55 protein-coding genes and 1 tRNA gene (1 of these 56 only partly in view) are annotated in these 57,671 nt (G+C 41.0%); 22 read left to right on the plus strand and 34 right to left on the minus strand.

Annotation, left to right across the window (positions count from 1 at the left end; translation table 11 throughout):
- Positions 1–209: 209 nt before the first annotated feature.
- The gene (locus GGQ60_RS13850; protein ID WP_183765344.1) at positions 210–710 is read left to right on the plus strand and encodes a GNAT family N-acetyltransferase; all 501 of its coding nucleotides are present in this window, start codon (positions 210–212) and stop codon (positions 708–710) included.
- A 3-nt stretch (positions 711–713) separates the two neighbouring features.
- Here the strand turns inward: GGQ60_RS13850 and GGQ60_RS13855 are convergent, their stop codons facing one another.
- Entirely contained in the window at positions 714–1,286 is a 573-nt protein-coding gene (locus tag GGQ60_RS13855; protein ID WP_183765347.1) for a DUF4256 domain-containing protein, read from the minus strand.
- A gap of 178 nt (positions 1,287–1,464) precedes the next feature.
- On the opposite strand from GGQ60_RS13855, the gene GGQ60_RS13860 reads away from it, so the two are divergent.
- A complete protein-coding gene (locus GGQ60_RS13860) occupies positions 1,465–1,833 on the plus strand; it encodes a hypothetical protein (protein WP_183765350.1) in 369 nt (122 codons plus the stop codon).
- Between the two features lie 184 nt (positions 1,834–2,017).
- Here the strand turns inward: GGQ60_RS13860 and GGQ60_RS13865 are convergent, their stop codons facing one another.
- The 4 genes from GGQ60_RS13865 to GGQ60_RS13880 are packed head-to-tail and all read right to left on the minus strand — an operon-like array spanning position 2,018 to position 3,787.
- Positions 2,018–2,599, minus strand: a complete 582-nt coding sequence (locus GGQ60_RS13865; protein ID WP_308421192.1) for a YdeI/OmpD-associated family protein — start codon at positions 2,597–2,599, stop codon at positions 2,018–2,020.
- 1 nt (position 2,600) lies between these two features.
- Complete coding sequence (locus tag GGQ60_RS13870; RefSeq protein WP_183765353.1) at positions 2,601–2,987, minus strand: DoxX family protein; 387 nt, start codon at positions 2,985–2,987, stop codon at positions 2,601–2,603.
- A 6-nt stretch (positions 2,988–2,993) separates the two neighbouring features.
- On the minus strand, positions 2,994–3,461 hold the full coding sequence (locus tag GGQ60_RS13875) for an SRPBCC domain-containing protein (protein WP_183765356.1): 468 nt from the start codon (positions 3,459–3,461) through the stop codon (positions 2,994–2,996).
- Between the two features lie 5 nt (positions 3,462–3,466).
- Complete coding sequence (locus GGQ60_RS13880) at positions 3,467–3,787, minus strand: ArsR/SmtB family transcription factor (protein ID WP_183765359.1); 321 nt, start codon at positions 3,785–3,787, stop codon at positions 3,467–3,469.
- A gap of 406 nt (positions 3,788–4,193) precedes the next feature.
- Between GGQ60_RS13880 and GGQ60_RS13885 the strand changes: the two genes are divergently transcribed.
- On the plus strand, positions 4,194–4,643 hold the full coding sequence (locus GGQ60_RS13885; protein WP_183765362.1) for an SRPBCC family protein: 450 nt from the start codon (positions 4,194–4,196) through the stop codon (positions 4,641–4,643).
- A gap of 133 nt (positions 4,644–4,776) precedes the next feature.
- Here the strand turns inward: GGQ60_RS13885 and GGQ60_RS13890 are convergent, their stop codons facing one another.
- From GGQ60_RS13890 to GGQ60_RS13900, 3 genes are read right to left on the minus strand one after another with little or no spacing between them, the layout of a single operon-like run.
- Positions 4,777–6,150, minus strand: a complete 1,374-nt coding sequence (locus GGQ60_RS13890) for a YeiH family protein (protein WP_183765364.1) — start codon at positions 6,148–6,150, stop codon at positions 4,777–4,779.
- A gap of 16 nt (positions 6,151–6,166) precedes the next feature.
- Positions 6,167–7,609: a phytoene desaturase family protein gene (locus tag GGQ60_RS13895; RefSeq protein WP_183765367.1), complete on the minus strand. Its 1,443-nt coding sequence runs from the start codon at positions 7,607–7,609 to the stop codon at positions 6,167–6,169.
- A gap of 4 nt (positions 7,610–7,613) precedes the next feature.
- Positions 7,614–8,075 (minus strand): molybdopterin-binding protein, encoded by a 462-nt coding sequence (locus GGQ60_RS13900; protein WP_183765370.1) that lies wholly within the window; start codon positions 8,073–8,075, stop codon positions 7,614–7,616.
- Positions 8,076–8,396: 321 nt separating this feature from the next.
- Between GGQ60_RS13900 and GGQ60_RS23000 the strand changes: the two genes are divergently transcribed.
- Together GGQ60_RS23000 and GGQ60_RS13910 are read left to right on the plus strand one after the other, a co-directional pair.
- Positions 8,397–8,822 (plus strand): DUF3667 domain-containing protein, encoded by a 426-nt coding sequence (locus GGQ60_RS23000; RefSeq protein WP_229685119.1) that lies wholly within the window; start codon positions 8,397–8,399, stop codon positions 8,820–8,822.
- Between the two features lie 459 nt (positions 8,823–9,281).
- Positions 9,282–10,259, plus strand: a complete 978-nt coding sequence (locus GGQ60_RS13910) for a S41 family peptidase (protein WP_183765372.1) — start codon at positions 9,282–9,284, stop codon at positions 10,257–10,259.
- A gap of 397 nt (positions 10,260–10,656) precedes the next feature.
- Here GGQ60_RS13910 and GGQ60_RS13915 read toward each other — a convergent pair whose 3' ends face one another.
- Together GGQ60_RS13915 and GGQ60_RS13920 are read right to left on the minus strand one after the other, a co-directional pair.
- Positions 10,657–10,959 carry a GIY-YIG nuclease family protein gene (locus GGQ60_RS13915; protein WP_183765373.1) on the minus strand — a complete coding sequence of 101 codons (303 nt, stop codon included), beginning with the start codon at positions 10,957–10,959 and terminating at the stop codon, positions 10,657–10,659.
- A 59-nt stretch (positions 10,960–11,018) separates the two neighbouring features.
- Positions 11,019–11,092, minus strand: a tRNA-Asn gene (locus tag GGQ60_RS13920).
- 142 nt (positions 11,093–11,234) lie between these two features.
- On the opposite strand from GGQ60_RS13920, the gene GGQ60_RS13925 reads away from it, so the two are divergent.
- A complete protein-coding gene (locus GGQ60_RS13925; RefSeq protein WP_183765376.1) occupies positions 11,235–12,155 on the plus strand; it encodes a PfkB family carbohydrate kinase in 921 nt (306 codons plus the stop codon).
- A gap of 113 nt (positions 12,156–12,268) precedes the next feature.
- On the opposite strand, the gene GGQ60_RS13930 is transcribed toward GGQ60_RS13925, so the two are convergent.
- The 3 genes from GGQ60_RS13930 to GGQ60_RS13940 are packed head-to-tail and all read right to left on the minus strand — an operon-like array spanning position 12,269 to position 16,215.
- A complete protein-coding gene (locus GGQ60_RS13930) occupies positions 12,269–13,864 on the minus strand; it encodes an MFS transporter (RefSeq protein ID WP_183765378.1) in 1,596 nt (531 codons plus the stop codon).
- On the minus strand, positions 13,857–14,915 hold the full coding sequence (locus tag GGQ60_RS13935) for an HlyD family secretion protein (RefSeq protein ID WP_183765380.1): 1,059 nt from the start codon (positions 14,913–14,915) through the stop codon (positions 13,857–13,859). Before GGQ60_RS13935 ends, GGQ60_RS13930 begins: the two co-directional genes overlap by 8 nt.
- A 1-nt stretch (position 14,916) precedes the next feature.
- Entirely contained in the window at positions 14,917–16,215 is a 1,299-nt protein-coding gene (locus GGQ60_RS13940) for a TolC family protein (protein ID WP_260300611.1), read from the minus strand.
- Between the two features lie 124 nt (positions 16,216–16,339).
- Here GGQ60_RS13940 and GGQ60_RS13945 point away from each other — a divergent pair, with 124 nt between their 5' ends.
- Positions 16,340–17,167, plus strand: a complete 828-nt coding sequence (locus GGQ60_RS13945; RefSeq protein WP_183765384.1) for a helix-turn-helix domain-containing protein — start codon at positions 16,340–16,342, stop codon at positions 17,165–17,167.
- Here the strand turns inward: GGQ60_RS13945 and GGQ60_RS13950 are convergent.
- The 3 genes from GGQ60_RS13950 to GGQ60_RS13960 all read right to left on the minus strand — a co-directional run bounded on the left by GGQ60_RS13950 (position 17,164) and on the right by GGQ60_RS13960 (position 19,276).
- Positions 17,164–17,397, minus strand: a complete 234-nt coding sequence (locus GGQ60_RS13950) for a cytochrome b5 domain-containing protein (protein WP_183765387.1) — start codon at positions 17,395–17,397, stop codon at positions 17,164–17,166. The genes GGQ60_RS13945 and GGQ60_RS13950 overlap by 4 nt on opposite strands.
- A gap of 645 nt (positions 17,398–18,042) precedes the next feature.
- The gene (locus GGQ60_RS13955; RefSeq protein WP_183765390.1) at positions 18,043–18,744 is read right to left on the minus strand and encodes a lycopene cyclase domain-containing protein; all 702 of its coding nucleotides are present in this window, start codon (positions 18,742–18,744) and stop codon (positions 18,043–18,045) included.
- Position 18,745: 1 nt separating this feature from the next.
- A complete protein-coding gene (locus tag GGQ60_RS13960; RefSeq protein ID WP_183765394.1) occupies positions 18,746–19,276 on the minus strand; it encodes a hypothetical protein in 531 nt (176 codons plus the stop codon).
- A gap of 199 nt (positions 19,277–19,475) precedes the next feature.
- Between GGQ60_RS13960 and crtID the strand changes: the two genes are divergently transcribed.
- Positions 19,476–20,957 carry a bifunctional phytoene desaturase/3,4-desaturase gene (crtID, locus tag GGQ60_RS13965; protein ID WP_183765397.1) on the plus strand — a complete coding sequence of 494 codons (1,482 nt, stop codon included), beginning with the start codon at positions 19,476–19,478 and terminating at the stop codon, positions 20,955–20,957.
- A gap of 434 nt (positions 20,958–21,391) precedes the next feature.
- Here crtID and GGQ60_RS13970 read toward each other — a convergent pair whose 3' ends face one another.
- From GGQ60_RS13970 to GGQ60_RS13990, 5 genes are all read right to left on the minus strand, one after another.
- A complete protein-coding gene (locus tag GGQ60_RS13970; protein ID WP_183765400.1) occupies positions 21,392–21,922 on the minus strand; it encodes an RNA polymerase sigma factor in 531 nt (176 codons plus the stop codon).
- A 127-nt stretch (positions 21,923–22,049) separates the two neighbouring features.
- On the minus strand, positions 22,050–23,066 hold the full coding sequence (gene murB / locus GGQ60_RS13975) for a UDP-N-acetylmuramate dehydrogenase (protein ID WP_183765403.1): 1,017 nt from the start codon (positions 23,064–23,066) through the stop codon (positions 22,050–22,052).
- 42 nt (positions 23,067–23,108) lie between these two features.
- Positions 23,109–23,555, minus strand: coding sequence for a hypothetical protein (locus GGQ60_RS13980; protein ID WP_183765406.1), 447 nt, complete (start codon positions 23,553–23,555; stop codon positions 23,109–23,111).
- Positions 23,556–23,626: 71 nt separating this feature from the next.
- Positions 23,627–24,301, minus strand: coding sequence for a hypothetical protein (locus tag GGQ60_RS13985; RefSeq protein ID WP_183765409.1), 675 nt, complete (start codon positions 24,299–24,301; stop codon positions 23,627–23,629).
- 43 nt (positions 24,302–24,344) lie between these two features.
- Positions 24,345–24,800: a sterol desaturase family protein gene (locus GGQ60_RS13990; RefSeq protein WP_183765412.1), complete on the minus strand. Its 456-nt coding sequence runs from the start codon at positions 24,798–24,800 to the stop codon at positions 24,345–24,347.
- A gap of 167 nt (positions 24,801–24,967) precedes the next feature.
- On the opposite strand from GGQ60_RS13990, the gene GGQ60_RS13995 reads away from it, so the two are divergent.
- From GGQ60_RS13995 to GGQ60_RS14010, 4 genes are all read left to right on the plus strand, one after another.
- Entirely contained in the window at positions 24,968–25,579 is a 612-nt protein-coding gene (locus GGQ60_RS13995) for a TetR/AcrR family transcriptional regulator (RefSeq protein ID WP_183765415.1), read from the plus strand.
- 82 nt (positions 25,580–25,661) lie between these two features.
- Positions 25,662–27,005: a TolC family protein gene (locus GGQ60_RS14000; protein WP_183765418.1), complete on the plus strand. Its 1,344-nt coding sequence runs from the start codon at positions 25,662–25,664 to the stop codon at positions 27,003–27,005.
- Positions 27,002–28,069 (plus strand): efflux RND transporter periplasmic adaptor subunit, encoded by a 1,068-nt coding sequence (locus tag GGQ60_RS14005; RefSeq protein ID WP_183765421.1) that lies wholly within the window; start codon positions 27,002–27,004, stop codon positions 28,067–28,069. The genes GGQ60_RS14000 and GGQ60_RS14005 overlap by 4 nt, the downstream gene beginning before the upstream one ends.
- A gap of 102 nt (positions 28,070–28,171) precedes the next feature.
- The gene (locus tag GGQ60_RS14010) at positions 28,172–31,366 is read left to right on the plus strand and encodes an efflux RND transporter permease subunit (RefSeq protein ID WP_183765424.1); all 3,195 of its coding nucleotides are present in this window, start codon (positions 28,172–28,174) and stop codon (positions 31,364–31,366) included.
- A 190-nt stretch (positions 31,367–31,556) separates the two neighbouring features.
- Here the strand turns inward: GGQ60_RS14010 and GGQ60_RS14015 are convergent, their stop codons facing one another.
- A complete protein-coding gene (locus tag GGQ60_RS14015; protein WP_183765428.1) occupies positions 31,557–32,990 on the minus strand; it encodes an AAA family ATPase in 1,434 nt (477 codons plus the stop codon).
- Positions 32,991–33,299: 309 nt separating this feature from the next.
- Between GGQ60_RS14015 and GGQ60_RS14020 the strand changes: the two genes are divergently transcribed.
- Complete coding sequence (locus GGQ60_RS14020) at positions 33,300–34,103, plus strand: hypothetical protein (protein ID WP_183765432.1); 804 nt, start codon at positions 33,300–33,302, stop codon at positions 34,101–34,103.
- A gap of 277 nt (positions 34,104–34,380) precedes the next feature.
- Entirely contained in the window at positions 34,381–34,614 is a 234-nt protein-coding gene (locus GGQ60_RS14025) for a hypothetical protein (RefSeq protein WP_183765435.1), read from the plus strand.
- A gap of 777 nt (positions 34,615–35,391) precedes the next feature.
- Here the strand turns inward: GGQ60_RS14025 and GGQ60_RS14030 are convergent.
- The 11 genes from GGQ60_RS14030 to GGQ60_RS14080 all read right to left on the minus strand — a co-directional run bounded on the left by GGQ60_RS14030 (position 35,392) and on the right by GGQ60_RS14080 (position 46,719).
- On the minus strand, positions 35,392–36,600 hold the full coding sequence (locus GGQ60_RS14030; protein ID WP_183765438.1) for an MFS transporter: 1,209 nt from the start codon (positions 36,598–36,600) through the stop codon (positions 35,392–35,394).
- Positions 36,601–36,711: 111 nt separating this feature from the next.
- A complete protein-coding gene (locus GGQ60_RS14035; RefSeq protein ID WP_183765441.1) occupies positions 36,712–37,365 on the minus strand; it encodes a TenA family protein in 654 nt (217 codons plus the stop codon).
- On the minus strand, positions 37,362–38,180 hold the full coding sequence (gene thiD / locus GGQ60_RS14040; RefSeq protein WP_183765444.1) for a bifunctional hydroxymethylpyrimidine kinase/phosphomethylpyrimidine kinase: 819 nt from the start codon (positions 38,178–38,180) through the stop codon (positions 37,362–37,364). The genes GGQ60_RS14035 and thiD overlap by 4 nt, the downstream gene beginning before the upstream one ends.
- A 364-nt stretch (positions 38,181–38,544) precedes the next feature.
- The gene (locus GGQ60_RS14045; protein ID WP_183765447.1) at positions 38,545–40,092 is read right to left on the minus strand and encodes a choice-of-anchor I family protein; all 1,548 of its coding nucleotides are present in this window, start codon (positions 40,090–40,092) and stop codon (positions 38,545–38,547) included.
- A 337-nt stretch (positions 40,093–40,429) separates the two neighbouring features.
- Positions 40,430–41,836 (minus strand): dihydrolipoyl dehydrogenase, encoded by a 1,407-nt coding sequence (gene lpdA / locus GGQ60_RS14050; RefSeq protein WP_183765450.1) that lies wholly within the window; start codon positions 41,834–41,836, stop codon positions 40,430–40,432.
- A 319-nt stretch (positions 41,837–42,155) separates the two neighbouring features.
- Positions 42,156–42,512, minus strand: coding sequence for a bleomycin resistance protein (locus GGQ60_RS14055; RefSeq protein ID WP_183765453.1), 357 nt, complete (start codon positions 42,510–42,512; stop codon positions 42,156–42,158).
- 54 nt (positions 42,513–42,566) lie between these two features.
- Positions 42,567–43,124 carry a Crp/Fnr family transcriptional regulator gene (locus GGQ60_RS14060; RefSeq protein ID WP_183765456.1) on the minus strand — a complete coding sequence of 186 codons (558 nt, stop codon included), beginning with the start codon at positions 43,122–43,124 and terminating at the stop codon, positions 42,567–42,569.
- Between the two features lie 42 nt (positions 43,125–43,166).
- Positions 43,167–43,736 (minus strand): DUF2306 domain-containing protein, encoded by a 570-nt coding sequence (locus tag GGQ60_RS14065; RefSeq protein ID WP_229685120.1) that lies wholly within the window; start codon positions 43,734–43,736, stop codon positions 43,167–43,169.
- Between the two features lie 87 nt (positions 43,737–43,823).
- Positions 43,824–44,489 carry an HAD family hydrolase gene (locus GGQ60_RS14070; protein ID WP_183765461.1) on the minus strand — a complete coding sequence of 222 codons (666 nt, stop codon included), beginning with the start codon at positions 44,487–44,489 and terminating at the stop codon, positions 43,824–43,826.
- Positions 44,490–44,514: 25 nt separating this feature from the next.
- Positions 44,515–45,675, minus strand: a complete 1,161-nt coding sequence (locus GGQ60_RS14075; protein ID WP_183765463.1) for an esterase-like activity of phytase family protein — start codon at positions 45,673–45,675, stop codon at positions 44,515–44,517.
- A gap of 243 nt (positions 45,676–45,918) precedes the next feature.
- Positions 45,919–46,719, minus strand: coding sequence for a DUF6515 family protein (locus GGQ60_RS14080; protein ID WP_183765465.1), 801 nt, complete (start codon positions 46,717–46,719; stop codon positions 45,919–45,921).
- Between the two features lie 343 nt (positions 46,720–47,062).
- Here GGQ60_RS14080 and GGQ60_RS14085 point away from each other — a divergent pair, with 343 nt between their 5' ends.
- From GGQ60_RS14085 to GGQ60_RS14120, 8 genes are all read left to right on the plus strand, one after another.
- Positions 47,063–48,934: a CocE/NonD family hydrolase gene (locus tag GGQ60_RS14085; protein ID WP_183765467.1), complete on the plus strand. Its 1,872-nt coding sequence runs from the start codon at positions 47,063–47,065 to the stop codon at positions 48,932–48,934.
- Positions 48,935–49,093: 159 nt separating this feature from the next.
- The gene (locus GGQ60_RS14090) at positions 49,094–50,959 is read left to right on the plus strand and encodes a CocE/NonD family hydrolase (RefSeq protein WP_183765469.1); all 1,866 of its coding nucleotides are present in this window, start codon (positions 49,094–49,096) and stop codon (positions 50,957–50,959) included.
- A gap of 66 nt (positions 50,960–51,025) precedes the next feature.
- On the plus strand, positions 51,026–52,678 hold the full coding sequence (locus GGQ60_RS14095; protein ID WP_183765472.1) for a M1 family metallopeptidase: 1,653 nt from the start codon (positions 51,026–51,028) through the stop codon (positions 52,676–52,678).
- 180 nt (positions 52,679–52,858) lie between these two features.
- Positions 52,859–53,590, plus strand: coding sequence for a head GIN domain-containing protein (locus GGQ60_RS14100; protein WP_183765475.1), 732 nt, complete (start codon positions 52,859–52,861; stop codon positions 53,588–53,590).
- A 177-nt stretch (positions 53,591–53,767) separates the two neighbouring features.
- Positions 53,768–54,649, plus strand: coding sequence for a DUF4261 domain-containing protein (locus GGQ60_RS14105; RefSeq protein WP_183765478.1), 882 nt, complete (start codon positions 53,768–53,770; stop codon positions 54,647–54,649).
- A 51-nt stretch (positions 54,650–54,700) separates the two neighbouring features.
- Positions 54,701–55,471, plus strand: coding sequence for a DUF2185 domain-containing protein (locus GGQ60_RS14110; RefSeq protein ID WP_183765481.1), 771 nt, complete (start codon positions 54,701–54,703; stop codon positions 55,469–55,471).
- Between the two features lie 31 nt (positions 55,472–55,502).
- Complete coding sequence (locus tag GGQ60_RS14115; RefSeq protein ID WP_183765484.1) at positions 55,503–55,952, plus strand: DUF1572 family protein; 450 nt, start codon at positions 55,503–55,505, stop codon at positions 55,950–55,952.
- Positions 55,953–56,066: 114 nt separating this feature from the next.
- A complete protein-coding gene (locus tag GGQ60_RS14120) occupies positions 56,067–56,834 on the plus strand; it encodes an archaemetzincin (RefSeq protein WP_221235972.1) in 768 nt (255 codons plus the stop codon).
- Between the two features lie 34 nt (positions 56,835–56,868).
- Here GGQ60_RS14120 and GGQ60_RS14125 read toward each other — a convergent pair whose 3' ends face one another.
- A protein-coding gene (locus GGQ60_RS14125) for a hypothetical protein (protein ID WP_229685121.1) crosses the window boundary here: on the minus strand, positions 56,869–57,671 show its 3' portion. It continues 88 nt past the right edge of the window; 803 of the gene's 891 nt are visible here — the last part of the coding sequence; its start codon lies beyond the right edge, outside the window — the gene reads right to left on this strand; it ends in the stop codon at positions 56,869–56,871.

The following is a 57,671-nucleotide window of genomic DNA, read 5'->3' on the forward strand; positions in this document are numbered from 1 at the left end:
TAATGACCAATAACCAATTAACCGATGACCAATTAACTAATGATCAATGAACAAATGACCAATGACTAATGAACCAATGACCAATGAACTAATGACTAATGAACCAATGAACAATAAACTAGTGACCAATGAACTAATGACTAATGAACTAATGACCAATCAACCAATGGCTAATGACCAATAAACCTATTTTACTTATCTTTACATCCATGACCATAAGATTAGCCGTTACAGAAGATATACCCCCAATTATGCAATTGGTACGCAAGGTTGTACCTTTAATGCGTGCTGCAGGAAATTTCCAATGGGGAGACGATTATCCGAATCCCGAAGTATTTGCCAACGATATTATGATCGGTCAGTTGTGGGTTGCCGAACTGGAAAATGAAATTGTTGGCGTTTCGGCAATTACCACAGATCAGGATCCTGAGTATGCCGATGCGGGCTGGGATATTACCGAAAAAGCCATTGTCACGCACCGTTTGGCTGTAGATCCCGATCGGCAGAGCAAGGGCATTGCCAAGGCTCTAATGCAGCAGGCTGAGGCAGTAGCCCAGGCAGCCGGCGTTAATATTTTAAGGGTAGATACCAATAGCGAAAATAAAGCCACCCAAGCGCTTTTCCCTAAGCTGGGGTATACCTTTAGCGGCGAAATTGGCCTGGCTAAACGCCCGGGATTACGATTTTTCTGTTACGAAAAGCGGTTATAACGACTATACCCTTAACGAACCGCGGAAAGCCCTTGCGGCATAATAAGATTGTGCCCCATTATGATATATAAATACATGGTCGTAGCGGCGATCGCCAAAGAGGGCACCGCCAAGTTTTCTGATAGCAGGTGGTGTGGCAATCCAGCTCGAAGTTTTGGTATCAAATTTTCCAAGCTGCTGCAAGGCTTGGTATTGTTCTTCGGTTAATAAAGCTATCCCCATTGCTGCCGCCATATCAACCGCATTATTTTCGGGCTGGTGTTCTTTTCTGGATTCAAGGGCTTCGCGATCGTAACAAACACTCCGGCGGCCTTTCGGACTTTCAGCCGAACAATCGTAAAAAATATATTCACCGCTTGCCTCATCGGAACCTACCACATCAGGTTCGCCACCGGTAACTTCCATTTCATCGAGTACCCATAATTTTTCAGGTTTGTTGGTTAATCTTTCCAGCACTTTATTCCATTCCAAACCTTTATGCCTGCTCATATTTTTCTCAAAACGGCTTTTTAAAATATGGAGCAGGTCTGCTGTCTGTTCTGGAGACAATTCTTTTTTAGTATTTCCTTTACTCATGTTAAATTTAGTTCCTCAATAAAGGTATATCTTTTTATTTTCCTGTTTTAAAAAGAATGCCAATTTTCATTTAGAGCGCAGTACCCGTACAAAACAATAACTTTCTTCCCGTCTTCTGCTTTTACGCTTCGCTGCCTCGTACCTCGTTGCTGCAGGGTAACGCTTCAACCGGGGCTAGGTGGCCAAAACAGCATTCCATTTTGGTGGTTGCAGGGTGCAGAAACCCTTGTTCCTAAACCAGATTGAGCGGAATAACCCGGAGCGTAGCGAGGACTATAAGCGAAAGCGGGACTGCACACTGCCAAGAACCACAAACCGCTCATTTCATAATCCTGTTTCGGCCAGTGAGACGCTAACCGATGGAATAAAAATTGGAGCACAATACCTGTACAAAACACTTAGCTTCTTCCCGTCTTCCGCTTTTACGCTTTGCTGCCTCGTACCTCGTTGCTGCAGGGTAATGCTCCAACCGGGGCTAGGTGGCCAAAACAGCATTCCATTTTGGTGGTTGCAGGGTGCAGAAACCCTTGTTCCTAAACCAGATTGAGCGGAATAGCCCGGAGCGTAGCGAGGACTATAAGCGAAAGCGGGACTGCACACTGCCAAGAACCACAAACCGCTCATTTCATAATCCTGTTTCGGCCAGTGAGACTCCAACCGATGGGATAAAATTTGGAGCGAATTAAACGCACAGATTTCTCCGCTACGGTCGAAATGACGATGCTTCAAAATTAATCTTCCAATCCTTTACCATTCAAAATCTGAGGCATAAATTTTTCAACCCTCGCTTCGCGGGTTTTGGATTGTTTGGGTGCCGAAAAATAGAGCAGATAGCCCCTTTGTCTTCCAGGGGTTAAGCTTTCGAAAGCCTCTTTTAAATCGGGAATATGATCCAGTTTACTTTGAAACTCAGCCGGAATATTATATTCGGCCGTTTTCTTCAGTTCTACTTTTAAACCGGCCTTTTCTACTTCAATGGCATCAAAAATATAAGCTTTTAAAATTGCCTTCATTTCTACGATCTGCAATGCCGAGGTAAAACGGATCTGCCTTGCCGATTGTACATTCTCCGTTTGCTGGACCAATATACCTTCAGTGTCTTTCAACAAAACGCCCTTAAAAAATAAAAAGGCACAATATTCTTTAAAATCGTGGATCAAAACTATGTTGTTACCCTTATAAGTATAACAGGGGCAACCCCACTTTAACTCTTCGGTAAGTCCACAATCAAGAGCAATTGTTCTTAATAAGTTTACTGCCTCCTGCCATTTTTTAGCTTTATTAAAATAAAAATCAACTTTAGGATTCATCATATTATGAATTAATTGAAACAATTTTTCTTTCTGCTGGTCTGAAATACCACGAAAGCACCGTTAAAACCAACAGTAACACCGGTCCGAAATATGCCGAAAAACTATGATCGGCCACCGCAATATGCGAAAAAACAGCACCAGACATGGCAAAGAAAAAACCTGCATAAGTCCACTCTTTTACTAAAGTAAATTTAGGAATAAGCACGGCAATAACACCCAGAATTTTCCAGATCCCCAATAAAGTAAGGAAATAGACCGGATAGCCCAATTGGTTAAAAAGAGCTACTTCTTCTTTTGTTTTTAATACCTGTACAATACCGGTAGACAGCATACCCAAGGAAAGCCAAACTGTGGCGATCCAATATATAATTTTGTTTCTCTTTGCCATGACCTGTTATTTTAATTGACTTACGATATGCTGTAAACGGTTATGCGCCATGTTAATGCCCTGAGCAAACGGCAGTGATAAAATCTGGTCTCTCACTCCAACCGATTTGTATATCACATGCATGGTAAGCTTACTGCTTTCATCTCCAATCTTTTCGAAAGTTAAAAACTCGAGCTGCGCGGCAAAAGGTGTATTTTCCATTTCGAATGTCCGTGTAATTTTTTCACCCGGTACAAACTCGTGGATTACGCCACTGGCTACAAATGCCACATTCCCTTTGTTATCCGAGGTTTCGAAAGCATAACTGCCGTGTTTTTTATTTTCGAGCTTAAGCACCCTGGTACCCATCCATTGCGCTACAATTTCGGGTTCTACATACGCTTTAAAAAGCAATTCAACAGGAAGATCAAATTCCCTGGTGATTACAATTTCCTGTTTACCGTTTTCGGCATCTATTTTTGTTTTCTGCTCCATTGGTTCTATCTTGGTTTATAATTTTTCATAATATCTTCCAGTTTGTTAAACCTGTCGTCCCACATTTTACGGAAGGGCTCAATAAAATCGGCTATTTCTTTCATCTTCCCGGAATTTGTATGGTAATGCACTTCCCTCCCATTCTGCTTTTGCTCTAAGAGCTCGCATTCGGTTAAGATCTGCAAGTGTTTGGAAACCGTTGGCCTGGCCGTATCGAAATTGGCAGCAATGGCGCCAGCCGTCATCGATTGTGTAGCCACCAATAATAATATGGCCCTGCGGGTAGGATCGGCTATGGCCTGAAATACATCTCTTCTTAAATTCATTATGTAGCTATTTGACTACAAATATAAATGTAGCCATTTAACTACGCAAATTTTTGAATATTTTTTTTTGAGATTACCAAAGCCTCGGGTAATATGAAATGAAAAGTCAGGAATAAACAGGTAGCAACTAACAGTAAAAAGCCTTGTTTTAAATTGGTAGGATTTCCAAAAAAGTCAGGATCCAGCAGAATGGGGATGTAAATAACAAACTGTGCCCAGGAATTTGTAAAAAATCAAATCATAGAATGCCTGCCAACATTGTCGCAAACAGGCCTCCATAAAGTCGCTTTACGCCATCTCAAAATGATCTGATTACCTCCATATTTGTTATATGCAAAGGCTTAGCGGTTGCCAAATGGAAATCAGCAAACCGAAAGCCACATTAGTAAAACAAAAAAACATTTTTATGTCTGACAACAAAGTTTCATTACACAGGGTGATAAAGGCATCGCCGGAAAAAATATACCGTGCCTTTACTGATAATACCGCCATTGCTGCGTGGTTGCCTCCTTACGGTTTTACCTGCACTGTTCAACACCGCGAAATACAGGAAGGTGTTACTTACAAAATGTCGTTCCAAAATTTTACCACGGGAAACAGCCATAGCTGGACCGGTGAATTTCTGGAGATCAAACCCAACGCATTTTTAAAATATACCGACAGATTTGATGATCCAAACCTTCCGGGCGGAATGGTCACTTCTGTCTGGTTCAAGAAAACATCCGTTGGTACGGAACTGAGCGTGGTACAGGAAAACATTCCGGAGGTTATACCAACAGAAATGTGTTACCTGGGTTGGCAGGAATCTATCGAGAAGTTGATCAGGCTGGTAGAACCTGAAATACCGGATGCTTAACCAGGTATATCACCATTTCCTGAGGGCGGAAAAATGATTGCCGGCAGGTTCTTTTGCGAATAGGATAATGATCATAGCGCCCCTGATGATTTGGAGCGCTATTATATAAAGCCAAGCATTTTTCCAGATATATCTACTTAAAATCGGGCACCGGGAACAAATACCCGCCAAAAAGGATGTATGCCCACAATAATGTCCAAAAGATATTGAAAATCTGCGCGGTTACAAACGTAAATGCCGGCCTGCCGCCCTGCAATTTAACCAAAGACGAAAATTTAGCTTCCATACCGATGGAGATAAAGGCAATGGCAAACCAAACTGTACGTAAGCCGTTTAAGGTTGGCGCAACACTCTTTGCGGTTGCAGGCGATAATAAGAAAGAAAATACGAGCGATGCCCCAACAAAGCCCAATACAAATTTTGGGAAGCGCTCCCATACAATTTTAAGTCCGGGGCTTTCTGCTTTAATTAAACGCTTGCCCTTTTCTCCTTTTGGTTTTTTATAGGCCCACCAGATAGCGATAAAAAATGCCGCAACGCCAATAAATACGTTCTGCGAAAATTTAGCAATTACCCCGGCTTTAACGGCAATGGGACCAACCAGATCGCCAGCTGCGGTAACCGTTGCAGTGGTATCTAACGTTCCGCCCAGCCAGGCTCCGCCGATTACATCAGGGATGTGAAAGTACTTCACCGCCCAGGGCTGGATGATCATCATCGGGATGGCCATAATCAATACCAGCGTGGTTACGTAAGATAACTTCCGTTTATCGCCATTAATTGCTCCTGCGGCAACAATCGCTGCAGAAACACCGCAGATGGATACAGCAGAAGCTAAAATCACACCGAATTCATCATCCACTTTTAACCTGCGGCTTAACCATAAGGAGAAAAACCAAACCGCTGTTACTACAATAACCGCCTGTACAATTCCCGGCAGGCCCGCTTTGATTAAATCGGCTGATAAAATGGTGGTTCCTAAAATAACCAGGCCGGTTTTAATGTAAAACTCGGATCGGACAGCTTCTTTTAACCAATCGGGAAGTGTTAGCACATTACCCAACAGGATACCGATCAGTAAGGCAAAAACCACGTATTCCAATCCGAAATAAGAAACACTTTTATTACCAGCTATAATGAACGATATAATGGCAAAAAAATAAATAAACAAAAAGCCTGCAGCAAACCTGGCTACATTTCCGCCCGAAAGGCCAATGGCAATGGCTGCAAGTGCAAGAAAAACCACCCCGGTTTCTAAAATGAGTAATAAATTCTGGCCGGAAAGGATTTTACCAAATAGATCTTCGCTGGTAGCCCATTTATATGCAGGTAAAGTAATTGTTGTACCGCTATTGGTTAGATATAGTACAGTGGCAATGATGATAGTCCCTAAAATTACCGCCCACCAATCTTCAGTAAGCGATTGTAAAAATGTTTTTTTGTCGGGCGCAATTCCCGCATCGGTTAAAGCTCCTGTAGTTTCTGAAGCATTGTTCTGTGTTGACATCGTTTTTTCTTTGTGGTTATCTGATTTTTAGCTTGAAAATATCTTTTAATACTCTTTTTGCGGCATTATAGCCGGACATGCCGTGTACGCCACCTCCTGGAGGGGTAGATGACGAGCATATATACAATCCTTTGGCAGCCGTTTTATATGGCGACCACCTTAAAGCCGGACGGGTAAATAATTGCCCCAAGTCTAATATCCCCCCATTAATATCGCCACCAATATAGTTGCGGTTATGCGCTTCCATCTGTTCGGTGTTCATGGTATGTTTAGCCAAAATCCGGTCTTTAAAACCCGGTGCGAAACGCTCTACCTGATTTTCGATCAGTGCGGTCATGTCCTGCTTTGAACCGTTAGGAACGTGGCAATAAGCCCAGGCTGTTTGTTTCCCTGCAGGTGCGCGCGACGGATCGAACAAACTCTGCTGCGCCAAAAGCACAAAAGGTTGGTCTGCCTGCTGGCCTTTGCTGGTCATCATTTCGCCTGCTGCTATCTCCTCGAAAGTATTGCCCAAATGTATAGTTCCCGCACTTCTGCAGGCTTCAGCGGTAAACGGAATCGGGCCATCCAGTGCCCAATCTACCTTAAACACGCCCATGCCATAACGGTAACGCTCAAGTTGCCATTTGTAAATACTGGAGAATTTATACCCGGCAATCTGTAATAACTGTTTCGGGGTAATATCAAAAAGCACCGCATGGGCAGAAGGCAATTGGTTTAAAGAAGTAATGAAAGTTCCGGTTTCAATTTTTCCGCCAAGCGATTTAAAATAACCTGCCAATGCCCCAGCAATAAATTTCGATCCGCCTTTTGGTATCGGCCAGCCTTTAAGGTGGCCGCTGGCCATTAATACCAAACCAATGGCTGTGGTGCTTAAATTACTTAATGGTTGTATGGCATGTGCAGCCATTCCGGCAAAAAGCCCGCGGGCCTGTTTTTCTTTAAAACGTTTAACAAAACCTGTAGCACTACTTAATGCTTTTAAGCCAAAACCCGCCATGGCTAAAGGATGTTTAGGGAAATGTAAAGGCCCTAAAGCATCTTCATCAATTAACGGCCAGGTAGCAATGAGGTTTTCCATTAAAGAAGCATAGGTTTTGGCATCGTTTCCCAGGCATTCAGCCGTTTTTTCGATAGAATGATCCAGTATGGCAGCTGTACCATCATCAAAAGGATGGGCTGCGGCCAAAACAGGTTGCAGGTATTCCAATCCATGCTCCGTTAGCGGCAGGGTTCTAAAAAAGGGCGAAGCCAATGCCATCGGGTGGATGGCCGAGCACACATCGTGCATGAAGCCTGGTAAAGTAAGTTCGGCCGAACTGAGCCCTCCTCCAATTACATCTTTACCTTCGATAATTAAAACGGATAGCCCCTGTTGCTGCAAAAGAATGGCTGCAGCCAGTCCATTTGGCCCTGATCCTACAACAATTGCATCGTAATCCCGTTTTTCTAATTTCATCTGGTTATTTTATGGTTTCCGGTTTAAATAAAACGGTTCCGTCGTTTTTAATCTGCCATGCAGTAATGGGATTCATGTGGTATCCGCCAAGGTTTGGGCCACGGGCTTCTGCCAATTGCGCCAAAGTGGGTTGTAAATAACCGGTTTCGTCAGTAACGCGACTTAATATTTCTGTAGCCTCGCCCTTCCAATCCCACAAATACCTGAAATAAGTATGTGCTTTACTCAAAACCGGTTCCTGTAAGTTAGCCAATTGCCATGTTTTCCCGGCATCGGTGCTTACTTCTACTTTTTTTACCTTACCTCTGCCACTCCATGCAATTCCACGTATTTCTACCCAGCCCTTATTTACTTTTTGAGGATAAGACGGATAGGTGATGATGGAACGCGCATCTAACTCAAAGCTAAACATTCTGATTTTATCTTTTACAGGGTAAGTATATTTTGACGTTTCTTCCCTGGTCATATAAGGTTCTTTAGCAGGTTTTCTAACCTTGGCTCAAATGTGGAATTGGTGGTCGGGTTTTAAGGTAGCCATGGGTTTCCATCTACAGCCTTTGGTAAAAATTAAAATCAAAAAGCAGTCTGAGTTAAGCTTAAAGGGGCCAAGCAAACATATAATCACCTTTAAGGATGCCTTAATCGCATTTTTTATATTGGGTTTATTGATTGTTTTCTCACAATTATTCCTCCACACAAATTTTATCTATCTATTCCTTTAACGATTAAACAAAAAATCAACTTCTATGATGTATCCTGATCTTACTGCCGGAACTGCAGCCATAGCGTGAGCGGTAATTTCTGTGGCCAATGCGGCCTGCCGGTAAATGTTAAAAGAGTAGATTCGCATTACATCCTCCACGAAATACAACATGTTCTGCATTTCGAAAAAGGGATATTGTACACGGTAAGAGAGCTATTGATCAGGCCGGGAAAAAACATCAAGGAATTTATTAGCGATAACCGCAGCAGGTTGGTAAAACCGATACTGTTGACTATTACTACTTCTTTGATCTATACCATCATCAACCACTTCTTTCATATCGAACCAGGTTATGTAACGTATATCGGTCAAAAAAAATCGGCTATCAGTTCCATCGCGGATTGGGGGCAAAACCATTACGGATATAGCAACATCCTGATGGACATATTCATTTCCTTCTGGCTGAGCTCTTCTTTAAAAAAGACCACTATAACTTTTTTGAGATATTGATCCTCCTCTGCTTTGTAATGGGCATGGGCATGTTATTTTCTCTGTTTTTGCCATTGCAGAAGGGTTGACCAGCTACCGCCTGATGAAAATTTCGGGTCCGTTAAGCATCATCTACTGCGCTTGGGCCATTGCGCAGTTTTTTAACAAAAAGAAAGTAAGCAGTTATGTAAAAGCATTTATAGCCTATACTCGGGATGCTAACCTTCGCTATTTCGATAACAGGACTGAGCCTTTTAATTGATAGCTTAAGCAAATAAGTACTAACGGAACAAGCCTAACTAAAACATATCCAAACCCATATTAACGATGTTTTTAGGTACAGGGATAACTATACGGACTTCTAGTCAACACTAAAACGTTTTAAAAATTCCTAATTCGCATATTTTTATCGTCACAAGTTTTAAAGTGTACGATATTTTCAATAGTTTAGGAACAAGCTAAACCTCAACGTTTTTACGCATGATCAAAACTTTTAAATCCCTTGTACCGGCACTGCTTGCCCTGATAATCACAACTTCTTCCTGTGCGCAGAGAAAACCATCAACCCAACAGAATATTTCCTTATTAATTGCTACGGTACAGAATAATCTGAAACAACAGTATTTCAACCGCGAGAAAGGCATTTTTTTGGCCGAAAAACTGGCAGAAATGCAACAAAACAAGGCATTTGAAGGCTTAACTGCAGATTCTGCGGCCAAAACCATTACCGCCATGCTGCGTAAGGAAACGAATGACAAACATTTTAATATCATTGCCTATAACATTGTTCCAGCACCTAAAGCGGAAAAAGTAGCGGCCCAACCGCCTTTTACGGCAGGTATTACCACGGTAAAGGTGCTGAAAAACAATATCGGTTATATCAAATGGGATGCCTGTATTGCAGGAGAAGCAGCCTATAAAAAATTACGGAACACACTCGATGCCGTTGCTGGCTGCAAACAGATCATATTCGACATCACCGAAAACCCCGGTGGTGATGGTGCGAGCAGTGCTTTCATCAACCAGTTTTTTTACGGTTCGAAGGATTACCAGACACTCCTGATCAAAAAATGTACTGGTGAAAACAACTGGCACCAAAGCGAAGTGATCTTCGATTATACTGAAGGCCCAAAATTTTTTGACACACCACTTTACATCATCACTTCCGACAAAACCTTTTCTGCTGCCGAGTATTTTGCATTTACAGCCAAAGAGATGAAAAGGGCAACCATTTTAGGTAAAACGACCGGAGGTGGGGGCAACCCGGGTCTATGGTCTGCATTTTCGCTGGCCAATTCCGATACCTATTTCTGGATGTTTATCCCCAACTGCCAGATCACTACACGCGATGGACACTCGCTTGAGGGGGTAGGTGTTAAACCGGATGTGGAACTGGTAAGCAATAACTGGCTAGCGGAAACGGTGGCTTATATAGAAAAACAAAAAGGGGCACAATAACCATGAATCCAGCAGAAGACAAAAAAACCGTTACTTAAAAATTTGGAATTTCATGTGTCCTGTGCCGCTAAATAAATATTTTAGCCTATTTGTCTGTTTTAGCCCAATTGCCCATGAGTCATTTTGGGCCTATTATTAGATGAATAAAACGATTTGATCTTACATTCTACAGGAGTGCGGTAAAAACCATAGATAAGCCTCAACACTTTTGATTACCTAATTAGGATACAAAAAAACCACAAATTCATTGTGGTTTTTGAAGCTCCTTCTGCTGGGCTCCCTTCACCTGCGCTCAGGATAAACTTCTCGCCCAGCGTAAAATAAATAAGCCTCACAACAATGTTGCAAGGCTTTTAAATCTGCTCCTTCTGCTGGGCTCGAACCAGCGACCCTCTGATTAATCCCGATGTATCGGGACTCTAACCAGCTGGGCCAATTCACCTAAATCATTAATTTCTAAAACAATTTTTTCAATTATTAATCGGCTCTTTGTCTTTTTAACCGCTTTCTCAATCTTCATAGCGAAACCGCGGTCCTCTCCTAAAGCAAGAGATTTCTTCAAAATCCATGGACGGTGTTTTGAAGTATAAGTTGTTCTTTTACCATTGTTATGCTCACTTAGTCGTTTCTCAGCATCTTCTGTATAGCCAACATAGTATTTATCAGAAGAACTGGAATATAAAATATATAAGTAAAACATAAAAACATTAAAAACAAGAAAGCCTTACCAGATATGGTAAGGCTTATTCTTTGAAATTGCTCCTTCTGCTGGGCTCGAACCAGCGACCCTCTGATTAACAGTCAGATGCTCTAACCGGCTGAGCTAAGAAGGAATCCGGCTATCCAAAAAAACAGTTTCTTTAAGCTTTGCAGCAAATATCCGCTTGTTCGTTTTGGGAATGCAATATTAGGGCTTTTAAATTATTTATGCAATATTTGCAGTGAAAAATTTTTAAAAAAAATTAATACATATATATGAGTCTGATAATCATAGGTACTGTAGCTTTTGACGCTATTGAAACCCCTTTCGGTAAAACTGATAAAATAGTAGGTGGAGCAGCAACATACGCAAGTTTAGCGGCTTCTTACTTTTATAATAAAGCAAAAATTGTAGCCGTAGTGGGCGACGATTTTCATCAATCAGACATCGATATCTTCACTAAACATGGTATTGATACCGAAGGGTTACAGATTAAAGCAGGCGAAAAATCGTTTTTCTGGTCAGGCAAATACCATAATGACATGAATAGCCGCGACACCTTAATAACGGAATTAAATGTACTGGAAAACTTCGATCCGGTTATTCCGGAAAGCTACCAGGACTGCGAATACCTGATGTTGGGTAACCTCACGCCACAGGTACAGCAAACCGTGATTAAACGTCTTAAAAACCGCCCGAAACTGATCGTAATGGATACCATGAATTTTTGGATGGACATTATGATGGATGATTTACTGGAAACCATTAAACTTGTTGATGTATTAACCATTAACGATGCGGAAGCACGTCAGCTATCGGGCGAATACTCTTTGGTTAAAGCGGCTGAAAAAATCCTGGCCATGGGCCCTAAATACCTGATCATTAAAAAGGGCGAACATGGGGCGCTGTTATTCCATGGAGACCAGATTTTTTCTGCTCCGGCATTACCTTTGGCAGAAGTATTTGATCCTACTGGTGCTGGTGATACCTTTGCAGGAGGTTTTATCGGATATCTGGCGAAAGTGGGCACAATCAACTTCAATAACATGAAAAACGCGATCATTTACGGCTCAGCCCTCGCTTCTTTCTGTGTAGAGAAATTTGGAACTGAAAAATTATTGAATTTAACTGACCAGGAAGTTGCAGCAAGAATCCAGGAATTTGTAAACTTAAGTGCTTTTACAATAGAAGTATAAAAACAAATGGCCATTCTGAGCTTGTCGGGGGGGAACATTATACCAGCCGTTTCGGCAAGCTCAACATGCCCCATCTTATCGGCACTCGTAAACGTTTGCATCAAACAACCATATTAAAACCCGGCAGCTGCGGGTTGTTTATTCCTGAGGTTAATTACTGTTCTGCTAATTACCGGCTGCAAGGCAATGAGCATAATCGATAACAGACAAAGAACCGCAATCCATTCGTAATAGCTTACACAGAACTGCAGGAAGGTTTGTTTTTGCACGGCTTTGTTTAATAAACTGATCGCTGCTTTCCCCGCTTCATCGCTGGGCATTCCCTTACTGCTTAATGCCGCTTGATACATTTTTAACCTATACGGCAAGTTAAAATCGAGCAAAGTCAGGCTACTCCGTAAATCATCATTATGTTTTCCTTTAAAGTATAACTGATAGAAATTAATAAAGGCCAAACTCAGGCTAAAGGTAGAAAAACGGACAAAAATACCAACGGAAGATGCCGATTGACTCAGTTTCTCCGGAACAGAAGACATGATAAACATCACAATCGGCGACATCACCATCCCAGCCCCCAAGCCCTGCATAAACAAAGGCAGGTAAAAATTTCGGGTTCCGGCTTCAGTTGCAAATAACTGGCACATCCATAAGAAAAACACAAAAAGGAATATAAAACCCATTACCCAAAGCACCCTTAAATGTTTCTGGCGGATGAGAAAACGGATTGCAATAACAGAGCCTGCAACCACCCCACCAATATTAAAAATCATGATTTCGTTGGCATGGAGTGAATCCATCCCCAACACGGTAATAAAGTAAGATGAGGTAAGGCTGAACGCACCGCGGATCACATACAGAATCACCAAAAAGACAATGCCGATGGCAAAATTTCTTGATTTAAATACACTCAGATCAACAGCCGGCCTTTTTAAAGTGCTTTGCCTCGCTACAGAAACCAGAAACAAAAACAGGATAGCAAAAATACAGAACTGAATACTCGAATCATCAAGCCAATCATACTGTTGCCCATAAACAAGTACATAGGCAATTAATACCAGCATTGTAGCAAAGAGCACAAAACTCATCCAGTCTATTTTGTACAGTGGTGTTTTGCGTAAAACATGTACCCTGTTCATGATGCAAAAAAGCAGTGCAGCACTAGGCAAAAAACAAAATATAATAGCCTTATACACCACATTATACTCAAAATTCTCTACAACAGGCACAGAGAAAAGGGCGGTAACCGGCGATACACACAAAATCATTCCATAAAAAATGGTGTAACCTGTTTCTTTTGCATGTTCCGATTTTAACCTGCTGAAAAGCAGGTTTAGTGAAATACTGGTTAAACCACAGTTTACAATGCCCTGCAAAAATCTTAAGGCAAAAATCAGCCAGATTTCTCGGGTATGATAACACCAATAAGCGATCAGGACTTCTAAAAGAATACAGATCAACAAATAATCTTTAGTAACTACCCTGGCAAAAAAACGCCGTTCAACCACAGCAAAACTGGCTACCGCAGCATAAAACATCAGTAACGAAAACTGAACATCGGAGGCATTTGCCCCGTAATAACCTGCCGCAGCAGTACCATCGGCAGTCGACAATGCAAAAAGCAATACCGATGATAAAAGCACTGCAAAAATGCTCAGTATGATCAGCCATTCAGTAACCCTGGCTTTAAATATAGGCAGTTGATCAGTCATTTTTTTTCACTTTAACAATGGCACTCATTCCTGCACTCAATGCATCGACCCCTTTTTCCTGCTTATCTAAACGGATACGAACCGGAATTCGTTGCGCAATTTTCACAAAATTCCCAGTCGAATTATCGGGTGGCAACAATGAAAATCTCGAACCGGTTGCACCAGACAGCGATTCGATTTCACCTGTAAACGATTGCCCGGGGAAAGCATCTACCTCAACATCAACCTTTTCGCCAATATGCATTTTCGCAATCTGAGTTTCCTTAAAATTAGCTACCACCCATTTTCCTGCACTTCTGTCTACTAAATAGGCGATGGTTTGGCCGGTTTGAACCAATTGCCCTACCTGTATAGTCCTTCTACCCATTTTGCCATCATAAGGGGCTACAATAACCGTGTAAGAGGTGTTCAGGTTATTTCTTTTCACTACGGCTTCTCTCCTTTTTATTTCAGATTCCAGCACGCTGCTCTGCGCTTTAATATCATTCGTTCTAGAAATAGCCGTTGCATAATCTTCTTTGGCCGCCTGATACTCTGCCTGTGCCACTTGCAATAAACTTTCAACGGTTTCCAACTGTTGCCGTGTAGCCGATTCTGCATCGAACAGTTTTTTATAGCGATTATATTCCGTTTGCTGTTTCCAAAGTTTGGCCTTTGCAGCGGCAATTTTAGCATCGGCAACCAGAGCTGCACTTTGTGCCGTTTTAATATTACTTTGTTGTACCGAAACCTGTGCTTTTGCATTTAGTAACGAAGCCGAAGCCTCATCTTGTTGAACGGTATAATCATCATCATCAATCAGCACCAGTGTATCGCCCTTTTTCACTTCCTGGTTTTCTTCAAACCTTACCGCCTTAATATAACCGCTCACCCTTGCTGTTACCGGGTTAATATATTCATCTACCTGTGCATCGTTGGTTTCTTCGTATTTCATATAGCCAAAAAGGGTTTTCCCACCCCATATTACCAACACTACCAATACGATGAGTGCAATTATGGTAGTGATGCTACTGATAATTTTATCGGCTTTACTTTGTTTCTGTGTGTTCATTTTATAAGTTTCCTACGGCTTTTTGTAATTGATAGTATTGTATTTTCGCATTCACCTTTGCGGTGGTCAGTTCGAATTTCGATTGCAATAATTGTGTTTCGGCATCCAACAGATCGGTTAAAAGCGAAAGCTGATTGAAATAAGTATTCTGCACAATGCGATAACTTTCTGCAGCCTGTTTAATATTTTCTTCGGCCAATGCGATACGCTGTACCGATTCTTTATACCGGATATAATTCTCCTGCACTTCCTGGCGGATATGATCCTTTACCTCTTCATCTTCTACTGCCTGCTGATGTACTTTAAGCTCTGCTTCTTTCACTTTGTGCTGATTGGTGTACCAGGAAGAAATCGGGATTTTAAGTTTTAACCCCACCATACCTGTACTGTAAAGCGAAAGTGCATAAGGATAAAACTGAATCTGCGGATAGGCAAATGCATATTCACCGAAGAAACCCAAGGAAGGCATCACGTTCGATTTTACATTTTTAAGTTTCAATTTCGCGAGTGCCTGTTCCTTTTCCGAAATCTGGATTTTGTAAGAAGATGTTTTGGCATCGTTAAAATATTCATCAACCTGTTTTAATGCAATTGCATCCGTTTCCTGATCCGAAATCTCCGGATTTAAAGGTGCGTCATCTGCCCTGCCAATTAAAATATTCAGCTTCTGCTTAGCTATTCTGATACTGTTTTCGATTTCGGTAAGCAGCATACGTTGTTTAGACAGGCGCAATTCGGCCCTCAGTACATCACTTTTTAATATCGTACCGTTTTTATACAGCTGGTTAATTTCGGCCAGTTGCTTTTCGCGGTCGCGGATATCCTGTTCCAATAATCCACGGTACGAAATATTGCGGAATACCTCGTAAAAATAAACCGCCGCCACATAATGGATTTCCTGTTTCTGCTGCCCTTTTTGTATCCTGCTCAATTCGCTTTCTACTTTCGAAGCATTGATTTCAGTATTGGTTTTCCCGCCATTATAAATATTGAAATAAGCATCAGCACTGGCTTTATAGTAAGTAGGTGCAACCGGAAACTGACCCGGGCTATGAAACAATCCATTTTCATAAATAGGCAAAGGCAAAACATGTGCGTAAACCCCATCGGCAGCAATTTCAGGCAATCGTTCTGCTTTACTCACTTTTACATGGGCATCTGCCGCCTGCACATTTAGGTCCTGCACCTGGATCCTTTTATTGTTGCTGTCAGCCATTTCCCAAACCTGGTTGATGGTAAAATTGCTTTGATCCAGAACAGTTTGTGCATGTACAAAAATTGATAATAAAAGAAAGGGCATGCACCCCCAAAACAACCTTTTATGTTTTAAAAAAATCATATCTGTTAATTAATGATGCAAATTTCGCTACAGATCTGTTACTTTGTTTTATCTAAACTGACATATATTTATTCAAACCAGCCAAATGATAAAAGTTAAGAACGAAGATCTTTTATTTGCAATCGACGAAAAACCAGAAACCATGTACGTTTGGCATAGCAGGTTTGAAGACCGATTTCAAGACCATAAGCATTTAAAAGGACAGCTTACTTATGTAGAGGGTGGTATTATTTTTCTTTACACCAAAGAGAAATCTTACTTTTTGCCTGCCCGGCATTATGTCTGGATCCCCGCTGGGGTTGAGCACCATTTACAGCACCGCTACCATGCTGCCATTGTGCGGAATATTTATTTTGATACCACTACAGATGATGAAAGTCCATTTTATAAACAGATTGGTATTTATCCGGTGAACAACCTCTTGCTAGAGATGTTCCTCTTTTCGGAGCGCTGGAATGGGAATATTTTACCCAAAACACACGAATACGATTTTTTAAATACACTTAAAAACATTCTGCCTGTGGTGAGCGAACATCCCCTGCCCATTGCGCTGCCAACCACTGAAAACTTGCGCTTAAGACCGGTGTTAAGGTATATTGTAGATGGATTAGGCAACGATAACATGAGCTTGGAAAGCGTGGGCAAAGCCATGGGCTTTAGTGAGCGTACGCTGTCAAGACTATTTCAATCGGCTTTAGACACTTCTTTTTTCCAGTACCTGAAACTTGCCAGAATGATTAAGGCGATGGAAAAATTATTGGAAAGCGATGCCACCATCAGCGAAGTGGCATACCAGGTGGGCTATAACAGCATTTCTTCTTTCAGCAATACTTTTTATAAAATGGTGGGTAAAAGGCCATCAGAGTTTAAGGAGCTAAAACAATCAACCCTTACTAAAATTAACCTGGTTTAACCCAGCATGGCAATTGGAGTAAACTTTTCAAAAACAGCATCGGTATGTGGTGCATCAGGCAATTCGTCAGTTAAATCCTGGCCTGCCCAGTGTTCATAATGTTTACCATTACGCCATAATCTGCTTTCGGTCATGTCGTAAATCAGGCCCTTGTAAGCCACCCAAATCTGCGGCTTATCCTGCCCGTTCCTTAGGGCCAGTTGCTGTTTGGTATAAACAGGTAAATCCATTGATATTATTTGGCCTTGAAGATAAACAAAAAGCAGTTTGTAGGACAAAAAATATGATACGTATGGTGTCATTATGATTAAAGCAGCAGCATTTCATTTTGGCAGGTGCACAAACCTTTGTTCTTAAACCCGATTAAGCGGAATAGCCCGCATCCCGATATTTCATCGGGAGAGGACTATAAGCGAAAGCGGGACTGCAAACAGCCAAGAACCACGTACCATTCATTTCCAAATTCTATTTCGCTCGGTGAGACACCAACCAATGGGATAAAGTAATTTTTACAGGGAGCACAATGCTTCTGAAACACAAAGAGTTTGCTCCCGTTTTACGCTTATACGCTTTCCCGAAAGTTCGGGATACCTCGTTGCTGCAGGGTAACGCTTCAACCGGGGCTAGGTGGCAACAGCAGTATTTCATTTTTGGGGTTGCAGGATGCAGAAACCCTTGTTCCTAAACCCGATTGAGCGGAATAGCCCGGAGCGCAGCAAGGACTATAAGCGAAAGCGGGACTGCATACCGCCAAGAACCAGTGAATGCTCATTTCCTAATTCTATTCTGGTGAAACACAACCGGTAAGGCTTTATGATGGGATAAAGTTTATGGTACGTAGAGAGACGAACCATGGCCATGGTATTTTATTTTAATTAATAATCTCCCTTATTTATAAGTTTAGCGGCCCTGCCTTTAAAAAGCTCATAGAGGAAAATATTCATCAACAATAAACTCATCAAATAAAAATGGTCTTCGAAAGGTATCGTGCCTATTCTAAAACCCATATTTTCTTTGTTATTGTACATCACAACCGGGATAGCGGTTAAAAAACCATTTACAATATAAAAAGGGACAAGCGAAACGAGGTAAGCCCTGTAAAACCGGTACATAAACCTGAATTCCACATTTACATATTCTACATAAGCCAGCACGATCAATAAAAAGCCGAAATTAATTAACGTATACCACCTGTTATAACCAAAAAATAAAATGGCTATACAAAGCCCCAGAAACAGGTTACTTACTGCCAGGCTATACTTTTGCAGGCCATTTTTAGGGAAATAGGCGTTTAAACACTCATAAATAAATATGCAGGCATAAGGAACAGTTAAAAAGAATAAAATCTCTTCTAAAGGCAGTCCTAAAAGGTTTATGCCGATTAGGTATCGGGGATTAAAAGACCACACATTAAGTTTGGTGAACAACACATCCCAAACTAAAAACACCATACCGGTAAGCAATATTGCAGGGAATACAAACTTCCATTTACTAAAAAAATGAACCTTTTTATCGAACGATAAAACCAGCGGAAAAAAAATTACGGCAACATTAATAAGCAGATAGATATAATTCATTCTAGAGGTATTTTTTCAAAATTTTAACTTCTGCAGCATTGCATTTTTTACTGTCGATCATAAATTTAGCTACGTTTTTAATCAGTTCGCGATCGGCAAGGCCAAAATTTTCATTTTGATAATGCTTAATGATCTCTTTTTTATCCAGGGCTAAATCTTTACTGAAACCAAGAAAGGAAGGGGTGTAAAATTCAATTGAAAACCGCATAAAACGGATTTCCAGGTTTTCTTTATCCATATCAATTGCCTTTTGCATGGTTTTGAGCGATCGGCTTACATACCTGATCTTGTTGTAGGGATTCCACGAATGTTTGGCTTTAAGTGCTTCCAAAGTACCGGTATAGCCCGTGATCAGGGCCGTTTTATTCGGAAGTTTGTTCAACTTGTTAAATAACGAGTCGGTCAGCTTTGAATTTTCTACCGCCTTCACCATATTAGTTTTTAATATCGCAATTTCTTCAGTAGACAACTGAGCGTAAGTAATATGGCTAACTGCAAATAGCAGGAAAAATATAATGCGTAGTTTAATCATAAGATATTGGCAAATGTAATAAATCTATTAAGAGTTCTCTTCGTAGCTATTCATTCTTCGACATTAAGAAATTAAGAAAACCTTTCTTAATTCCTAGATGGTAAAATATATTTAAGGATTCTTCACTGTGTTTAACATGACAACCGCAGAATAATAAAAAAACAAAAACAAAACGCCATAAAATTCCTTTATTTACACCATGGAGAAAAAACCCACGGTTACCGTTATCGGTGCTGGTTTTGCCGGCCTGGCTGCTGCTGCTTTACTGGCTAAAGATGGTTGCGAGGTTACCGTTATCGAAAAGAACGAAATGGCGGGCGGCAGGGCCAGAACCTGGCAAAAAGATGGCTTTTTATTCGATATGGGCCCAAGCTGGTACTGGATGCCCGATGTTTTTGAGAACTATTATAATTTATTCGGAAAAACTGCTTCCGATTTTTATACCTTAAAAAGATTAAACCCTTCTTACCGCATTTATTTTGGCAAAAACGATACCATCGATGTTCCGGCCACATTGGATGATTTATATGCCTTATTTGAAAAACTAGAGCCAGGCAGCAGTAACAACTTGCAGCATTTTCTCGCTCAGGCAAAATATAAATATGATGTAGGCATGAATGAGTATGTGTTTAAGCCCTCACACAGCGTAATGGAATATTTCGACCCCAGGCTGGCCCTTAGTGGCATTAAATTGCAGCTTTTGGGTAACATGCGAAAACATGTACAACACTTATTTAAAAATGAGCGATTGCGGAAACTTTTAGAATTCCCGGTTCTGTTTTTAGGCGCCACACCTCAGAATACACCCGCTTTATACAGCCTGATGAACTATGCTGACCTTGTATTGGGCACCTGGTACCCCATAGGCGGAATGCACAAAATTGTAGCTGCTATGCAGCATATTGCGGAAAGCCAGGGTGTGAAATTTATTTTCGACACGGAAGTAACCAAAATTGAAGTAAAAAACAACCTGGCGGAATACGTAATAACCAATAAAGGAAATTTTAAAAGCGACTTTGTGGTGGGCAATGCAGATTATCACCACATTGATCAGCATCTTTTTGATACACCTTACCGTAACTACAGTAAAAAGTATTGGGAAAAAAGGACAATGGCACCCTCCTGCCTTTTATTCTACATTGGCCTGAATAAAAAACTCGATAATGTATTACACCACAATTTATTCTTTGATGAGAATTTTGATCAACACGCCGAAGAAATTTACAGCCATCCGCAATGGCCATCAAAACCGCTGTTTTATGTATGCTGTCCTTCAGTAACCGATAAAAGTATTGCACCTGAAGGTTGTGAGAATCTTTTCTTTTTAATTCCTCTGGCACCCGGTTTAAAAGATAACGAAAGCAAAAGAGAAGAATATTTCAATTTAATGATCGAACGCTTCAAACAGCTGACCGGAAACGACCTTAATGGTCACATTTTGGTTAAGCGCAGTTATGCCATGAGCGATTTTGCAGCAGACTATCACGCCTTTAAAGGAAATGCGTACGGATTAGCAAACACCTTGAAACAGACTGCTTTTTTAAAACCCAGGATGAAAAGTAAGGTAACAAATTTTTTATACACCGGACAATTAACCGTTCCCGGGCCTGGTGTACCCCCTGCCATCATCTCAGGGCAAGTGGCAGCAAAAGAAATAAAAAAAAAGTTAAAAAAAGCTTGACAAATTTAAAATTTCCCTTATCTTTATAACCACAAAACAAAAACACAGCATTTAAAGCCTAAAAACACATAATCGTTGGGGTTTTAATTTGTTTCGAAAATAAGAGAGAAGGCGAATTGTTGAAAGAAAAAATAAGAATCAACTAACCAAATATATGATAAGCAAAAAGGCCTGAAGTTTCAGGCCTTTTGCTTTTTATGAAATTTTGGAAATAAAAAACACTATCTCCATCCGAACATCGTAGAACAAGGGACCTGTTTCTCGCGCAGGGCCCTGAAACAAATCCAAGTAATCATATTCTGAAGATTTATATCTACAGATCGTTCAGCTGAGCACTTCTTGGTCGCCCGTCAGTTCACATTCCGCTCGAGTGCGGAATTAAAGAAAAAAGGCCCAGATGATATCTGAGCCCTTCGTTTTTCGATTGATGTATCTTAAGCCAATTCTGTACTGGCAATTTCTTTCGAATAGGTTTTTAAATATTTTTTCAGAATTCCCCTTGCCACGTGGATACGGGTTTTTACTGTTCCGATCGGAATCGCTAACATGTCAGCAATTTCGTGATATTTATATCCTTCAAAATAACGGATAAAAGGCACGTAATACTCCTCAGGCAATTGTGAAAGGGCTTTATCAATATCTCCAAGCACAAATTTACCCTCAGCCTGGTTTTTGGTTGCGCTATACGACAGATTCGCAGAAGAGATGTCCTCACTCTGTGTAATCAACGTATTGGTTTTCACCAGTCGGCGATAGTTGTTAATGAAAGTATTTTTCATAATTGTAAACAACCATCCTTTTAAATTCGTTCCTTCTTTAAACTTATTGTAATAAGTGATCGCTTTCAGCATGGTATCTTGAACCAAATCATTTGCATCTTCTGCATCTTTAGTAAAATTTAATGCATAAGATCTAAGCGATACCGAGTGATGATTAACCAGATGATTGAATTCAAATTTTGTCATGATGTTTAGCTTTAGGTAAATTAAAACAAATGAATTATTGTTTATTCCCATAAAGCTGAACAAACTTAGTACCAAAAATTTATGGCGCAGTGCTAATAACGCAGAACTACTTTTTGACGCGTTTTCGTCACAGAATATTTACTTCCCTTTCTAAAGTGACTCCAAAAGTAGACTTTACACTGTCTATAATCTGTTCAGATAGGTCATAAACTTCCATGCCAGTTGCACCACCATGGTTAACCAGAACCAATGCCTGGTTTTTCCAGGTACCCGTATTGCCCACTTTTTTGCCCTTCCAGCCGCACTGTTCGATGAGCCAGCCTGCCGCCAATTTAATTTTATCATCCGCTGTGGGATAATGCACCACATCGGGGTGTTTTGCCACAATATCGGCAAATTCATATTTTTCAATCACTGGGTTTTTAAAGAAACTGCCAGCGTTACCAATTGTAGATGGGTCGGGCAATTTGCTTACCCGGATATGGGAAACAGCTGCAGAAACATCGGCAATATCCGGCTTTTCGATTCCTTTGCTTAGCAACTCGGCTTCAATCGCGCCGTAAGAAGTATTGATTTTTGCTTCGGCCGACAAATGGAAAGTAACCGAAGTTATAATGTACCGTCCTTTTAATGCGCCTTTAAAAATACTTTCACGGTAACCGAAATGGCAATCGTCGTAAAAAAAGGTTTTAATATTACCGGTTTCCATATCAAAAGCGGTACAGCTTTCAAAAACATCTTTTAGTTCTACACCATAAGCGCCGATATTCTGTATGGGTGAAGCACCTACTGTGCCGGGTATGAGGCTTAAATTTTCTATCCCTGCAAAACCATGGGTTACGCAATACTGTACGAAATCGTTCCAGACTTCACCTGCCCCGGCAGTTACCATTATCCGCTTATCTACTATTTCGGACGAAACTCCTTTTATACTGATTTTAATGACCAGGCCTTCATAATCATGGGTAAACAATACATTGCTTCCTCCACCGATTATAAATAACTTCTGCGATTTTATCAAATCATTCTGAAACAACTCTGTTAACTCCTCTTCTGTAAATATTTCGGCAAGGTATGCGGCCTTAACCTCTATGCCAAATGAGTTATATGGTTTTAACGAGATATTTTCCTGGATCTGAAGCATATTGATTTTATGTTATGCTGCAAAAGTAAAATAAAAAATAGTTTAAGGAATGATTTTGGTAATCCCCTTATCAAAATTAAAACTTAAAACTTCATGCTTATCACCTTCTATAGCAACACCAGAAAGTTTCCAGCCTATAAATGCAGGTTTTGTTTTAGCAAGCTCCAGCAAACGGTAACGCTCTTTGGTTAATCTGGCACTAATCAATCCTACACTATCCGACTCCGCCTGGCTCAAATGTTCAATCTGGCTCTCTAACTGAGCCAGGGCAACATCCAGCTCTTTTCCTTTTTTTAGGCTATCGGCATAAGCACCCGGAGAAATATTGTAAAGGCTGTCCAATTTTGAATCATCAAAATTCAAATCACGATCGCTATTTTCATATTGAGCTTCAACGAGCTCAATGGCGCGGTCTTTATCAGTCTTTTTGCCACAGGATGTGATGACAACCAAGGGCAAAAGCACAAGGGCAAGGTAAATCCTTCTCATGGTATCGCTTTAATAAAAAAGAGCAAGTATCCTGCCAACAGCAAGTGAAGATAAAACAGGCCCGTTAACCCCTATTTTTTTAAGGGTTCATCGATCTCCCTTTTAATTGCCTTTGCTTCATCGGTTTGTCGTAACCGATCCGAAAGTGCACCGTACAGTTCTGCAGGCGAGCGGAAATCAGAATCCTTAAAAAAATCGGGTATATTGGCATACCGTACAAGGTTACCCACTTCCATAAGTGCCACCGGCGAATCGGCATTCTGCTTAATAAAATTTAAAAACTTCCGTTCTTTTAATGCTTTTTTGGCATCTTCAGTTTGCTGAAGATAAATCCCTCCGCTAATTATTTTTGCAGACGCTATGTTATAAGGGTTTTCAATATCCAACTTAATATCTTCCAGAAAAATACTTTTAAGATTGGCACTTCCTCCAACAAACCAAACCTTCTGTTTTATCCTGGCTTTTACTTCAGCTAAAGTCATATCTCCGCGTTCATCAAGAAAAATAAAACCCTTCCGCAAAAGTTTTCCTTCCAGACTGGATGTGGCTGATAACAGGAAATGATCCCCTTCTGTTGGCCCAACTAAAAACAGATCGGGTTTTCCTGTAACCGGTGCATCACTTACCAGATAAGCGAATTTTGCGTTTTTAGGTTTTTGAATCACCCCTTCTATGGTAAATTTGATCGTTTGTGCGTGCAGTGAGCCTACAAAAATTAGCGCCAGGCAAATAATAAGTTTCCTCATCGGTTTTATATTTATGACGTTAAATATAAAACTAATTATTTAGTTAAAAAATATTTCGATCATTTTTGATCAGACTCTTCCTTACAAATAACAGCCCAAAAGCCTTTCCATTTTCTTTCTCCCTGTTTTTGTGATGAATTTTATGGGCTTTCCTAACAGCCTTTAGGTAGGCATTATTGCTTTTGAAAGTTTTAAAACGACGGTGCACAAACCAATCGTGTATCACAAAATAAATTAAACCGTATAAGGTAATACCTAAACCAATAAAAAACCTGTAGTCGAAATCTTCACTGCCCCTGTACATTAAATACAGCGAAAGCGCGGCGAAAAACAAAGCAAACAGATCGTTCCATTCGAAAAAAGAATGGGCCTTTTGGTGATGGCTCCTGTGCAGAAACCACAGCACACCATGAAACAGATATTTGTGTATAAACCACGAGAAACACTCCATCGCCAGGATGGTAAATAGTACGGTAAATACATTGGTGAATACTGACAAAATGCTTAAATGATTGGTTTGTAAAGGTATATAAACAGTCGAAACGACAATATTGTGTCACAGAATTGTAAGCTTAATCTGCTTTTTAACCGGGCTTTCATGGCAAATGATTTTTTAGCACTATTTTTGACTAAAATATTAAAAAAGTCAGAAAGTAGAAAAGTAAAATGATTGTAGCCGATAAAAAGAGAGAGCAGATTATTGATGGTGCGATAAAACGCTTTATCCATTTTGGTATTGGTAAAACCACGATGAACGACATTGCTGAAGACCTCTCCGTTTCCAAACCGTCGCTTTATTATTATTTCCCGGATAAAAAGCATTTGATTATTGGGGTAATAGAAAGGGTGTTTAATGATTTCTTTGAACTCATTAAAAAGAAATACAATCCTGATCTGCCGATAGAAGAAATCCTTTTTAACGCCATCGATGTAAGAAACACTTTTTTTCAAAAGTATTACATGTTAAGGATTACTGAAGGTATTCCCGATCTGTTGAACGATGAAGTAATTAAAGGGAAGTTACAGACCTTAAAACAAACGGAAAAAGATTTTTTCTCCGAGATTTTTAGCCGGGCAAGAGATAAAAAAGAAATCGAACATGATGACTGCGCGCATATTGCCGAGCTTTATCTCGAAAGCCTGATGGGGCTTAGTACCATGTGCATTATGGAAACCGGAAAAGACCTTTTCCCTGATAAAAAGACAATAAATAAAATGACAATGAAGCAGAAAAACCTTACCTCCATATTTGTACGGGGATTAAGGTGTGCTGATTAAATAGCGAACGGAAGCATCAGACATCCGTAGCAGGGATTTAAATTTAAATAGATAGGAACCCAAAAACAAAAAACAATACATTATGCTTAGAGTAAAAATAAAATTGATGCTCATACTCCTGATCGGCTCCGTTTTACCGCAGCTGGTAATGGCCCAGCAGCAAGTTACCTTAAAAGATGCGCTAACCTATGCGCTCCAAAACAACACCAAGGTACGCAATGCCAAACTGGACATTGAAGGTGGAAGATACAAGGTAGAGGAAGTCAGGGCACAGGCCTTACCCCAGATTACGGGTAACGTTGGTTTAACTTACAACCCGATTATCGGTCAACTGGTTGCCAATTTCGGTGGACAGACACAGGCGATCAAATTAGGCCAGAACTGGAATTCGACCGCGGGTGTTCAGCTTTCGCAACAATTGTTCAACCAGCAGGTTTTTACCGGCCTGCAGGCGGCAAGATCGAGCGAGGAGTATTACAACCTTACTTCTAAATTAACTGAAGAACAGATTATCGAACTGGTTGCCAACAATTATTACCAGGTTCTGGTAAACAGGCAGCAGTTAAACGTAATCGATACCAACATTAAAAATGTTAAAATCATTGAGAAGGTAATTGGGAACCAGTTTAAAAACGGCCTGGCCAGAAAAATCGATGTAGACCGTATTGCAGTGAACTTAACCAACCTGAATACTCAACGTGAGCAGGTGATCAATGCGATTACACAATTGGAAAACCAGTTAAAATTCTCGATGGGCATGCCGGTTTCTACACCGATCAGCCTGCCTGCAACCGAATTAACCGAAGTTACCACACTCCCTGTGTTTACCGATTCCATTGACCTGGCAAACAGGACAGAGGTGAAACTTTTGGATAACCAGGATAAACTTTTATCGCTGCAGCGAAAAGCTTATGTTGCCGAGTATTATCCATCACTGGCTTTAACGGGCAACTATACATACTCGAGCCAAAGCGACGGTTTTGACTTTTTAAAATCCAATGCGGCAGCAATCGGATACGGTGCATCTGCAATCGGCCTGACCTTAAAAGTGCCCATTTTTAACGGCTTTTTAACGCGTTCAAAAATCCGTCAGGCAGATGTAGATATCAAAAAAGCAAGGGAAAGCAGAAGGGAGTCTGTAAACTCTTTAAACCTGGCTTACGAAAATGCCAAGATCCAGCTGCGTAATAACTTAAATACCATTAAGTCGCAACGCAAAAATGCAGATCTGGCTCAGGAGATCTATAAAAGCACGCAAAACAACTATAACAATGGCTTAGCATCGTTAACCGATCTTTTAGAAACCGAGAATTCGTTAACCGAAGCACAGAACAGCTATACACAGGCTTTATTAAATTATAAGATAGCCGAAATACAACTAATTAAATCAAACGGAAATATTAAATCGCTAGTACAAGAGAAATGAAAAGAGTAATTACCATCATTATCGTAGTTGTTGTTGCCCTTGGTGCAATAGCCTATATTTTAAACAACAATAAAAAGAAAAACGAAGAGAAAACTGCTTTCATTGCTAAAGGTGGAGGTGCGGTTGCCGTTCGTGTTGCTACAGTAGAAAAAAAGGTTGTGGACATGGATTTCGTTGCCAACGGAAACTTTGCTCCTAAACAGGAACTTAATTTTTTATCAGAAAATGCCGGTCGTATTACCGCTATTAATGTTGATGAAGGTGACCGCGTGAGCAAAGGACAGGTATTGGCCCGTATTGATGCAGAAATTATCAACACCGACAGGGAAACTGCGCAGGCATCTTACGAAAACGCGAAAAGAGATGAAGCCAGGTACCAAAGTTCGTACGAAACAGGTGGCGTAACACAACAACAGTTAGATCAGGCTAAATTGGCCACCAGAAATGCAAAACTGCGCTTACAGGCTTCGCAACGCAAACTGAGCGATGCCAACATTAAATCACCTATTAACGGTATCGTGAATAAAAGATACATTGAAGTGGGCGCTTTTGTAACAGCACAGGGTACACAGTTGTTCGAACTGGTTGATGTTTCCAAGCTGAAACTTAAAGTTAACGTAAACGAATCGCAGGTGGCCAGCTTAAAAATCGGTGATAATATCGACATTAAATCGACGATTTTCCCTGACGAGAAATTCTCCGGCAAAATTACCTTTATTGCTCCGAAAGCCGATGCTACCTTAAACTTCCCGGTTGAAATTGAAGTAACCAACAATATCAAAAACAGCTTAAGGGCAGGTATGTATGGAACGGCTGTATTCAATTTCCCTAAACAGGCACCAAGCATCCTGATTCCGCGTACCTCGTTTGTGGGCAGCGTAAGCAGCAACCAGGTGTTTGTGTACGATAGGGCAGCTAACGTTGCTAAAGTACGCAATGTAGTTACCGGCCGTATTTTGGGCGATAATGTTGAAATTATTGATGGCTTAAAAGAAGGTGAAACCGTAATCACCAGCGGACAGATTAACCTGGCTGAGGGTACTCCGGTAAGTATCGTAAAATAGTCTGGCCGGCTGTTTTCAGTTTACAGTTTGTTGCCCTGAGCTCGCACTGAACGAAGTCGAAGTGAAGGGTCAATATTTAAGCAAAACGCAATACCAATAAAAATGAAGATAACAGATATATCAATAAAAAGGCCCTCATTGGTGATTGTGGTATTTACCGCACTTACCTTGCTCGGGCTGTTAAGTTACTTTTCGTTGGGTTATGAATTACTTCCAAAATTCTCTAACAACGTAGTATCTATTTCGACCATCTACCCTGGTGCTTCACCAAATGAGGTCGAAAATACCGTAACCAAAAAGATCGAGGATGCGGTATCATCGATGGAAAATATCAAAAAGATCAACTCGGTATCGTTTGAGAGTTTATCAACGGTTACCATCACCTTAACGGATGCGGCAAACATCGATATTTCCTTAAACGATGCACAGAGAAAGGTTAACGCCATTCTTTCTGAGCTTCCGGAGGATGTAAAAACGCCATCTTTAAGTAAGTTCTCTTTAGATGACCTGCCGGTGATCACCATGTCGGCATCTGCAAACATGGACGACATTTCTTTTTACGACCTGATCGATAAGCGTATTGCCCCGGTAATTTCGAGGGTAAACGGTATCGCCCAGGTTAACCTTGTAGGTGGTTCAGAGCGTGAGATCCAGGTATCATTAGATGCTGATAAATTACAGGGTTACAATTTATCCGTTCCACAGGTACAGCAGATGATCCTTTCTTCGAACCTGGATTTCCCTACCGGAAGTGTTAAAACACAAAACCAGGATGTATTAATCCGTTTATCGGGTAAGTACAGAAGTATGGACGAGTTAAGAAACCTGGTGTTAACCACTTCCAAAACCGGTACCCAGATCCGTTTGGGTGATGTAGCCGATGTTCAGGATTCACAGAAAGAAACCGAAAAGCTGGCGCGTATCGACCGTAAGGCCGCTATTGCCATCCAGATCATCAAACAAAGTGATGCGAACGCGGTAGAAGTGAGTAAAGGCGTACATGCCGTTATTGCCAAGCTTAAAAATGAATATGCAGCAAATAAACTCGATATCAGGATTGTAAATGACAGTTCGATTTTCACATTGGAATCAGCCGATGCGGTAATCCACGATTTAATTCTTGCAGTTATCCTGGTGGCATTTGTAATGCTTTTCTTCCTGCATAGTTTACGTAACGCTATCATCGTAATGGTATCTATCCCGGTGTCGTTAATTGCAACCTTTATCGGGATCGGCTTGTTTGGCTTTACCTTAAACTTAATGTCGCTGCTTGGACTATCACTCGTGGTAGGTATCCTCGTGGATGATGCGATTGTGGTACTGGAGAACATCCAAAGACACATGGAGATGGGTAAAAACAAAGTGAGGGCGGCCTCTGATGCAACCAGGGAGATCGGTTTTACGGTAGTATCCATCACTTTTGTAATCGTGGTAGTGTTCTTCCCAATCGCGGTAAGTACCGGCTTGGTATCAAACATCCTGCGCCAGTTCTGTATCGTGGTAATTATTGCTACCCTCCTTTCGTTGGTGGCTTCATTTACCATCGTACCTTTAATTTTCTCGCGTTTTGGTAAACTGGAACGTATTGAAGGTAAAAACCTGTTCGGCCGTTTCATCCTTTGGTTTGAAAAACAGCTAAAGAGATTTACCCTTTGGATTACCAGTATCTTAACCTGGTCTTTAAACCACAAAGCGCTTACATTAATTATTGTGGTGGTGATGTTCTTTAGCTCATGCGGACTGTTAGCTGGTGGTTTTATCGGTTCTGAGTTCTTCCCTAAATCAGATAAAGGCGAATTCCTGGTACAACTGGAACTACCTAAGGATGCTTCTTTAGAGCAAACCAACTTTTTAACCCAAAAAGCAGAGGCTTTCTTGGATAAACAGCCAGAAATTACACAGTTAATCACTACTGTTGGCCAATCAACCGGTGATTTTGGAGGTACACAGGCTACCGCCTATAAATCGGAAATTAATGTGAAACTGGTTGAGCGTGATCAGCGTAAAGGGGTTTCTTCAGATATTTTTGCTACCAAAATGAGTAGGGCACTGGCGAAAGAACTGGTTGGAGCAAAAGTAAAAACGGTTCCGATCAGTATTTTGGGTATCGCAGAAAACGCACCGATACAGTTGGTGGTAATGGGATCGGACCTGGATAGTGCTTTAAAATATGCTGAAGGTGCACAAAAAGTACTTGCATCGATCCCTGGAGCTACAGAGATTAAATTATCGGTAGAAAAAGGAACTCCTGAGATTAACGTTCAGGTAGACCGCGATAAGATGTCGGCAGTTGGCTTAACCTTACAAACCGTTGGTTCTACCATGCAAACCGCTTTTGCAGGTAATACCGATGGTAAATACAGAAAAGGTGAATACGAGTACGATATCAATATCCAGTATCAGAACTTTAACCGTAAAAATATCGATGACGTACGTAACCTGATTTTTGTAAACAGTGCGGGCGCACAGATTAAATTATCGCAGTTTGCAACCATTACTGAAGGTTCAGGACCAAGTCAGTTAGAGCGTTTAAATAAATCTACCTCGGTATCGGTCAAAGCACAGTCTATCGGAAGGCCAACAGGAACAGTGGTTGCAGAATTCCAGGCAAAGCTGAAAGAATTGCAAGAAAACGGAAAGTTAAAAGCACCTATTGGCGTAAGTTATAGCTGGGCGGGCGATCAGGAGAACCAAAGTGAAGGTTTTGGTACATTGGGTATAGCCTTATTGGCCTCGATTATTTTAGTATACCTGATCATGGTAGCCCTGTATGATAGTTTTATTTATCCGTTGGTGGTAATGTTTTCTCTTCCTTTAGCGGTTATCGGGGCATTACTGGCGCTGGCATTAACCAATAACTCAATCGGTATATTCACCATTTTAGGTTTAATTATGTTGATGGGTCTGGTAGCGAAAAACGCGATTATCCTGGTCGATTTTACCAACCACTTAAAGGCAGAAGGTAAAGAAACCAAAGAGGCACTTGTATTGGCCAACCACGCACGTTTAAGACCAATCCTGATGACAACCATTGCCATGGTATTTGGTATGCTTCCAATTGCATTGGCAAGTGGCGCCGGTGCCGAATGGAAAAACGGTTTGGCATGGGTTATTGTTGGTGGATTAACCAGTTCGTTATTCTTAACCCTGATTGTTGTACCAGTGGTATATTTAATCTTTGATAGAATGCTGGAACGCTTTGGCTTCAACAAAAAAGGGAAAAGCATTGATGAACTAATGGTAGAACCTTATGACCATAAAGATGTTAATGAGTACGATTTAGATCACGGACATTAATTAACACCCAAATTAGCAATATAAAGCCCCGACCCTAAAATCGGGGCTTTTTTAGTGGGATTTTTAGCATAAGGATCCGCGTGGGTGCAGTGAATTACGGATCTATCGAATTTAACCCTCTTGAAACCGGTACTTTTGGCTATCCAAAAATTGATAAAAATAACGCTTTGAATCCTCTTGGTAAATTATACTATGGTAAAAACAAATCATCCATGGTAACTTCATTTTGCACGAGACCAATAGAATACATATTGTTTTTAACACCATAGGTGGTAACCATGGCCAGAAATAATGTCTTTTTTGTTTTGCTCTGCCGACGGAATACCTCAAGCTTGTATTGTAACTCAGCTGCATAAGTCTTGTCTATTACAAACTCAGTACTCGAAAACTTCATTTCACATACGCTGATCACATTATCCTGTCTGTCTAACAATAGATCTACCTGCGCACCCTTCCCATCTTTTGAAATATATCGCCAGGCTGATGTTTCAGTAAACACTCCAGAAATGCCCAGCGCCTGCTTAATATGATCTGTATGTTTCATGCAGATCCCTTCAAAGGCATAACCACTCCAACTCCTCCAGGAAGACGTTAATGATTTTTTTAACCATGTGCCTGTACCAGTAGCGCGGGAATGTTCAATAAATTTAAGATAAAAAAGGCTGTATTCGTCGCTGAGTTTGTAAATGCTTTGATTAGCATTCTTTTGGAAAGGCAGGTTCGGAGTAATAAAACCCGACTCCACAAGCTCCTCGAGTAAAATACTGGTAGTCCCCCCACTCTGCAGGTTACATGCCGCAATGATTTCGTTTCTTGTTAAGCCCGACGGTTTATCTGCGAGTGCCCTGACTACAGAAATGTGCCTGTCGGCGTTTTCGAACAACGAGCGGTAAAGGTTGGTGAATTCTGTTGAAAGGAGGCCATCCTTAGTGAAGCAAAGCCTATCAATGGCCTGCGTAGCACTTTCTCCTTTTTTTAGTTCTTTTAGGTAATGTGGTACACCACCCATTACCATAAAAATAGTCAGCACCTGGTAGCGGTCAATATTGATATTATTTCTTTTTAGATACTGTTCTGTCTCGTGCAGGGTGAAAGGCAACAGGCGTATTTTACGCGTTAACCGATTGTGCAGACCTCCTTTGCTGTTTACAACCTTTCTGATCATCCAGGTGGCAGCAGATCCACAGATCGCAACAATCAGATTTGGCTGTTGTGAGGCCCATTGGTTCCAAAAATATTCGAATGCAGAAAGAAAGCCTGATTTATGCGAGCTTAGCCAAGGGAACTCGTCAAAGAAAATTACAGCTTTTCTTTTTTTAAGTATAGGGCTTGCAAATTCTCGGAGTTGCCAAAAAGCTTCTGTCCAGTTCTTAGGAACTGCAGGAGTTAACCGGGAATCTAATGCATCTGCCATCGCCTTGCTGAAATTGAGCAGTTGCTCAGCGGCGTTCGCATCATGAACTCCCGAAAGCTCGAAGATGAGCTGTTTCTGGAAAACCGATCGGATCAGGAAAGTTTTTCCGACCCTTCTCCTGCCAAAGACCGCCAATAGTTCTGATGAAGGCGAGGCAAGTGCTTCTGACAGTATTTTTTTCTCAGCTATTCTTCCAATGAGCAATTCCATTTTTTCTCCTTTTAACATTAACCATAAAACTAAATTTTATCTGCAGCCAAAACATACCTCAAATATAATATTTTGGCTGCGGATAAAAAATTATCTGCAGCCAAAATATACATAAAATATAAGATTTTGGCTGCGGATAATTAAATTTTATTTAGCTCATATGCTCTTATTTCACCGGGATCAATTTCATTTTGCTAACTGGAATTCTGAAAGCGGGCAGTATATAAACAGCTTGCTCCTGGTATGCACAGATAATTATACAAGGTCGTCTTCAAACAAATTATGTACCCATTTTGTATATTGTAGATTATGTTCAAAATCATTCTTAGCCTGTTCCTGATCTGCTCTACCTTGGCTGTAAAAGCGCAGCACCCTCCTGTTTTTGCGGCAATGCGTACGGATTCGAGTTTTATTAAGCTCTGCAATTTGGACATTACCCTGGTTAAATACAGCTATAAACCTAATGGTGTAAGATTTTTAGTGGTACATGATAATGAAGATACCGGTGTAAAAGCAGGTTTTGATTACATCCGGTGGAACGGTGGAGAGCTCATAGACAGTCAGTATGGAGCGGTGAGGGATTATTATTTCAGCTATATGGACGACCAGTACCGCATAGACCCCAACGCGATATATACCGAAGTGGGGGTTAACACCAGGTTAAAGAAAAGCCAGTTCAGCACAAACGAAGTTGAAAAAGCCATATTGAACGCCGGAAAGCAAATTGTTGATTTTTACGACCCAAAAACCACCGGCTATTTTTTAACCCTACACAATAATGCCGACGGAGGTTTTGGCATCTCCTCTTATTTGCCTGGATACGACCTTTCCAGCACGGCCGATTCTGTTTACATCAACTTCCAGATGGATGGCGACGATCTGATTTATGTAACCGAAGCCAGGTTATTTACGAGCTTAAAAAAGGCAAACGTAAACGTTATCCTTCAGTCTAAATTCGCTTCCAACGATGGTTCATTGTCGGTTTATGCCATGCAGAATAATATCCCCTATATCAATGTAGAAGTACAGCATGGGCATCAGGAAGAAAATTTAAGGTTAATTGAGCTCGCTGTTGCAGCCTTAAAAGAGCATGGATTGATAAGGAAAGAATAGCACGTAAGTAGTAAGTTGTTACGCTCTATCGACAGGGTCACTCCAAATAATAAATCATCATTTATCGCCATCGTTCGTTTCTCCAGGTACCATAAATATCTTATCGATTCGTATCTCATCGACCGGAATAGAATTAGGAAATGATCGGCTTGTAGTTCTTGGCGGTGTGCAGCCCCGCTTTCGCTTATAGTCCTCTCCCGATGAAATATCGGGATGCGGGCTATTCCGCTCAATCTGGTTTAGGAACAAAGGTTTCTGCACCATACAAACCCCAAAAATGAAATACTGCTTTGGCCACCTAGCCCCGGTTGAAGCGTTACCCTGCAGCAACGAGGTAGGAGGAAGCGAAGCGCAAAAAGGGAAGAAACTCTTTGTGTTGCAGAAGCATTGCGCTCTTTATAAAAACTACTTTAATTTTATTCCATGGGTTGGCGTCTCACCGACCGAAATAGAATTTGGAAATGAGCATTCAGTGGTTCTTGGCGGTTTGCAGTCCCGCTTTCGCTTATAGTCCTCTCCCGATGAAATATCGGGATGCGGGCTATTCCGCTCAATCTGGTTTAGGAACAAAGGTTTCTGCACCATACAAACCCCAAAAATGAAATACTGCTCTGGCCACCTAGCCCCGGTTGGAGCGTTACCCTGCAGCAACGAGGTAGGAGGAAGCGAAGCGTATAAGCGTAAAACGGGAAGAAACTTGCTGTTTTGCAGAAGCCTTGCGCTCCAAATTACAATCTATCCCCCATCGCCTTCGTTCGTGTCTCAACAACCGGAATAGAATTATGAAATGAACATTCAGTGGTTCTTGGCGGTGTGCAGCCCCGCTTTCGCTTATAGTCCTCTCCCGATGAAATATCGTGATGCGGGCTATTCCGCTCAATCAGGTTTAGGAACAAAGGTTTCTGCACCATACAAACCCCAAAAATGAAATACTGCTCTGGCCGCCTAGCCCCGGTTGGAGCGTTACCCTGCAGCAACGAGGTAGGAGGAAGCGAAGCGTATAAGCGTAAAACGGGAAGAAACGGAGTGTTGTGCACCAGCATTGCGCTCCATATATAAAATAATTTTAGAATTGGGAAATGATCAGCTTGAAATTCTTGGTGGTGCGCAGCCCCGCTTTCGCTTATAGTCCTCTCCCGATGAAAAAATCGGAATGCGGGCTATTCCGCTCAATCGTGTTTATGAACAAGGGTTTCTGCACCCTGCAAACCCCAAATGGAATGCTGTTTTGTACAGATAGCACGCTCCAAATGACCGATATACTTTTTTAACGAAATGAAAACCTAAACTAGTTTATCGCTTTTATTTTAGTGACCAAAAAAGTAATCAACAAGCCAAAAACGGATATAATTCCGAAAGAGTAACGTAAGCTCGATAATTGCGAAACATAGCCGATTAAAGGTGGCCCGAAGAGAAATGCAAAATAACCTATACTGGAAACCATTGTTATTGCTTTACCGGCAGGCACTTTTTTATTGTTACCTGCAATACTGTAAACCATAGGCACGATACTCGAAACGCCCAAACCGATAAGCATAAAGCCCAAAATGGCAATAATGATATACGGGAATAGTACGGCTAAGGCCATACCAATGGATATAATTGCACCACTGATCTGCAGGAGGTTTTTCCGCCCGAATTTACCGATCAGGTATACCCCCAAAAATCTGCCGCTTGCCATCATAAACATAAACGAGGCATAACCGATAATTGCTTTATTGTGTGGCAATTTCACAACATCTTCGAAATAAATAGCGCTCCAATCGAACATGGTTCCTTCGGTAGCCATACTGCAAAAGGCAATAATGCCCAATAAAACCAAAACCCCTTGAGGCATCGTAAAAAACTTTGTTTTTTCGACCTGAGCTTCGGGTTTACGATTATAGTCTAATAATTTTTTCGAGCTAAATGCTACATTTGTTAACGATATTAAGGCAATAATCCAAAAATGGGTATACATGCCCAATTTTAAATTAACCAAACCTAAAGCGATTAAAGCTCCGGTTAAATTCCCAATGCTCCAGGCACCATGGAACGAGCTCATAATCGGTTTGCCGTAATAATTTTCGCCTGCAACCCCCTGGGTGTTTAAAGCAATATTACATAAATTACCGGTGATGCCAAACAATACCAAAAAAGCAGCCAATTGCCAACCTGTGGTGGCCAATGCCAAAAAAGTTAATGCAATTGCATAAAGTGGCGCAGTTGCCCTGAGCATTTTTTTACTGCCAAAATGTGTAGTTAGCTTTGCGGAGAAGAACATGGTAATGATCTGCCCTGCAGGCAATGCAAAAAGAATAGAGCCTAACTCGGCATCATTTAAGCCCATAGCAGCCTTAAAAGTGGGGATCCTGCTGGCCCAACTGGCAAAACAGACCCCTTGCATAAAATAAAAGGCTGATATGGCCAAACGGACTTGTTTTGGAGAACTTTGTACTAATACAGGCCTGTCTTCTTCTTGAACTAAAATTTCCCTGTCTTGCGTACTTTCTTCCAAAATTGATGCGATTAAATAATATTGAATTACAAAGTTCCTTAAATCTATTGGAAATACCGACTATTATTTTGATTTTATATCAAAAAAAATGCAACAGCAAGGTTTAAAATATTAGATTTCCCACTTTTCCTGCCTGTAAGCGCTATCCCAAAACATCCATTCTAACCGCGTGGCCATTTCAAATGCAACAAACATTTTCTCCAGGGTTTCTGCGTTAGCATTAGCAGCCAGTTGATCGATAATGCCAATCGTTTTCTCTACCGCAGCAGCAAATTCAACACCGGCATACATATCGATCCACCTTTTATAGGGATTTTGACCGCTTGTTTGCCGTGCAAAAATATAATCGCCCACAGCTTTATAAATCCAGAAACAGGGCAGAACAGCCGCGGCCGCAACCTCAACATTGGCGTAAGCGGCCTGGTTAAGGATATAATTGGTATATAAAAGTGTTGAAGGTGTAGGCTCCACTTTATCCGGCAAACCAAACTCTACAAAATAACTTTCATGTAAACGCTGCTCGGCAACAATTGCCCCTGTAGAAAACCCAGAATAAGCCAGTACTAGTTCTGCATTTTGCATGCGTCCGCCGATGGTACTTAAAGTCCGCCCGAATTCAAACAGGTAATAAGCATCCTGAGCCAAATAAAAAATGAATTTTTCTTTCGGTAAAGTGCCATTACTCAGTTCTGTATTAAATGGCATAGTTAAAATTTTGTTGTAAATGGGCTTAGTCCTTTCCCACGCCTGTTCGCTCCATTTCATTTTATCATTAATTTTAAGGGATTAAAAAAATGATTCAAAGGACCATTACCTTGTCCTGTTTTTACCTGACTGCCCGCTTCTAAGGCATTACAGATATAGTGTTTGGCATATTTAACGGCCGCTAAAAGATCCTGACCTTTTGCCATTCCGGCTGCTATTGCTGAGGATAAGGTACAGCCCGTACCGTGTAGATTTTTAGAGTTGATAAAATTGCTTTCTAATATTACAGGCTCATCTTTTCCATCGATAAGCACATCGTAAATAACCGGCCCAGCCAAATGTCCTCCCTTTACCAGAACAGCCTTTGCACCTTTTAAGACGATTTTCTTCCCTGCCGCAACCATATCATCGAGGGTATTGATCTCTTGTCCTGAAAGGATTATGGCTTCATCAATATTTGGGGTAACCACGCTTACTATCGGAAACAGTCTTTTGATCAATTGGTTAACGGTGCCATGTTCAATTAACCGGTGACCGCTGGTGGCAACCATTACAGGATCTAAAATAACAGGAACGTGCTGGTTATAGGCTTTTAGTTCTTTTTCGATAACCTGTACCACCTCGGCACGGTTGATCATCCCGATTTTAATGGCCACCGGCAATATATCTTCCAGTACGGCCTGGAGCTGATCTTTGATAATTTCGGCCGGAATACCATGAACAGACCTTACCCCCATGGTATTCTGGGCGGTTACTGCAGTAATTACCGAGGTGCCAAAGCAACCCAGTGCTGAAAATGTTTTTAAATCGGCCTGGATACCTGCCCCACCTCCGCTATCAGAGCCGGCTATGGTTAAAACGTTAATATAATTCATAAAAAAGACTTCCTTTTGTGTATGTATAACTTCAGGAGTCTTCAAAATGCAGAATGCATGATATGCCACTTGTGCAGACAAACTCATTTTCCTACGCCGGCATTACCCGGATCAGGTCCATTCGAGGTTGATGGCTGGAGGGTTTTAAGGCTGAAGGAATTACCCTCTACCTTTTTACCTTCTGCCTTTAACCTCAAAAAGGGTATATTCTCAGCCAACGATTTGAAGGCACCCCTAAAGTTTTATTTTGTGCTGCAATATAGGGCTTAGTTTTTATTCTTTGTTTACAGAAATAAATTATATGCAAAAAAAGCCCCGGTGTAAAACCGGGGCCAAAAAATATCATCATTAACAGGAGCGTAGATTATATTTTATCGGGCTGATAAAACCGAACAGTTCCATCTGCTTCATTTGATACAATTAATAAACTCCTTCCGTTAGGGCTGTCTTTCGGTTTAACAAACAAAAGACCTTCAGGAGCATCGCCGGTTGAGAATAGCTGAACAAATTTTGGTGCAGAAGGATTGGTTACATTGTAAATGGCAATGGCATCTGCACGTTCCATGCCTATAAAAGCCAAGGTTTGTCCGTTTACCTGTGCAACAGTTACACCTTCTACTTCTACACCTTTATTATCCGAACGGTCGTCGTCGTATTTACCGGCATCAATTACATGTTGTTCTAAATCTTTACCAATATTGGCAACCAAAGTTCCGGTACTGGCATTCAGAATACTTACGCTTCTTCCGCCGGTTGAGTATAACTCCTGGTATACTTTGTTGGAACCTACCAGGGTAAAACCTGCAGTATTGGTTACGGTAAGCCTGCCCAAGTTAGCATCTAACTGTAAGGTTGCAGCATTAGGGAACTTAACCGGATCTAACACCAGGTCTTTTACGCGTACTTCTTCTTTTGCTTCTTTGGGGCTATAATCCTGACGGGTATCGCCCTCATTAGCTAAAGCCAGGTAAGCAGTACCGCCGGTAGTAAAATACGAGATTGCATCGGGCAGGTAATAGGCTTTTATGGGCCATGTATTCAATTCTTTTTTATTGTCTTTATCGCTAACATCAAAGGCATTTTCGGCCAAACTGATGTCCCTGGTACCCAACGGTGTAATTTTGGTAATGGTTCCGGCAACAACATCAATTTCTGCAACACCATTGTTTTCCTGAAGCGTAACGTAGGCTTTTTTAGAATCGCTGCTTACGGTAATGTATTCGGGTTCAATATCCTGCGCAAAACTTGCGTTATAGCCGTAAATCCTGAAACCGCCCGCAAGCAAGGTCGCTTTTTGCGATTCGAAAGCGGAGAAATCGACTGTTTTTATTGAGTAATTATCTTTGACATTGATAATTGAAATGCTCCCTTTAGGATCAACGGTGTAAGCCAGGTTCGGTTCACCTTCATTGGCAGATAAAATGTAATTTCCATCCGGGCTAAATGTTACCATATCTGGCATGGCACCCACGGTAATCTTCTTAACTTCTGATAAGTCGGAGGTTTTTAATACTACAACATCGCCATTTCCCTGCTTATCAGCACCATCTAGAGCAATTGCCAATAAACCGTTACTAACCGCTACACTGTTAATACCCGCGTTGGCTGCAAAGGTTAAGGTTTGCAATTTTGTAACGGTTGGATATTTGCTCATGTCTACCACATCAACTTTGGTTCCTCCATCATTACTCACTACAAATAATCTTTTCGTTAAGGGATCGTATGCAGAAATTTCTGAAGCAAATTCTCCCCCCAAATCAATTGAAGCAATTTCTTTAAAACTGTCGATTTTTTCGGGAACTACCCCCTCAGTTGGCGGATCTATTATCGGTTCGTCGGTTGGGTTTTTCTTACAGGCGGCAAATGCCAGTGATGCCATCAGGATTGCCCCAAATAGTTTTTTACAATTCATGGTTGTTTATTATCTGAACCGCAAAAATAAATTTGTATCACGCTGTTTTTCAAGCAGTGTAGATTATCATTTGGTTAAGGAATTGTGAAGAAAGACCAAAGTGGAAAGCAAAAAGACCAAAGCGAAATCTTCAATCATCCTTGCAACAATACACAACATTATCATCCACCAACTTCATTACCATGCATCGTCATCTCAACCGGAACATTGTGATCTACCTCAAGAGACGGATAAGAAATTAAACAAAAAATCCCGGTATAAATACCAGGATTTTTATATAATTCATTAAACAGATACTGAAACAAGTTCAGTATGACGCTGTGATTAACAGCTATGTTTAAATGTGTATTGCGCGGTTATCAGTTGCAGCAAGAGCAGCTTCTTTTAACGCTTCAGTATAAGTTGGGTGCGCATGACAGGTACGTGCAATATCTTCTGCAGAGGCACGGAATTCCATTGCAATAACCGCCTCAGCAATCATATCTGCTGCACGCGGGCCAATCATGTGTACACCTAACACTTCGTCGGTATCGGCATCAGCCAAAACTTTAATGAAACCATCGGTATCCATACTGGCTTTCGCACGTCCGCTGGCTTTGAACGGAAATGAACCTGCTTTGTATTTAATTCCTTTTTCTTTTAACTGCTCCTCAGTTAAACCAACCGAGGCTACTTCTGGCCAGGTGTATACCACACCAGGGATCAGGTTATAATTGATATGCGGTTTTTGTCCGGCAATGGTTTCAGCTACATAAGTACCTTCATCTTCAGCTTTGTGAGCTAACATCGCACCTTTAATGACGTCTCCTATTGCATACACACCTTTAACCGAAGTTTCGAGGTGCTCATTTACCGGGATTTTTTTGCCTCTTTCTTCAACCGTGATACCGATTTTATCCAAACCTAAACCTTCAGTATAAGCCGTACGGCCTACAGCAACAATGCAGTAATCAGCTTCCAAAGAAATGGATTCACCTTTAGGTGTATCAGCAGTAACGGTTACGGTTTTGCCTTTAGTGGTAGCACCGGTAACTTTGTGGCCCATGTAAAACTCCATACCCAAGGTTTTCTTTAACACGCGTTGAAGTTCTTTACCCAAACCGGCATCCATTGTACCAATAATTGAAGGCAAAAATTCAACTACCGAAACTTTGGTACCTAAACGGGCATATACCGATCCCAATTCTAAACCAATAACACCGCCACCAATTACAACCATACTTTTAGGCACCTCTTTTAGGGTTAAAGCCTCTGTTGAGGTAATGATGCGTTTTTTATCGATTGGTAAAAACGGTAAGGCCGTTGGCTTTGAACCGGTTGCTATAATTACATTTTTCGCCGATAAGGTTTCGGTAGTTCCATCAGTTTTGGTTACCAGGATGGTATTTTTATCTACAAAAGAACCTACACCTTCGTAAGAATCGATTTTATTTTTCTTGAACAAATAGGTGATACCGGCTGTATTTTGAGCAACAACATCGTCTTTACGGGCGATCATCTGCTTCATATCAACTTTTAAATCTTTTAAGTTGATACCATGGGTAGTAAAAGTATGAGCAGCATTGTGGTAGTGCTCTGAAGAATCTAACAAAGCCTTAGATGGAATACAACCTACGTTTAAGCAGGTACCCCCGAAAGTTTTATATTTTTCTACAACTGCAGTTTTTAAACCTAACTGAGCACAACGGATTGCGCCTACATAACCGCCCGGCCCTGAACCGATAACAACGACATCGTATTGCATAATTTCTTGATAATTTTAATTAGCCAAATGTAGGGAAAAAAGGCGGAAAGCTGAAAGCGAATTGGCCAATTGTCGATCGCCGACCGCTTCATTGTCAAGGGCTGACGATCAAATACCAGTTAGTCGGAAGTTGGCAATCCACAGTTCGAATCAGGTTGACCGGTTCAATAGATTAAACGAACCATAATCAAATAATAATGTGCAACAAATCAATGACGAGTTGGTGGCCTGTACCACCTGATGAACCCATGCCGAATGAACTAAATGGCAGGTGAACCAATGACTGGTGAACTAATGACTAATGAACCAGTAAGCCAGTCTAAACGTGCTGTCCGAAGGTAAGTAAGTTACTGTCAGGGTCGAGCATGGCAAATTCTTTTTGCCCCCAGGGTTTCAGCTGCAGATGTCCATCAGGATGTACTCCATCTTTAATGTCCAACATCATTTTATAAAGTGTTTCTATCTCATTTGTACGAATATATACTTGTCCGTAGTTTTCTTTCGGATCGAGTGTTTCGAATAAAAAAAAGTGAATCTGAACATTATCTTTTTGTAGTATCAGGTAATCCTTAAAATCGGTAACTCCAATATCCCTGAAGCCTAATTTATTCACATAAAAATCTCTGGTGATTCCTTTATCACGCATTGGAAGTTTTGGGTTGATTTCTGTCAGCATATCTTTTTTCTTACAAAATTATAGAATTCCAATGGAAACCGCACTTGATCGAAATCAGGAAATGTAACGGTTTGCCCTTACCCTGCTCAATGTTTCGGGCGTTATTTTTAGATAAGAAGCAATCATTTTTACCGGAAAAACCTGTACAATGAGCGGTTTGGCATTTTTAATGTAATTGTATTTTTGTGCAGGGTTTAATGCATTATCGAAAAGATAAGTCCGGTGGTTAGCCTGGCCAAAAATTCTTCCCAGGCTTAAGAAAGCCGGCGACCTGGCAATCAGCTCATGCAGGTTACTTAAACTTAACTCGATTACCTCTGCATCCTCAAATGCTTTAATTGTTGTACCCGATGGCTTTTGTTCAATCAAACTTGGGTGATTGTACATCCATTCTTTGGGTAGGTGAAGATCAATGATTGTTTCAGTAGCATCATTGGACTGAAACTGAACAAAAGATCCATATAGGATGAAATAGACAGATTGGCAAATCTCGCCCCGGAGTAATATTGTATCGTTTTTCTTAAATACTTTTCGAAGGGTTTTTTCTTCAAAAAGAAGCAGATCATGGGTTGAAAATGATCCGGCACTGGCTAAAATTTCCTGAGCTGACATCGCCTAAACTAATTTATTCCGGAAATGCGAACGTTAATACCATTACCCATTGACAGCCTTTTTTCTTGTTAATAAATAGGCAACAAGCAAATTCGGAATCCAGGATAACCATGCAACAACCAGGTAAGCCTTTGAAAAATTGCCATACAACATGGTCAAAATTGGTAACCAAATCCTTAAGGTAACTGCAGCAAAACAAGCTGCATAACTATAAACCATTATTTTTTGATGTTTTTCAACTTCTCCGCGTTTAATATACAAATACGCCTTTAAGGTCGTGTAAAACCAAATGATGCCCAGACATATAAAACCTGTTGAAGAAATGAGCCCACCTGTTGCAAAAAAGCCAATGTAAATACCCGCTAAGGCACTAAGCAGTACGGCTATAACATAAACTTTACCCAGTTTCCGGTGTAATGCCATGCGCCTGTTTCTCATTTTCGGACTAAATTGCGTCCAGCCGGTCAATAAAGCGATCCCGCCGAAAATGATATGTGTATAAAAACCAATGTTCCAGAAAGTGTTGGTCAACAATTCAACCGACTTTGAATTTAACAATCCAAATTTCCTATCGACCAAAAAGTAAATAATTGGGTAAAGTCCAATCAGCATTGCTAAAATTGCAAATAAAACCCATAACCCTTTTTTTACCATAATAGATGCCAATTGCTTTCCGCTAATCTAGTTAATTTTCAAGAACTAAATCAATTCTTTTTGCAGCATAAATTCTTTCGCATTCGCAAAGCTAAGGAACAGCTCATCAGCCACTTTAAGCTTTTGGTGCGCACGTACATTACTCTGGATAGCATAACAGGTCAGGCCTGCAGCCATGGCAGATTTAACGCCATTGAGGGTATCCTCAAAAACGATACATTCGTCTTTTTCTATGCCTAAACGCTCTACACATAAGTTATAACTTTCCGGATCCGGTTTTGATTTACTCACATCTGTCCGCGTAATGAATAAACTGAAATATTTAGCCAAACCATTTCGCTCAAAAACAGCTTCCACATCTATTTTAGGGCTGGCTGTAACCACTGCTAGCGTAAGTCCTTTTTCATAAGCAAACTGCACAAATTCCAGGGCGAAGGGCATTAGCTGAATATCGGTTGTTCTAAAACCATCATAGGTTATTTTTTCCCTTCTATTGATAAAGCTTTCTAAATCTTCCTCAATTTTATATCGGTCTATAATCGTTTTTGCATTTTTGGGGAGGGGGATTCCTGCATAATTGCTTAGCCAATCTTTAAATTCAATGTTGACATGATATGGACTTAAAAACGTATTCCAACAATCGAAATGAAATTTTTCTGAATCAATTAATGTACCGTCTAAATCGAAAAGCAGGGCTTTTATTTTACTCATTTATGGATTTTAAATTGGAATAATGTTATGGGATGATCTCGAAAAGAAAAAACTGCTGTACCTGCGATTTTCCAAAATTATTGTCTACACAGAATATCAGGGAATAGTGTCCGTTTGCAAGTTTGGGGCCAAATGTTACCCCTTCAAAATTATCGATATGCCTGTTTAGCGTATCAAAATCGAAAAGCAGTTTCTTGATTAAAGGTTTTGGAGTTTTTTTTACGAACGATGTATTGTTCATCTCGTTTTCTGCACCGTTCAGATCAACCAGGTAAACTTTTAAAAAAGTATGGTCATCATGCCCTTTTGCCCAGGCCCTTTCCATCACCAAAAGGGTGTGATTGTTGATTGCTAATATCTCTGAGATGCCATTCACATTCCAGTCATTATCTACAGTGGGTTTTACGGGTAAAGCATCAAGATTATAGGCATATTGTGCTGTGTTCTTTTTAGTCGCCACATCGAACTTTAAAATCCGGGTTAAAGCCTGATCATAGCCAAAAGAAGATTGCGGCCCATCCTGGTATAAAGGTTCCTCTAAACTGGCATATAACGTTTTATAATGGTCGGCATAGGTTAAGCCTTCAAACAACGCATTTTTGCGTGGACCGCTTTCAGTTTTCGTAAAATGAAAGCCTGCAGGTAATGGTATGGTATCCAAAAACTTACCATCGGTAGAAATAAACGTTAAACTGGGCTGAACAATGGTCGTATCACCATTTTTAAACAACCGTTCGCCTTCGCTGCTCCAAATTAATTGCTTGGTAACCGGATTATAACGTACTGACTCGCCATCCGGTTTCACACTTTTATCAGTGCCGTATTTGGGATATTGTTTTCCATTTGCCTGTAAAAGATAGGTAACGCCTGTTATCCGGATGGTATCAATTTTATTTTCTTTGAGGTCAAGCCGCGCAGTATAAATTCTTGCCGGACTAACCTGTGACGGATCATCGCTAATCAGATAATATTGATTGTTTGCTGCATCATAATCAATCCCCGATAAACCACCAACCACCGAATTTTCGAAAACCGGGTTTAATGGCATAATGTACTCGTGCAGAAATTTAACCGACGAAATGCTGATTCCGTTCTGCCCAACCGCCACCTGTTTGGTTGCAGAGCATGATGATAGCAGAATTACCAAAAAAGCATAAACAAAAAAGAGCTGTGGTATGGCTTTCAAATCTGAATGTTTAGGGTGTAAAAATATGGATTTTTGGCTGCCTGCAATACGTCACCCTGAATTTATTTCAAGGTCTCGCCGCTAACAATACACCAGTGTAAGATTTTTCTGTGGTGTTGGATATTTCCATCCGACACTCTTTGTTAACACCTGTATTTTCTCCGGATCAACCATCGTTTGGCACAAAACAAGAACAGCCAGATGTGTACCACCTGGCTGCACAATAAGCGTATATAATTCTGCTTAAAACAATTTACCGATTACGCGGTAAGTGATGTTTGTTCCATCTACTATTTCTTCGTAGTAAACATCATCAGGCGAAACAAAATATTTTTCGTTTTTAATGGTTACTTCCCTGCATCCCTCTGGCAATTGATCAATAATATCACCTATTTGATGTGTATCGGCTGTGCCATCACCTGTATTTAAAACACCATCTTTACCGGCAACTACATATACCGTTTTGCCATCGGCATTTTCTTTTTGGGTATAATAAACACCTTTATATTCGTAATAATCTACTCCGTTAATGGTTACCCTATTGGCATCAGATGGTAGATTCGGAACTTCGGCACCAACCGGTGGGGTTACCACTTCGTACTGATCGTTATTTTGCTGATAGAATAATCCTCCGGAATAGTAAAATTGGTTCGGACCATACCAGAAAGGATAATAACCATAGGGCAACACATTGATTCTGAAGCCTAAAAACGGCCTGTAAAAATTATAATAACTGTAGTATGGCCGGTAATAAGGTCTGCCAAAACCTACCCGGTATCCATAACCCGGCCTAAAAAAACCTGACCGGTAAGCCGGTCTGCTATATCCATAGCTTGGACGGCCTGATCGGAAACCTGGCGAAAAACCACCTCTTCCAGGCGATACATGTGCAATAGAACCGCCACCCCTGGAACCGATGGAACCTGATCTTCCGCCACCTCCACCTCTTCCACCTCTTTGTGCAGAAACACTCTCTATACTCAAGGTTGTTACCATCGCTGCTGCAGCAAAAACAACCAATCCTCTTTTTAATAACCTGTTCATTTTTTTGTGTTTAACTCCGTTATCAATATGACGGTTAAAATTCTTAAAAGATTATCTCTTAACACGATTTAACTAAATTTTGATAAAGTAATGACGAAGAGCGGGTTATTTCGATGAAAATTAATAAAAGAAATGTGAATGTCTTCTATATTTCTGTTCATTACCAAATCCGAAGGCACAAATTTTTGTACACCAGACCTCTTACCTCTGTCCTGACGTTCCATCTTCCATTTTACCTCTTCCATCTCACCTCCATTACTAACAAACCTTTTACGCGGTGTTTTTTTTAGAATCGTGTACGAATCTGCTATCTTTAAGTTTTATTCCTAAAAACTAAATTTAAATGAATTTCCCCAGAATTTTCAGTCTCCTGATCTGTTTATTTATTTCTAATGAGCTGCTGGCCCAGCAGAGCGATTCGGCTTACGTTAGAGAGCATTACACCAAAATAGAACGCCAGATCCCCATGCGCGATGGGGTAAAGCTATTCACTTCTATTTATATACCTAAAGATCAATCCAAAAAATACCCATTTTTAATCAACCGTACACCTTACACGGTTGCTCCCTATGGCGAAGATAAATATAAGCTCAGTCTGGGTAATTTTCCGGCGATGATGCGGGAGGGATTTATTTTTGTTTATCAGGATGTTCGTGGCCGTTGGATGAGCGAAGGAACCTTTGCCGATATCCGTCCGCAGGTTACAGGTAAAAAATCCAAAACGGCAATTGATGAAAGTACCGACACCTACGATACCATCGACTGGCTGGTTAAAAATATAAAGGGCAATAATGGTAACGCCGGTATTTATGGCATTTCTTACCCGGGTTTTTACTCCACCACCTCATTGCCCAATGCCCACCCCGCGTTAAAAGCGGTTTCGCCACAAGCACCCGTTACCGATTGGTTTGTAGGTGATGACTTTCACCATCGTGGCACCTTATTTTTAATGGATGCATTCAGTTTTATGAGCAATTTTGGCGTTCCACGTCCAAAACCCATCACACCCGATAAAGGCCCTAAAGGTTTTAAGTTCCCTATTCAGGACAATTACCGTTTTTACCTGGAAGCCAGGTCAGTTAAAAATTTAAAAGACCGCTATTTTGCTGATAGCATTAAATTCTGGAACGATTTGTTTAAACATCCTGACCTCGATACATTCTGGAAAGCCCGTTTAATTACCCCGCACCTAACCAATGTTAAACCTGCAGTTATGGTTGTTGGCGGTTTCTTCGATGCCGAAGATGCCTATGGAACATTTGCCACTTATAAAGCCATCGAGAAACAAAACCCAAAAGCCAATAATATCCTGGTTGCGGGCCCATGGTTTCATGGTGGCTGGGTACGCAGCGATGGGTCTTACCTGGGTGATATTAATTTTGGCAAAACCACCAGTATCGATTATCAGCAACAATACGAACTGCCTTTCTTTAAACATTACTTAAAAGGTGAAGGCGATTTTAATCCTGCAGAAGCCAATATCTTTGTAACCGGAAGCAATGAATGGAAAAAATTCAGCACCTGGCCACCACAGGAAACAGAAACTAAAAACCTGTATTTACACCCTAATGGAAAACTGGCATTTGAAAAAGTAGGCCGTACCGATAGCTGGGATGAATATGTGAGCGATCCGAATAATCCGGTACCTTATCAGGATGGCGTTCAGGCCAGGCGCACCCGCGAGTACATGATTGATGATCAGCGATTTGCATCCCGCAGGCCCGATGTAAAAACTTACCAAACCGATGTGTTGACGGAAGATATTACTTTAACCGGCCCCGTTTTGGCCAACTTAGTCGTTTCTACTACCGGAACAGATGCCGATTACGTGGTAAAACTGATCGATGTATACCCTGAAGATGCACCCAACCCCGTACCTAATCCAAAAAACCTGATTATGGGTGGTTATGAAATGCTGGTACGCGGCGAAATTATGAGGGGCAAGTACCGCAACAGTTTCGAAAAGCCTGAGCCATTTGTGCCGGGAGCCATCACCAAGGTTAACTATCCTTTGCCTGATGTAGCCCACACCTTTAAAAAAGGCCACAAAATCATGATCCAGATCCAGAACTCATGGTTTCCTCTGGCCGATCGTAACCCACAAAAGTTCATGGATATTTACCAGGCAGAACCCGGCGACTTCCAGAAAGCGACCCATAAAATTTACCATGATACCTTTAACAGTTCGTTTATTACGGTTTCAGTGTTAAAATAAATACGCTTCCCGGTTCGTGCCAGCACGAACCGGGAAGATAAGATCGGACTCAAATAAATAATTTAAATACTAACTTTAATCTCAAAAAAATAAACATAACAACCGCCATGGTTCGTTTCTCCACGAATCAAAGCAGGCCAACTTACTTATTCTTAAAAAATGAAATATTTTAAACTCCTTATTATCCTGCTTTCGGCATCTTCTGCCTTTGCCCAAAGCGATGCAAATTACCCCAAAGCTAACTATACCAAAAAAGAAGTTTACATTCCCATGCGCGATGGAGTTAAACTTTTTACCGCCATTTATATCCCTAAAGATGCTGCCGGGAATAAAAAATACCCGATAATTATGCAGCGTACCTGTTACAGTGTGGCTCCTTATGGCGAAGATAAATTTCCTGCCCGCTTAGGCCCGTCAGAACTGATGATGAAAGAAGGCTACATTGTAGTTTATCAGGATGTACGCGGTCGCTGGAAAAGTGAAGGTACCTGGACCAACATGACACCTGTAATCGACAATAAAAAGACGAAAAAAGAGGTAGATGAAGGCTCTGATACCTACGACACCATCGATTGGCTGGTTAAAAATGTAGCCAACAACAACGGCAAGGTTGGCCAGTGGGGAATTTCTTACCCTGGTTTTTACACCGCAGCAGGTATTTTAAGCAACCACCCCGCTTTAAAAGCTTCTTCACCACAGGCACCGATTTCTGATTTCTTTTTTGACGATTTCCATCACAACGGCGCTTTTTTACAAAGTTACTTTTCTACCTTCCCGGTATTTGGCATCCAGAAAACCGACACCACTTCTAAACCCTGGTACAACCATCAGTTAATTAACCCTAAAACCAAAGATGGATACCAGTTTGCATTAGATCTTGGTCCTTTAACCAATGCCGACAAATATTATAAAAACAACTTTTTCTGGCAGGAAACGGTTAACCATCCTAATTACGATGAGTTTTGGCAAAAACGTGGCCTGCTTAAACACTATGGCACCATTAAACCTGCTGTAATGGTGGTTGGCGGTTGGTACGATGCCGAAGATTTATCGGGTCCGTTAAACATTTACAAAACCATCGAAAAGAAAAACCCCAATGCCTATAATACCATCGTAATGGGACCTTTTGGCCATGGAAGATGGAGTCGTGAAACCGGTCATACCATGCATAGTAACGTGTATTTTGGCGATAGCATTGCTACATTCTACCAAAAAAACATCGAAGCCAAATTCTTTAATCACTTTTTAAAAGGCAACGGCGACCAAAACACTGGCTTGCCTGAAGCTTACATGTTCGATACCGGTAAAAAAGAATGGGAAACCTTTAGCAAATGGCCTGCTGAAAAAGCCAGCAAACAAAAACTATATTTAGGTGCCGATGGCAAACTGAGCATGACGGCTCCAACCACAGCAGGCTCCATTAATTACATCAGCGATCCGCTAAAACCAGTTCCATACACTGAAGATTTAACCACCACACTTGGTTTTACGCCACACAATTATATGAGCGAAGATCAGCGCTTTGCTGGTCGCCGCCCTGATGTTCTGGTTTTCCAAACCGATGTTCTGGATAACGATATCACTTTAGGGGGTGAAATCATGTCGCACCTTAAAATTGCAACTACCGGTACCGATGCCGATTTTATTGTGAAGTTAATTGATGTGTATCCTGCTGATGAACCGAACAACCCTTACATGCCTAATAAAAACATCATTTTAAGCAACTACTGGCAAATGGTACGTTCGGAGGTAATGCCGGCACGTTTCCGTAACAGTTTCGAAAAACCAGAGGCTTTGGTAGCTAACCAAAAAACTGATGTAAATTTCAGGCTGCAGGATGTATTGCATACCTTTAAAAAAGGGCACCGCATCATGATTCAGGTACAAAGTACAGCTTTCCCATTATTTGCCCGTAACCCGCAAAAATTTGTAGATAATCCATATAAAGCAACCGAAGCCGACTACATTAAAGCCACGCAAACCGTTTTTAACGATAGCTTTATCGAAGTTGATGTCATTAAATAGATGCCTGCCCGCGTTTCTAAACGCGGGCATAAATAACCAATCGTTTTAAACGATTAATCAAATACAATGAAAAAACTATTTACCATTTTAGCGCTTGCCTGCAGCATTTCAGGTTTGCAGGCCCAAATGCTGGGCAAAAACCAGGTCAACTCGCGTGCCGACAGCCTGCGTGGAACCCTCACGCCACTGCGTACCTGTTACGATATCAATTACTACCACTTAGATGTGAAAATCGATATCGACCAAAAATCGGTTAGCGGCAGTAACGAATTTGCTTTCACTGCTACACAGGATTTTACCAAACTGCAGTTCGATCTTTTCGATAACCTTAAAGTAGAAAAGGTGCTGTACAAAGGTACCGAACTCCCATTTAAAAGAGAATACAATGCTGTTTTTGTAACCTTCCCTAAGGCGGTAAGAAAAGGGAGCAAAGATAGGTTCACGGTTTTTTATTCGGGTAATCCCATTGTAGCTAAAACACCACCCTGGGATGGCGGTTTCATCTTCAAGAAAGACAGTGCGGGCAACCCTTTTGTTTCGGTGGCCTGCCAGGGCTTAGGAGCCAGTGTATGGTGGCCAAATAAAGATCACCAGAGCGACGAGGTAGACAGTATGCTGATCAGTATTACCGTTCCAAATACTTTACAGGAAATATCCAATGGCAGGTTAAGGAATACGGTTGATAAGCCCGACGGATACAAACAGTACAACTGGTTTGTGGCTAACCCCATCAACAACTACGATGTAACTTTTTACATTGGCAAATATGCCCACTGGCAGGATAGTTATGCTGGCGAAAACGGCAACCTTACGATCGATTACTGGGCCCTGCAAACCGACAGTGCCAAAGCACGGCCACACTGGGATGCCGATGTTAAACCCATGCTAAAATGCTTTGAGTATTGGTTTGGCCCTTATCCCTGGTATAAAGATGGCTACAAACTGGTACAGGCACCACACCTCGGTATGGAACACCAAAGTGCTGTAGCTTATGGCAACCAGTTTAAACAGGGCTATTTAGGAAGAGATTTGAGCGGTACCGGACATGGTTTAAAATGGGACTTCATTACCATCCACGAAAGCGGTCATGAGTGGTTTGGCAATAACATTACCTCGAAAGATATTGCCGATATGTGGGTTCATGAAGGTTTTACCAACTACTCTGAAGTTTTGTTTACCGAATGTACCGAAAATAAAGCAGCAGCTGATGAATACGTTATCGGGTTACAAAAAATTATCCAGAACGATGTTCCGGTTATTGGCCCTTACGGTGTAAATAAGGAAGGTTCTGGTGATATGTATCCTAAAGGCGCCAACCTGATCAGCATCATCCGCCAGCTAATTAATAACGATGAGAAATTCAGGCAGATATTACGGGGTTTAAACAAAACTTTTTATCATCAAACGGTTACCACAGCACAAATTGAGCAGTATATCGCCAAACAGAGTGGCTTAAAGCTCGATAAAATATTCGATCAGTATTTACGTCACACTAAGATTCCCGTACTCGAATATAAGATCAGTAACCACACGTTGTCTTACCGTTGGGTAACCGATGTTAAAGGTTTTGATATGCCGGTACGCGTAACTTTAAAAGCCGGTGCTTATTCTTTAATTAAACCGGCTAACGATTGGAAAACCATTCCGGTAGATACCAGCATAACTGCCGAAAACTTTAAACACGATCCGCTTTTTTATATAGCGATAAAAAAAGGATAATGATTTACCTTTAGGTGAGGTCAGATGTTACCATCTGACCTTAATCCTCAGTTCTGAGTTAGCTATTACTAGCTGACGCCACTCAGTAAATCAGCATGATATTTTTCAATTTATGCAACTTTTTGGCTAAACCTGCGTCTTATTTTCAAAACGCATTATTCATTATCAAAATCTATAACCATGAAAAAATTGTTTGCCCTTTTATTAGCCGCATCAACTTTAACTTCAGGCATTGGTATAACTGCTTCAGCACATACTAAACCGGGTACAGCACCCCATCAAAAAGACGATAGAGAGGTAAAAAACTTCAACGGTGTTGCCTCTGCGGGCCCCATTAATGTAATTGTGACTTTGGGTAACACCGAAAGCTGCCGTTTAGAAGGTGATGCTGATGCACTTGCCACAATTGTGACCGAGGTTAAAGGCAACGTTTTGGTAATCCGCCCGCAAACCAGCATCAGAAGCTGGTCTAATAAATATGAGGGTAAAAAAATTACCGCTTATGTAACGGCAAAAGAACTGGCCAGCTTAACAGTGAGTGGCGATGGCAGTTTAACGGTTAACGGAAAAATCAGTACAGGCAGCTTAACTACCACCGTTAGTGGTTCAGGAAATATCAAAGCTTCGGCCGACGTAAATAACTATAGCGGTGTAATCAGCGGTTCGGGTTCGATCAACATTACCGGTGGCGCCGATCATGCCAAAGTGGTCATCAGCAGCTCTGGTACTTTAGCAGGTAAATCTTTTGCTGTAAAAACATTATCTACTACCATTAGCGGATCGGGCACAGTTAACATTGCGGTAGATGAAAGCATCAGGGCCGTAATCAGTGGTTCTGGCAGCGTAAATTATTCCGGCAACCCAACCGTTGATAAAACGGTAATCGGATCAGGAAAAGTAAGAAAAGTATAATGCTAATAAAGTCCTGATTGAAGAACGTCCCTGCGCAATCAGGGACGTTTTTTTTTTGCAACCGGGAGAAATCAGCATATTCTCCTTAAATAATACTACCCATCGTTTCAAGTAGATTGTATCATATATTTTAACAATAATATCTCCCACTATATCCAAAACATGCTACATTTAGGCATGAATTTATTCAACCGATTTAAAAAGAAAAACACGATAATAACAGCGATCGAACCGGTAACCGAAGATAACCAGCTCCAGAATTTCCCCGAAATGCTGATGACCAAGCTTTTATTTTCTGGCAAACCCAAGCTCAATGCCGATCAGATTTTAGCCGAACTCAAAAAGCACATCAACAATATAGATCATTCATTTTCTGTAAGCAGCCTTATTTTTTCCTTTCCAGATTATCCTGTTCAGCTGGCCGATGCTACCCTTCCTGCACAGCTCAACATCCTGATCCCGGACAGGGATGAAGCAGGAATCGGCCTTCCCGACACGGCATTTACGCAAAACTGGCACTGGCCAGAAGCGAACCAAGTGGCTCAAAACTGCCAGTACGAAATACTGATTACTGATTTAATGTCGCGAAGCTTACCCTATAAACAACGGGTAAACCTGTTTATGGATTTTCTTGCGGCCGTAATCAGGGTTACGCAACCCAGCGCGGTATATACCTTTCATGGCGATAAAATATTAAACCCGGCGTCGATTACCGGCCTTTGGGAAACCGATAAGGTGCAGACATTGTATGCCCTTTGCAATGTAAGGTTATTTAATATAAGCAACGATCCGCAAAAGCGTGAATTACTGATGGACACCATGGGCATGCATGCGTTGGGTCTCCCCGATTTCCAAATCAGGTTCTCTACTTTTAATGAAAACGAAATAGCCAATTTATTGTGGACTTATGCCTACCACATTTACGAATATGGCGACATTATTGAAGAAGGAGACACTATGGAAGGATTAGCAGGTTCGAAATGGAAATGTGTAAAAGAGGTTTCGCTGGTTGCACCCGAGAGAATGGTGATTAATATGATTCCGGATGAACAAGCCTAAAGGATTACCATCCCGCCGTTTTCTATTCCTGATCCTTCTTAACAACTAACAATGCAGCTATCTAAAAAGAAAAAAAAGCAGAACGAAAAAAACTTCGAAAATTTCCCTCCCATTGGGGGGCTCATGGTTTCTAAAATGATTGTAGAAGAAAACATAAAACCACGTTTTATGTACCGCGAAAAAAGAATATGTGCTGAAGATAGCGGCTGGAGGATTTTTAGCGGCTACGAACCTGAAGGATATGTAGACGATCCGCAGAACATTAAAATCTATAACCCCGCCACTATCCTTAAAATTGATTCCTCAATAGAAAAAATCTTGCTCAAAGGAGTGGGTTCGGCTTATGAACGGGTAGATGAACAGGTAAGCTGGCAAAAAATTACAGATTTCGAGTTGGAAGATAATTATATGGTTACCCATCAGTTAAGCGATAAATGGAGCATAAACATTAACAATCTCTTTGAGCGGATAGAAGAAAAGAATGGCCATTTATTGTACACTACAGGTGATAAGTCCGCCCGGCTATTTATTTGCGGCGAACAGGATCGAAGCAAAGAAGAAATATACCAGGAAAGGATACAGTTTATTAAAGATCGCGATCAATCGGTAGCCAAAACCTTAGATACCTTCGATTTTTCTGATGACCATGTTTTAAAAGTAGGTTATATGATTAATGAGCGGGATCACCACAAAACCTACCAAGTAATTTATGGTACTTCGATCATAGATCAGGAACTTCTAATGCTGGCCCTGTATTTTGATGATAAGAACGATATAGACTGGGCCATTGAAACCTGGAAGAGCATAAAGACATTCAAATAAGCTTTCTTGGGCACACTAAACTTTATAAACCATGCTGAACCAAACCCTAAAAAAATTATTTAACCGCGACCTGCATAAATTAAAAATCGAAATTGAATCGTATCAAAATGAGGCCAATTTATGGATCGTCGACCAAAGTATAACCAATTCGGCCGGTAACCTATGCCTGCATTTAATCGGGAACTTAAATACCTATATCGGTGCTACACTGGGTGGCAGCGGTTACATCAGGAACCGTGAGCTCGAGTTTTCTTTAAAAGATGTACCCCGTTATGAACTGATTGAAAAAATAGATCAAACCATAGAGGTAGTTAACCAAACCCTTGATAAATTAACTGTTGAGGAAATCGCCGCCGAATACCCGTTGCTGGTTCTAGAAGAAAAAACCTCAACCGAATATTTCCTGGTCCACCTGGCTACACACCTGGCCTATCACCTGGGGCAAATTAATTATCATAGAAGGTTACTGGATGCAGTTTAAATGATGAAACGGGCTGTAAAATCATTTTTATTTTATCTGAGTACAATTATCAGCTTGGGGGCGTGTAACAATGGCTCCAGCTACTTTAATGCAATAGCCAAAAACGATGTCACGTTGGAAAAACCACAAAAAGGCGACTGGCTTTTTAATCATCAAGAACGAATTCAGAGCCTGACCGCTTATCAGAGCAGTAGCCCACTTACCCCCAATAGACAATTAAATAAGATTTACCTTAAACCAATAGGAGAATTTTCAGCATTGGAATGGGAACAAATTAAGCTGACTCGCGAGTATTTAGAAAAATTTTTCCAACTCAATACAATATTACAATCCAGTGTGAACAGCAATGTTGTGCCTCTGCAAGCCCGACGTATAAGCCAGCAGCACGAACAACTCTTAGCTACCTATTTACGAGATACTATTGTAGCCATGGGAAGACCAAAAGATGCTATTACAATACTGGGAATTTCTGAAATGGACTTATATCCCAATGACAAGTGGAATTTTGTGTTCGGAATGGCTTCTTATGGTAAGGGCTTAGCCGTGAACTCAATTTACCGATTTCATCAAAAGCCGCTAACCAATAAACAATTTAATTTAAGCCTTGAAAGGCTTTTAAAAACAGCATCTCATGAAATTGGTCACATGTTTGGATTAATACATTGTATTGAAGCAAATTGCTTAATGAACGGTACCAACAGTTTAGCCGAGACCGACAAAAGTATTGCTAGACTGTGTTCAAAATGTCAACGAAAACTAAACTCGAATCTGAAATACGATAATAGAAAAAGACTGAAAGAGCTGGCAGCTTTCTTTAGTCAGAATAAACTTACTAAAGAGTTCAAACTAATAAATGCCGATTTAATTGTTTCAGGATATTAACAAAAAAGGAGGCTTAAGCCTCCTCCAATATCTTTTAAAACTGAACACCGATCTGCCAGATATTTTCAATGTAATTAATCTTCTGAGAAGCATGATCGTACTCATCCCAGCCAGTAGTATGTACATTTGTTAAATTAGTGGCTCCAAATTTTGTGGTATTCTGCAGGTAAACATTCTTCCAGACATAAAATTTAAGACCAACTTTAGCCGAAACACCATAACCCGAAATACTGAAATGGTTATTCCTTCCCTGGCCAAATAAGCGAACATCAGAGCGTGGAACCATCATTCCACCACCCAAACCGGTTTCCAAGGTTAGTGAAGTATTGCCGCCCGGTGCCACCCAGATATCATCATAACGTTCTACTTCAATATTTGCATAGTTAAATCCATCGGTATGCTCATAGGTGAGCATGTTTTCCTTCACATTAATAAACTGCCCGGTATAATCGCCGGCCAAATTACCGGTAGGTGTATCGGTAGGAGAGATATTGGAACCAATATGGCCTGTAATTGCAACGGTTTGTGGGATATCCATTACATATTTCATATGGTCCCAGCCAATAGAGATACTGTAATTATCTTTTATAAAATAACCTAAACGGATATTATACTGTGGCACGGTAATTAAACCCGGGTTCAGGTAATCCCAGCTTAATTTCGATTGCCTGTCGTGTGCAACTACATCTTTCAGGGTGAAATCGTAATTAGGCCCCTGAAACCTGATGTCGCTCTTGCCATACCAGGAACTATTGTATCCCCAGTGAAAATAAAAATCGCCTTTGCGCGAAAAATTCCGTTTATGCTCAGGGTTAAATAAACTTTTCGAGGCTGGCG

Source organism: Pedobacter zeae, assembly GCF_014196715.1.
GTDB lineage: Bacteria > Bacteroidota > Bacteroidia > Sphingobacteriales > Sphingobacteriaceae > Pedobacter > Pedobacter zeae.

What these genes read in the sequence shown, in the direction of transcription:
- thiD (WP_183765444.1), bottom strand. Translation starts at nt 38,180, where the DNA reads ATGAATTATATTAACGTTTTAACCATAGCCGGCTCTGATAGCGGAGGT.
- GGQ60_RS13865 (WP_308421192.1), bottom strand. Translation starts at nt 2,599, where the DNA reads ATGATGAATCCTAAAGTTGATTTTTATTTTAATAAAGCTAAAAAATGG.
- GGQ60_RS13940 (WP_260300611.1), bottom strand. Translation starts at nt 16,215, where the DNA reads ATGCCCTTTCTTTTATTATCAATTTTTGTACATGCACAAACTGTTCTG.
- GGQ60_RS14045 (WP_183765447.1), bottom strand. Translation starts at nt 40,092, where the DNA reads ATGAATTGTAAAAAACTATTTGGGGCAATCCTGATGGCATCACTGGCA.
- GGQ60_RS13850 (WP_183765344.1), top strand. Translation starts at nt 210, where the DNA reads ATGACCATAAGATTAGCCGTTACAGAAGATATACCCCCAATTATGCAA.
- GGQ60_RS14090 (WP_183765469.1), top strand. Translation starts at nt 49,094, where the DNA reads ATGAAATATTTTAAACTCCTTATTATCCTGCTTTCGGCATCTTCTGCC.
- GGQ60_RS13980 (WP_183765406.1), bottom strand. Translation starts at nt 23,555, where the DNA reads ATGAGAAGGATTTACCTTGCCCTTGTGCTTTTGCCCTTGGTTGTCATC.
- GGQ60_RS14080 (WP_183765465.1), bottom strand. Translation starts at nt 46,719, where the DNA reads ATGAACAGGTTATTAAAAAGAGGATTGGTTGTTTTTGCTGCAGCAGCG.
- GGQ60_RS14100 (WP_183765475.1), top strand. Translation starts at nt 52,859, where the DNA reads ATGAAAAAATTGTTTGCCCTTTTATTAGCCGCATCAACTTTAACTTCA.
- GGQ60_RS14025 (WP_183765435.1), top strand. Translation starts at nt 34,381, where the DNA reads ATGAAATACTGCTTTGGCCACCTAGCCCCGGTTGAAGCGTTACCCTGC.
- GGQ60_RS13945 (WP_183765384.1), top strand. Translation starts at nt 16,340, where the DNA reads ATGATAAAAGTTAAGAACGAAGATCTTTTATTTGCAATCGACGAAAAA.
- GGQ60_RS13960 (WP_183765394.1), bottom strand. Translation starts at nt 19,276, where the DNA reads ATGATTAAACTACGCATTATATTTTTCCTGCTATTTGCAGTTAGCCAT.
- crtID (WP_183765397.1), top strand. Translation starts at nt 19,476, where the DNA reads ATGGAGAAAAAACCCACGGTTACCGTTATCGGTGCTGGTTTTGCCGGC.
- GGQ60_RS14085 (WP_183765467.1), top strand. Translation starts at nt 47,063, where the DNA reads ATGAATTTCCCCAGAATTTTCAGTCTCCTGATCTGTTTATTTATTTCT.
- GGQ60_RS14110 (WP_183765481.1), top strand. Translation starts at nt 54,701, where the DNA reads ATGCAGCTATCTAAAAAGAAAAAAAAGCAGAACGAAAAAAACTTCGAA.
- GGQ60_RS13925 (WP_183765376.1), top strand. Translation starts at nt 11,235, where the DNA reads ATGAGTCTGATAATCATAGGTACTGTAGCTTTTGACGCTATTGAAACC.
- GGQ60_RS13890 (WP_183765364.1), bottom strand. Translation starts at nt 6,150, where the DNA reads ATGTCAACACAGAACAATGCTTCAGAAACTACAGGAGCTTTAACCGAT.
- GGQ60_RS14095 (WP_183765472.1), top strand. Translation starts at nt 51,026, where the DNA reads ATGAAAAAACTATTTACCATTTTAGCGCTTGCCTGCAGCATTTCAGGT.
- lpdA (WP_183765450.1), bottom strand. Translation starts at nt 41,836, where the DNA reads ATGCAATACGATGTCGTTGTTATCGGTTCAGGGCCGGGCGGTTATGTA.
- GGQ60_RS14020 (WP_183765432.1), top strand. Translation starts at nt 33,300, where the DNA reads ATGTTCAAAATCATTCTTAGCCTGTTCCTGATCTGCTCTACCTTGGCT.
- GGQ60_RS14055 (WP_183765453.1), bottom strand. Translation starts at nt 42,512, where the DNA reads ATGCTGACAGAAATCAACCCAAAACTTCCAATGCGTGATAAAGGAATC.
- GGQ60_RS13970 (WP_183765400.1), bottom strand. Translation starts at nt 21,922, where the DNA reads ATGACAAAATTTGAATTCAATCATCTGGTTAATCATCACTCGGTATCG.
- GGQ60_RS13885 (WP_183765362.1), top strand. Translation starts at nt 4,194, where the DNA reads ATGTCTGACAACAAAGTTTCATTACACAGGGTGATAAAGGCATCGCCG.
- GGQ60_RS14060 (WP_183765456.1), bottom strand. Translation starts at nt 43,124, where the DNA reads ATGTCAGCTCAGGAAATTTTAGCCAGTGCCGGATCATTTTCAACCCAT.
- GGQ60_RS14070 (WP_183765461.1), bottom strand. Translation starts at nt 44,489, where the DNA reads ATGAGTAAAATAAAAGCCCTGCTTTTCGATTTAGACGGTACATTAATT.
- GGQ60_RS13935 (WP_183765380.1), bottom strand. Translation starts at nt 14,915, where the DNA reads ATGAACACACAGAAACAAAGTAAAGCCGATAAAATTATCAGTAGCATC.
- GGQ60_RS14000 (WP_183765418.1), top strand. Translation starts at nt 25,662, where the DNA reads ATGCTTAGAGTAAAAATAAAATTGATGCTCATACTCCTGATCGGCTCC.
- GGQ60_RS13875 (WP_183765356.1), bottom strand. Translation starts at nt 3,461, where the DNA reads ATGGAGCAGAAAACAAAAATAGATGCCGAAAACGGTAAACAGGAAATT.
- GGQ60_RS13900 (WP_183765370.1), bottom strand. Translation starts at nt 8,075, where the DNA reads ATGACCAGGGAAGAAACGTCAAAATATACTTACCCTGTAAAAGATAAA.
- GGQ60_RS14115 (WP_183765484.1), top strand. Translation starts at nt 55,503, where the DNA reads ATGCTGAACCAAACCCTAAAAAAATTATTTAACCGCGACCTGCATAAA.
- GGQ60_RS13855 (WP_183765347.1), bottom strand. Translation starts at nt 1,286, where the DNA reads ATGAGTAAAGGAAATACTAAAAAAGAATTGTCTCCAGAACAGACAGCA.
- GGQ60_RS14105 (WP_183765478.1), top strand. Translation starts at nt 53,768, where the DNA reads ATGAATTTATTCAACCGATTTAAAAAGAAAAACACGATAATAACAGCG.
- GGQ60_RS13915 (WP_183765373.1), bottom strand. Translation starts at nt 10,959, where the DNA reads ATGTTTTACTTATATATTTTATATTCCAGTTCTTCTGATAAATACTAT.
- GGQ60_RS13910 (WP_183765372.1), top strand. Translation starts at nt 9,282, where the DNA reads ATGATCAAAACTTTTAAATCCCTTGTACCGGCACTGCTTGCCCTGATA.
- GGQ60_RS13955 (WP_183765390.1), bottom strand. Translation starts at nt 18,744, where the DNA reads ATGAATTATATCTATCTGCTTATTAATGTTGCCGTAATTTTTTTTCCG.
- GGQ60_RS14005 (WP_183765421.1), top strand. Translation starts at nt 27,002, where the DNA reads ATGAAAAGAGTAATTACCATCATTATCGTAGTTGTTGTTGCCCTTGGT.
- GGQ60_RS14035 (WP_183765441.1), bottom strand. Translation starts at nt 37,365, where the DNA reads ATGAAATGGAGCGAACAGGCGTGGGAAAGGACTAAGCCCATTTACAAC.
- GGQ60_RS13950 (WP_183765387.1), bottom strand. Translation starts at nt 17,397, where the DNA reads ATGGATTTACCTGTTTATACCAAACAGCAACTGGCCCTAAGGAACGGG.
- GGQ60_RS13870 (WP_183765353.1), bottom strand. Translation starts at nt 2,987, where the DNA reads ATGGCAAAGAGAAACAAAATTATATATTGGATCGCCACAGTTTGGCTT.
- GGQ60_RS13985 (WP_183765409.1), bottom strand. Translation starts at nt 24,301, where the DNA reads ATGAGGAAACTTATTATTTGCCTGGCGCTAATTTTTGTAGGCTCACTG.
- GGQ60_RS14065 (WP_229685120.1), bottom strand. Translation starts at nt 43,736, where the DNA reads ATGCTGATTGGACTTTACCCAATTATTTACTTTTTGGTCGATAGGAAA.
- GGQ60_RS13895 (WP_183765367.1), bottom strand. Translation starts at nt 7,609, where the DNA reads ATGAAATTAGAAAAACGGGATTACGATGCAATTGTTGTAGGATCAGGG.
- GGQ60_RS14010 (WP_183765424.1), top strand. Translation starts at nt 28,172, where the DNA reads ATGAAGATAACAGATATATCAATAAAAAGGCCCTCATTGGTGATTGTG.
- murB (WP_183765403.1), bottom strand. Translation starts at nt 23,066, where the DNA reads ATGCTTCAGATCCAGGAAAATATCTCGTTAAAACCATATAACTCATTT.
- GGQ60_RS13880 (WP_183765359.1), bottom strand. Translation starts at nt 3,787, where the DNA reads ATGAATTTAAGAAGAGATGTATTTCAGGCCATAGCCGATCCTACCCGC.
- GGQ60_RS13930 (WP_183765378.1), bottom strand. Translation starts at nt 13,864, where the DNA reads ATGACTGATCAACTGCCTATATTTAAAGCCAGGGTTACTGAATGGCTG.
- GGQ60_RS13995 (WP_183765415.1), top strand. Translation starts at nt 24,968, where the DNA reads ATGATTGTAGCCGATAAAAAGAGAGAGCAGATTATTGATGGTGCGATA.
- GGQ60_RS14015 (WP_183765428.1), bottom strand. Translation starts at nt 32,990, where the DNA reads ATGGAATTGCTCATTGGAAGAATAGCTGAGAAAAAAATACTGTCAGAA.